Source organism: Martinezella tropici, from assembly GCF_003287875.1.
Classification (GTDB): Bacteria; Pseudomonadota; Alphaproteobacteria; order Rhizobiales; family Rhizobiaceae; genus Rhizobium; species Rhizobium tropici_C.
This window is the reverse complement of the sequence record NZ_QMKK01000024.1, coordinates 113361-167459: the sequence shown is the minus strand read 5'-3', so window position 1 is coordinate 167459 and position 54099 is coordinate 113361. Positions and strand designations below refer to the sequence as shown.

Below are 54099 nucleotides of genomic sequence, written 5' to 3'. Positions count from 1 at the left end.
CTCAAGCCGCATCTTGCGATCGGCCAGATCGCGGATGGCGCGCTCCAGCTGGTTACGGGCGGCCGCGGCTTCGGCGCGTTCCGCGGTCAGAGCGGTAAAGATGCGCTCGCTGTCGGCGAGCTTGGCGGCCGCCTCTTCGAAAGCGACGCGCGTTTCCTCGGCAAGCCTGCCGGAATCAGCGAGAATATCGGCGAGATCGGCCTCTTCGGCATCGAGCTTTGCCAGGATCGCGGCATTATCAGAGACAAGCCGCTGCTCGCGGCTGATATCCTCAGCCAATTGTGCCAGGCGACGGATCAATTCGTCGCGCCGCCGCAGGATGCGGTTGACATCCTCTTCCAGCTGCGAGCGGGCGATCTGCAGGCGCTGAAGAGCAGCGGCGGCCTTCGCCTCATCGTCGCGCAGTTCCGGCAGCTTGAAGCTGGCGATGCCCTGCGCCTTTGCCGCCTCCATCTGGATCTGCGCCTTTTCGGCGACGAGCGCGGTTGCCTGGTTGAGCGCGCTTTCGGCCTCGGCTTCGGCTTCCTTGGCCTGCACCCAGCGGATATGCAGCAGCATGGCTTCGCGGGCGCGAATATCGGCCGAGAGCATCTTGAAGCGGTTGGCCTGCCGCGCCTGACGCTTCAGGCTTTCGATCTGGCTTTCGAGCTGCGACGTCACATCGTCAAGCCGCTCGAGGTTGCTTTCGGCAGCGCGCAGGCGCAGCTCGGCTTCATGCCGGCGCGAATGCAGGCCGGAAATGCCCGCCGCCTCTTCGAGCAGCTGGCGTCTCGCCTGGGGCTTTGCCTGAATCAGCTCGCCGATACGGCCCTGCCCAACCATGGACGGCGAGCGGGCGCCGGTGGAGGCATCGGCAAACAGCAGCTGCACATCCTTGGCGCGCGCTTCCTTGCCGTTGATGCGATAGACGGAGCCCTGCTCACGCTCGATGCGGCGCGTCACCTGGATTTCGTCGCTATCGTTGAAGCCGGCGGGTGCGGTGCGATCGCTATTGTCGAGGTAGAGACCCACTTCGGCGGTGTTGCGGGCCGGGCGGTTGCCGGAGCCGGAGAAGATCACGTCATCCATGCCGGAAGCGCGCATGTTCTTGTAGGAATTCTCGCCCATCACCCAGCGCAGCGCTTCGACAAGATTGGACTTGCCGCAGCCGTTGGGGCCGACGACGCCGGTCAGGCCGCGCTCGATGACGAATTCTGCCGGTTCGACGAAGGATTTGAAGCCGACAAGTCTCAGTCTGTTGAATTTCATGGACTGATCTCCACCCTCCTCACGAAGAGGAGGGTCGGACCTAAGGTCCGGAGTGGAGTGATCATGCGTTCACCCCAGAAATCACCCCCACCCGCGCGTTCCGCGCGACCTCCCTCCTCAAGGGGGAGGTAATAGAAAGCAGGCGCGCGACCTCGGCCGCCCGCCTGTGATCGAAAAAGGCGCGGATCAGAGCAGGCTGTCGATAAGCTTCGACATGGCACCAACAGACATGTCCCCTGCGTAGCGCTTGCCATTGATCAGGAAGGTCGGCGTGGCATTGACGCCGAAATCCTTGGCTGCGCGTTCCCGTACTGAGTTGACATCATCCAGAAGCTTCTGGTTCGTCAAGCATTTCGTGAAGCTATCCTCAGTAAAACCAGCGAGTTTCGACATCTGCAGCAGTGCAGCGCGGCCATCGACGTCAGGCGAGGCCCAGGCGATCTGCTGCTTGAACAGCATTTCGACCATCGGCATGTACTGTTCCTGCGGGGCGCAGCGGGCCAGCATGAAGGCTGCGGCAGCGCGCGGATCGAACGGGAATTCGCGGATGATGAAGCGAACCTTGCCCGTATCGACGTATTTCTGCTTGATCGTGTCGAAGGTCGTGACGGCAAAATGCGCGCAGTGCGGGCAGGTCAGCGACATATATTCGACGATCTTGACGGGCGCATCTTCCTTGCCGAGTGCGATCTCCGGCAGCGGGCCGGGTTTCAGCACTTCGTTCATGTCGACATTGCCATCCGAAGGCGGCACTTCATCTTCTGCAGTTGCGGCGGATGCGGTGCCTGCAACGGCAGAAAACGCCACGGAGAGGGCTGCAACGGCAGAGCCGCCCAGCAGGTGGCGTTTGGTCAAGAGCATGTCGGACATCGGCATAGAGTCACCCGTCGTTGAAAGAGGTCTTCGAATGTTTCATGCGATATAACGGCAGCTTGCCGCTAACAAGGCACGGTTGGCCAACTTTCTTCAAAGAATTGTGACCTGGGAAAGACAAAAAGCTGAAATTGCCTTCGGAATCGATGCGGATGTATGAGAATTCAGTGTTCGTCGAGCAAGATCGATGGGATATTTTGCCCAGCATAAAAGAGACGTAGAATAACGACCTGCTCGTTCTTTATGTGATAAGCGGCGGTAACCCGCCGCTCAAATACCATAATACGAACACCTGGACCTAAACCCTCGCGTTGAGGCCCTCGGGCCGCCATTGTCTTAAGTGTTTCGCACTGCTCCCGAAGCCTTCGGATAAATGACAACGCGCGGCTCGGACTATCTTTCGCAATGAACTCATAGATGCCAATAACGTCTTCTTCGGCAAGAGCACTGAAAGAGACCTTATATGTCACGACCGGCGGCTTTCATTCGCTCGGCATGAATTCTTTCAACTTTATCAAAAACCTCATCCGCATCTCTGCCAGGTCTCGGGTCATCGAGCGCCTCCCGGATCTTTGCACGCATTAGTTGATTGATGACTTCTTCTTCACGGTCCAATGCCCTCAAAGCAGCGCGTAGAACTTCACTGGCGGAATCGTAAGCGCCCGATTCCAGCCGGGCATCCACACTACGCTGCTGGTTACCCAGTGTAACCGTGATCGGCTTGCTTCTTCGCATATCCAGCTCCTCGTAGACATTTCGCCTTGAGTATGACAGTGTCATTACCAGAAAGGCAAGCCCGGATTATCCCCTATCGCCGCTTCCAGGCCATCGCCGTGCCCAGGCGCTGAACGGCAGCTCTGATCTTCTCATCCTCGATGCCGTCCATCATGTCAGCCAGCTTGCGGGCCGCCTCGCCCTTCAGCGGCGGCGGTGTGCGCGAACGCTTGGATGCGACTGAGACCGGCTTCTGCACGATGCGGATCTGATTGACGGCATAGAAGCCGAAGAAGCTGTTGATGCGCTGGATGAGTTCGCCTTGCGCATGGGTCAGGAAGAGCGCGCGGGCGCCTTCGCAGGCGATCGTCAAGACACCTGGCTGAAACCGGTCATCCATGCCGGGGCCTGTTCGCTTTGCCCAGGCGATCTTTTCCGGCCGCGTGCAGTCGGCAAAATCCTCGCCGGCGATCTCGTCCCAACAGCCAAGCAGCGTCGTGTTGATGCCCGCGCGCTTTGCCAGCACCGGATCGACGATGCCGTTGGTCAGCTCGGAAATCTGCTTTTCGCCTTTTCGGGGATAACTCATTTCAACCGGGTCTCTACACAGGCTTTATGCGTCAGGCACCTTGATCGCCCGACGCAGCTTGGCCAAGTATAGAGCACTTCCCCTCGACGCGGCAAATCATGACCACGACTTTAGAATCCCCCACGGCCGCATCGCTGCTTGCCTGGTACGACCGACACCACCGTGACCTGCCCTGGCGGGTCTCGCCGCCGATGGCCGCGCGCGGCGTCAAGCCGGACCCCTATCGCATCTGGTTGTCGGAAGTGATGCTGCAGCAGACGACCGTGCCGGCGGTCAAAGCCTATTTCGCGAAGTTCCTCGAGCGCTGGCCGACGGTTGATGATCTCGCAGCCGCCGCGAACGACGACGTGATGGCCGCCTGGGCCGGGCTCGGCTACTACGCGCGCGCCCGCAACCTGAAGAAATGTGCCGAAGCCGTTTCCGCCGATCATGGTGGCCGCTTTCCCGATACCGAGGATGGCTTGCGCGCGCTTCCCGGCATCGGCGACTACACCGCTGCCGCCGTCGCCGCGATCGCGTTCAATCGCCAGGCAGCCGTGATGGACGGCAATGTCGAGCGGGTAATTTCCCGTCTCTACGCGATTTCGGCGCCGCTGCCGGGCGCCAAGCCGATTATGAAGCAGAAGGTAGCGCTGCTGACGCCCGCCGACCGGCCGGGCGATTTTGCTCAGGCGATGATGGATCTCGGCGCGACGATTTGCACGCCCAAACGCCCGGTCTGTTCGCTCTGTCCCTTCAACGGCGCTTGTCAGGCGCTGGCCGGGCATGATCCCGAACGTTTCCCGGTCAAGGCGGCCAAGAAGGAAAAGCCGGTGCGCCAGGGCGCGGCCTTCGTCGCCGTCAATGACGAGGGTGAGATCTTCCTGCGCCGTCGCATTGAAAGCGGGTTGCTCGGAGGGATGACCGAGGTTCCGACAACGGGATGGACGGCGCGGATCGACGGCGAGACCGGCATCGGGGCCGCCCCCTTCCCCGCCGATTGGCAGCCCGCGGGCATGGTGACACATGTCTTCACGCATTTCGAACTGAGATTGTCGATCTGGCGTGCCAAGTCGGTGTCGCAGAGTGACAACCATGACGGATGGTGGGCGCCGGTTACAAATCTTGAAGACCAGGCACTGCCAACAGTCATGAAAAAAGCGATCGCGCAGGCTATTCCCAATGCGTTCGCAAAAAGCCTTTAAATCAGATGCAGGAATTCATTTATGACGACGGAAATACGGCATATCGTTTTCGATATCGGCAAGGTTCTCATCCACTATGATCCAAACCTTCCCTACAGCCGGATCATTCCGGACGATGCCGAGCGCGAATGGTTTTTCGCCAATCTCTGCACTCATGAATGGAACCTCGAGCAGGATCGCGGCCGCACCTGGGCAGACGCCGAGGCCCTGCTGATCGCCGATCATCCCGAACGGGAAGAACAAATCCGCAGCTTCCGTAAATATTGGCATGAGATGGTTCCGCATGCCTATGACGACAGCGTTTCCATTCTGGAACAGTTGATCGCGGAAGGTCGCGACGTCACCATGCTGACCAATTTTGCCTCCGACACCTTTCGCGAGGCGCAGGAGCGCTATCCCTTCCTCAAGAAGCCGCGCGGCGTGACGGTTTCCGGCGATATAGGCCTGATCAAGCCGGATGTCGCGATCTATGATACCCACGCCAAGAGCTTCGGTCTCGACCCGGCCTCAACGATCTTCATCGATGATTCCTATCCGAACGTCGAAGGTGCGCGGGCTGCCGGCTGGCATGCAGTTCACTTCACCGGTGCCGAGAAGCTGCATAGCGATCTCGCCGCCCATGGCATAAAGGTTTGAGCCGATGATCTTTGACCCTGCAGAACGTATCGATCTGTTCCATGACGCAATCAATCGCCTCGACTATGAGGCGATCGAGAATTTCTTCGCAGAGGATGCCACCTATGTTTCGAACGGCGTCGGCAGCCTCGCCGGCCGCGCTGCGATCATGGAAGCCTTCCGCGGCTATTTCGATACTTATCCGGACCAGACCGCGTCCAATTCCCTGGTGGAGACGTTGACGCCGCTTTCGGGCCGTGCGGTCTGGTCGGTTCGCGCCACCAACAGCAAGACGGGCAAGCCGCTGATCCGCGAGGGCGAGGAAACGATCACCTTCGATGAGGACGGCCGCGTCGTGCGCGTCGATGTCACGGATTACCAGGACTTCTAAAATCTGAAGCTAAAGACGCGCAAGGCCTTGCCGGATAGATCGTCCGGCAAGGCCCTGCGCATTTCACCTTCTTCCCTGACTGGAGGTACACGGCGGAAGAAGGCGGATATGTTTGCCGGAGATGGCTGAGGCTACTCCACCTTCGCCAGGTCACTGCGGATGATGGCTCTGAGTTCGTCGATCGGACGCAGGGAACGGCCGTCGTCGAAATGCCAGAACATCCACCCGTTGCAGGCATCAAGGCCCTGGACCTTCGCGCCGAGGCGATGAATGGAACCGGCCTCACCGCCGGAAGCAACCGTGCCGTCGGCCCGCACGATGGCGCTATAGCGGCGCTTCGCATCGGTCAGCACCTGGCCGGGCTTGACGAGGCCGCTTTCGATGAGCGTATTGAAGGCAACCCGCACTTCCGCCTTCTTGCCGGTCATGACGGTCAGTTCCGCCTTGCCGAGCGGCTCGACGGCGGCGATACGGGCGCTGGCCGCATCGATATAATCCTGCTCGCGCTCGATGCCGACGAAGTGGCGGCCGAGGCGCTTGGCAACGGCGCCGGTCGTGCCCGATCCGAAGAAGGGATCGAGAATGATGTCGCCGGGCTTAGACGAGGCCATGATGACCCGGGCAAGCAGCGCTTCCGGCTTCTGTGTCGGATGAACCTTCTTGCCGTCGTCACCCTTCAGCCGCTCGTTGCCGCTGCAGATCGGAAACAGCCAGTCGGAGCGCATCTGCACGTCGTCGTTGGCGGCCTTCATTGCGTCGTAATTGAAGGTATAACCCTTCGCCTTGGCGTTCGGGCTTGCCCAGATCATCGTCTCATGCGCGTTCTGGAAGCGGCGGCCCTTGAAATTCGGCATCGGATTGGTCTTGCGCCAGACGATGTCGTTGAGGATCCAGAAGTTCAGATCCTGCAATGTCGCGCCGACGCGGAAGATATTGTGATAGGAGCCGATGACCCAGATCGTGCCCGTCGGCTTCAACACGCGGCGGCAGGCGAGCAGCCAGGCGCGGGTGAAGGCGTCATAAGCTTCGAAGGAGGCGAACTGGTCCCACTCGTCATCGACGGCGTCGACCAGCGACTGGTCCGGACGATGCAGCGTGCCGCCAAGCTGGAGATTGTACGGCGGGTCGGCGAAGATGACGTCGACGGATTGATTGGGCAGTGCCTCAAGAGCGGCCACGCAATCGCCCTTGATGATCGTGTCGATCCAGGACCCCGGAACGGCTGAAGTCCTGAGGTCGGCAAGCGGGAAAACTGACGCCATGTGATACTCGCTGTTACACTTACTCGGTGCTCTTAACTGAGTGTTATGGTTACCTAACTTGGTTACCAAAGGCTAAAGCGGCGTCATATTTTCTGCATTCCCGACGAAACCGCCGGGTATGCAGGCCTTGTCGAAAGGCGCTATCGCGTTGAAAGCCCTAAATATCGTGGACTGCGTGACTGTCGTCGGGTGCTTCTGCTCGTTCCGTCATACCGTAATCGCGAAGCACCTGCGCGACACGCAAGCGATAATCGGCAAAGACCGTCTTGCGCCCCGCTTTCTGGGCGGCGCGATGGGCCTCGCGGTTTCGCCATTCACGAACGGCCGCCTCGTCGCGCCAGAAGGACAGCGACAGGATCTTACCCGGTTGAGTGAGGCTTTCGAAGCGCTCGATGGAGACGAAGCCTTCGATGGTTTCGAGTTCGGAGCGCAGCCTTGCCGCGATGTCGAGGTAGTGCTGACGTTCGTCGGGATGGGGAACGACTTCGAAAATAACTGCGATCATGGCGATATCCTCGGAGCATGCGGCAGCGAGACATTCTTCACGAAAATGCGGTCTTCCTGCAAGATGAAGCGCTCGCGTCGGGCAAAATCGAAATTTGCCTGCGCCAGCGGATCGGTGGCGAGGCTCTTGCGATAGGCCTCGTAGGCGGCGAGATTTTCGATGTTGTAGATGCCGTAGGCGGTCGTCAGTGACCCCTCATGCGGGGCGAAATAGCCGATCAGGTCCGCGCCGTTGCGCGGGATGACCTGGCCCCAGGCTTTGCCATACTCTGCGAAGGCGTCCTGCTTGAACGGATCGATCTGATAGCGGATGAAACAAGTGATCATTGGCTTTCTCCTTTGCTGATGGCACTGTTCTCGCACATTGCAGGACGGAGATGGTTCGGTTACGATCGAAGTATGAAGGAAGGTCCAGACATAGCACAGATCGGCTCGCTGATCGGCGATCCCGCGCGAGCGAATATACTGACGGCGCTGATGGGCGGCCGGGCGTTGACGGCAACGGAACTGGCGGCGGCTGCCGGCGTGACGTTGCAGACCGCCAGCGCCCATCTTTCCAAGCTCGAAGCGGGCGGCCTGCTGGCACAGCGCAAGCAGGGCCGTCATCGCTATTTCACGCTAGCGGATGATCGGGTCGGCAAGCTGCTCGAGGGCATCATGGGTTTTGCAGCCAGCCGCGGCCATTTGCGCCATCGTCCCGGCCCGAAGGAGCCGGCGCTGCGCAAGGCGCGCATCTGCTACGACCATCTGGCCGGCGACTACGGCGTACGCATGCTCGACAGCCTGATCGAGGCAGGGTCGATCTTCGCCGTGGGCGAAGGTCTGAGCCTGACAGCCATCGGCGAGAAGCATTTGGGATCGATCGGCATCGACGTTTCCGGATTGCGCTCAAGCCGCCGCCCGCTTTGCCGATCCTGCCTGGACTGGAGCGAGCGGCGCGCGCATCTCGCCGGCAGCCTTGGGAAGGCGCTGCTTTCGAATTTCCTGGACAAGGGATGGGCGCGGCGCACCGAAAACAGCCGCTCGATCTTCTTCACGCCCGAGGGCGAGCGCCGCTTTCTGGCGCTCTTTCCACTTGAGTTGAGCGATGGCGCCCGGCAGCCAGAGGCCTCGCAGCCAGGGCTGACTAACACGCCTTAGGCTGCCTTGATCAGGACACCGCTGAAATTGCTTGCAGCAATGCGGCTGCAGAGCTCACCCCATTCACAGCCGATGCAGGCATGGCGGATTTCACCGCTGGCGAAATTGCGACGGAGCTTAGAAAGCAGGACGGCATCAGGCACCAGCACCGCGCCTATACCGATCTCTTCGCCTAACAAGGCCGCGACATCGGCAAGGGCAGCCGTATCCCGCTCGACGACGGAAGCCTTGAAGCAGTGCGGCTCCTCCCCGTTCAGGAGCGGAGCGCAGATGTCATCGGGGCCGGAGACGAGTTTGATCTCCTCCCCTTCCGACAGCCGCTCGGCGATGCGGCGATAATTGTCGGTGAAGGCCGAGGTATAGCCTTCACCGACGAAGGTCAGCATGCAGAGCAGATGGTGGGCGCGAAGCCTGACGGTCAATTCAGACGCGCCTTGCCGCTATAGACCTGGATGGTCTTCAGCACCGTCGCTGCAAGCGCGGACTTGAGAACGGCGCCGAGGACAAAGGGCGCGACGCCAAGCAGCCAGCCTTTTTCCGCACCGATCAGCGTTGCAAGCCATGCGCCGCCGATCGCGAGGCAGAGAATGTTGGCCGAGAGATGCGCAAGGAAGCTACGCACGACGCGATTGCCGCTCCAACCTCGCTCGGCAAGCCAGCCGACGAGGGCGGCAATGATCGGGAAGGATGCGAGATAACCCGCCGTCGGACCCATGAAGGGCGCAATGCCGCCTGCCCCGCCGGCGAGCACCGGAAAGCCGATCGCAGCTTCGCCCAGCCACGCGAGAACGGTGACCGCACCAAGACGCCAGCCATAAAGCGCACCGATCATGGTAATCGCGAATGTCTGCATGGTGATCGGCACCGGCACCATCGGCACTGCGATTTGCGATGCCAAAGCCAGGATCAACGTTCCGGCGAGAACGAACACAGCCTTGGTAACAAGCGAACGCTGACCAAGGCGAAGCGGATCGAAAGCGACTTCATCTTGATGCTGCAACAGGGACATAGGCTCTCCTTTCAAAATTATAGATAATTTTTAGTCTCATCTATTTTATGAGAGAGATCGCGAAATCAGGCAAGTGGCAGCGACACCAAATTCCGGTAAAGCTCGGGAGTGCGTTGAAAAATAAGGCGAATAAAAATCAGAAAGCACAGGGGACCACAGCCGGGCGTCGAACGAAATGCAGCGATGCCAGGATGGCGGACATTCTCTGTGAGAGTCGTCGTCCAAGAAGCTTCGACCCTCCGCCTTAAAATTATCTATAATTTTCAGCCAACGATTGCGAAAGCTTCGCGCGTCGATCCGGAAGGCGTGCGGACCGGCGCGCGGCCGATCCACTGCACATGCTTCTGGAGGATTGCGGCAGCCTCGTCGGCCCGCCCCTGGCGAAGCACGGCTAGAATGGCGCGATGGTCGTGATCGGTGCGTTTTTCCCAGCCGGATTGCCAGGCTGAGAAGAGAAAGCGAGCGCTGGCGGCATGCAGGTCATCGATGGCAGCCAGCAGGCGCGCCATGCCGCAGGGTGCCAGGATCAGCCGGTGGAAGCGGCGATTGGCCTCCTCCCAGGCGTGGACATCGCCGGCGGCATCGCCGTCACGCGTCGCCTGCTCGGCCTCGTCCAAAATGGCAGGCGTCAGATGCGGGGCCGCATGCCTGAGTGCAAGGCCTTCAAGGGCCGCCCGCATCTCCGCGACCTCGCGGACTTCCTTGAGATCGAAGGAGGCGACGCGCACGCCGCGACGCGGAAGGCTGATCGCCAGTCCTTGCGCCTCGAGCCGCCGGAACGCTTCGCGCACGGGCACATGACTGGTGCCGAACTCCTCGGCGATGTGATCCTGCCGCAGGCGGGCATCGGGCGCGATCTCACCGCGGATGATGCGGTCGGCAAGCACCCGGCTGATGCGGCTGGCAATGGTGTCGTCGCGCTCCTTGGCCATGGCCGATCCTTAAAGGCGGGTCAATCCGATGTCGAGGGCCGATGTCGAGTGCCGATGTCGAGCGACAAGAAATCGTCATCACCTCTTTTGCGCATTTCGACCCTTTCGCTCACTGCAGCGCAGCCATGCCCGCCAGTTGGTTGAGCTTTGCGGGCAGATCGTGTAAAGCCCGACCGTCATTTTCCAGAGCATGCTCCGAACCATCGACGGCCTTCCCTGAAGCATGCCGAATCCAGCCCATATCAAAGGCAGTACCTCTCATGAGCAACGGCTTCGACCTCATCATCTTCGACTGCGACGGCGTTCTGGTCGATTCGGAAATCATCGCGGCACAAGTCGAATCCAAACTGCTGACCGATGCGGGCTATCCGATCAGCACCGAGGAAATGGGCGAGCGCTTCGCCGGCATGACCTGGCGCAACATCCTGTTCGAAGTCGAGCGCGAGGCCAGCATCCCCCTCTCCGCTTCGCTGCTCGACAAATCGGAAAAGCTGCTCGACCTGGCGCTTGCCAGCGACGTTCAGCCTATCCCTGGCGTTCCGCTGGCGCTGTCGCGCCTGCCGATGCCGCGCTGCATCTGCTCGAATTCCAGCTCCGAACGGCTTGAGATGATGCTGACGAAGGTCGGCTACTTCAAGCTGTTTGCTCCTAATATCTTTTCCGCCAAGGATCTCGGCGCCGACCGCGTCAAGCCCAAGCCGGACATCTTCCTGCATGGCGCCAAGCAGATGAATGTCAGCCCGGCCAATACGATCGTCGTCGAGGATTCGGTTCACGGCGTTCAGGCGGCGCGTGCCGCCGGCATGCGCGTCATCGGCTTCACCGGCGCATCGCACACCTATCCGTCTCACGCCGATCGGCTGACCGACGCCGGCGCCGAAACCGTCGTCAGCCGCATGGCCGACTTGCCGGGCGTCGTCATGGCGCTCGCCGAATGGGACGGCGTGCTCTGAGGCAATAGGCAATAAATGTTGCGGCTATAGTGCCGGCGGCAGCAAGGACAAGGTGATCTTTTCCTACTGCCTACTGCCTACTGCCTACTGCCTACTGCCTACCGCTTGACTCCAACCTTAGTGACGCTTCTTGCGCGCTGGCTTCTCGCCCTTTGCCGGCTTCTGCGGGCCTTGATCGAAACCGATCTGGACGATGGTGAAGCCGCCGGAACCGCCGGCAACCTGGATATCGTCGTCGGTGAAGAGGAACTGCGCCGTGGTTTCGCCCGGCGGAATCTCCGCAGTATACATGATGGTCTTGCTATAGAGCGCATTGTCATTGTCCATGACGGCGACATGGATCGGCAAGGTGACCTTGCCGGAGCTGCCCATCGGCCCGGCAACCAGGCGCCCTTGCGCGACGACATGAATGCCGAGGCTGGCGCCGTCGCTGGTGCACTGGCGGGTCGCCTGCGCCAGCGAAGCCTGATAGACTAGCTGGTTCGGATCGTCCTTGGCGCCCTTGGCGTAGGTGCGATAGACCGAATCCTCGTCGCGGATGACGGCCTGCGGGCATTTGCCGGCAACATAGGTCTGACCACCGGTCGGAGCCGCCGTCGCGGCACTCGCTTGCGGTGCCACCGTGACGTCCGTTGCCGGCTGTTTTTCACTATTGCCGCCAATACCGAGAGTGCTGCAACCCGTCAGCAATGTCAGAAGCGAAGCGGAGAAAAGACGACGCGAAACCTTGCCAAACACTATTATTCCACCCTCTCCATATATTTCACATTATCGGCCTGCAGCCTGTCAAACGGGCCTTTTATGACACTTGGCGATGGTCTATACCAGCGACGCAGCGAAAAATCGATTGGGTAGACACCGTTTTGGCTCACTTTTCGAGATCGACACATTGCCATAGACAGCCGCCGCATGGCGCCGTTCTCACGCGCCTTGCGCAAACGCGAAAACCACGCGGCTGATCCGACGCAAAAAGACAGGCCGCCGTCGCTTCGTTCCATTACCCTCTCAATCGATCACTCAGGCAATTTTGCGACCAAAGGAATTCTAAGACCGTGGATTACATCTCAACGCGGGGAGAAGCCCCTGCCCTTGGCTTCTGTGACGCTCTTCTGGCCGGCCTTGCCCGTGACGGCGGGCTTTACGTTCCCCGTGAGTGGCCTGTCCTGACGAAGAAGGAAATCCGCGCCTTTCGCGGCAAGAGCTATCAGGAGGTCGCTTTCGCGGTCCTCTCGCCCTTCACCAACGGCGAGATCCCCGCCGACGTCTTTCGCGGCATGATCGACGATGCCTACGCCACTTTCCGGCATCCCGCGGTGGCGCCGCTCGTCCAGACCGGGCCAAACAGCTTCGTCATGGAACTCTTCCACGGCACCACACTCGCCTTCAAGGATGTCGCCATGCAGCTGCTGGCGCGGCTGATGGATTACGCGCTGGAGAAGCGGGGCCAGCGGGCGACCATCGTCGGCGCCACCTCGGGCGATACCGGTGGTGCGGCGATCGACGCCTTTGCCGGGCGCGAGCGTACCGACATCTTCATCCTCTTTCCGCATGGGAAGGTCTCGCCGGTGCAGCAGCGGCAGATGACCACCTCGACGGCGGCGAATGTGCATGCATTGGCGATCAAGGGCAATTTCGACGATTGCCAGAACCTCGTCAAAGCCATGTTCAACGACGCCGCCTTCCGCGACAAGGTCAAGCTTTCCGGCGTCAATTCCATCAACTGGGCGCGAATCATGGCGCAGGTGGTCTATTATTTCACCACCGCGGTCGCTCTTGGCGGCCCGGACAGGAAGATTTCCTTCACCGTGCCGACAGGCAATTTCGGCGATATTTTCGCCGGCTATGTCGCTAAGCGCATGGGCCTTCCAATCGAGCGCCTGGTCATCGCCACCAACGAGAACGATATCCTGGCACGCACGCTGAAGACAGGCCGCTACGAGATGCGTTCCGTCAAGGCAACCACCTCTCCGTCGATGGATATCCAGATTTCCTCCAACTTCGAACGGCTGCTGTTCGAAGCCAACGGCCGCGATGCATCCAAGGTGCGCGCCGCCATGGAGAGCCTGAAGCAGTCGAACGGCTTTTCGATCAGCGAAGAGGTCCTGAAGTTCATCAAGAAGGACTTCCGCGCCGGTCGCGCCAGCGAGAAGCAGGTGGCCGAAACGATCCGCAAAACCCTTGCCGACACGGGCTATCTGCTCGATCCGCATACGGCGATCGGAGCCTTCGTCGCCGCGAAGAACGAGCGTCCCAGCAGCCCGATGGTAACGCTCGCCACCGCGCATCCTGCAAAATTCCCCGCCGCAGTAAAATCCGCATCCGGTATTGACCCGGCGCTTCCGACGTGGCTTGCTGGTCTGATGACCAGGGAGGAGCGTTTCGACATTCTCGATCCGGAACTTAAAGCCGTTGAAGGCTTTATCGGCAAGCACGCCCGGGCCGGGGAGTAACAGACGCGGAAAGACAAGCGATGACAGTGGAGTGCACCCGGCTTGCGTCCGGGCTGACAGTAGCAACCCAATCGATGCCACACCTTGAAAGCGTGGCACTCGGCGTTTGGATCAAATCGGGCTCGCGTAACGAGACGGAAGCAGAACACGGTATCGCGCATCTGCTCGAGCACATGGCGTTCAAGGGCACGGGACGGCGCTCCGCCCGGCAGATCGCCGAGGAAATCGAGAATGTCGGTGGCGAAGTCAACGCTGCCACTTCGACCGAAACCACATCCTATTATGCCCGCGTTTTAAAGGATCACGTGCCGCTGGCCGTCGATATCCTTGCCGATATCCTGACGGAGTCCGCCTTCGACGAGGAAGAGCTGGCGCGCGAAAAGCAAGTCATCCTGCAGGAAATCAATGCGGCGAACGACACGCCCGACGATGTCGTCTTCGACAAGTTTTCCGAAGTCGCCTATCGCGGCCAGACACTCGGGCGCGCCATTCTCGGCACGCCGGAGACGGTCGTCTCCTTCTCGCCGGAACAGATCCGCCATTACCTCGGCCGCAACTATACGACCGATCGCATGTTCGTCGTGGCGGCCGGCGCTGTGGATCATGAAAGCTTCGTACGTCAGGTCGAGGAACGCTTCTCCAGCCTGCCGACGAAACCGTCCGCTCCGCCCGTTATCGAGCCTGCCCGCTATATCGGCGGCAATATCCGGGAAACGCGTGACCTGATGGATGCGCAGATCCTGCTCGGCTTCGAGGGACGCGCCTATCACACCCGCGATTTCTATTGTTCGCAGATCCTCGCCAACATCCTCGGCGGCGGCATGTCCTCGCGCCTGTTCCAGGAAGTGCGCGAATTCCGCGGCCTCTGTTATTCGGTCTATGCCTTTCATTGGGGCTTCTCCGACACGGGCATCTTCGGCATCCATGCCGCGACCGGCGGCGAGAACCTGCCGGAACTGCTGCCCGTCATCATCGACGAGCTGCACAAGTCGTCTCATGATATCCAGCAGCAGGAAATCGAGCGCGCCCGCGCCCAGATCCGGGCTCAGCTGCTGATGGGCCAGGAAAGCCCGGCCGCCCGCGCCGGTCAGGTCGCCCGGCAGATGATGCTTTACGGCCGCCCCATCCCGAACCAGGAGATGCTGGAACGCCTGGAAGGCATCACCATCGATCGTTTGACGGATCTTGCCGGCCGTCTGTTCTTCGATACAGTACCGACGCTTTCGGCGATCGGGCCGCTGGAGCAGCTCGCGCCGATGGAAGACATCGTCACGTCACTGTCGTCACCGGCCCCTGCTTCCAAAAGCGCAAGCGGCTAAGGGCATGCCGCGAGCCTATGGGTTCAATTCTCGGGGGAGTGCTTGGCGGCATGCAAAAATCTGTCTTTCGGTTTCTCTCACGTCATTCGGACGCGGTTGAACTCGAAAACGATACATATTTGCTGCGCCTGCCGCGCTACTCCGATTTCAACCAATGGCATAGGCTCCGGGCGGAGAGCCGCCGCTTCCTGGAACCCTGGGAGCCGACCTGGCGGCATGACGAGCTGACGGAGGGCGCCTATCGGGCCCGCATCATCCGCGGCAAGCAGGAATATAGTTCCGGCCAGGCGATACCGCTGTTCATCTTCCTGCGGGAAAACATGACCCTGGTTGGCGGGATTACGATCGGCTATATTCGCCGCGGTGCCGCGCAGAGCTGCATGATCGGATATTGGATGGGCGAGCGTTATTCCGGTCAGGGCCATATGTTCGCCGCACTTCAATTGGTTATACCCTATATCTTTTCCGGACTTGAGTTGCACCGAATTGAAGCAGCCTGTATTCCGGACAATGAGCGTAGCATGCGGCTTTTGCAAAAAGCCGGTTTCCAGCGGGAAGGTCATTTGCGCGGTTATCTTAAAATCAACGGTCAGTGGCGCGACCATGTGATGTTTTCAAGGTTGGCATCCGACGCCAACCCGAACCGAAACCTCGACAAGCGATGATCGCCGGATTCACGCAGACGGGAACGATGGCCCGGCGGCTATGTGCTGTTATCGCGACGCTTGCGGCCACCGTGATGCTGTTGATCGCCGGAATGGCGCATGCGGCAGAGCCCGTAAAAATTTCGCGCGACGATACCGCTCTCGATCTGACGGCGACGACGGAGATCTACAGAAATCAAGGTGAAGCCTTCCAGGTTTCGACGGCGGCCGGCGCCGATGGCATCCGGCGCCGCATCGAGGTCCGCTCCTCCTCGCCGAACCACCAGGGCGACTGGGCGGTCTTCGCGCTCGCCAATGTCTCCGAAGAGCAGTTGGAGCGCGTCATCGTTGCTCCGCATTTCCGCCTGGTGAATTCGAAGGTCTTCTGGCCCGATCTCGGCTCGCAGCGCATCGTCGCGATCACGCCGAGCGAAGGTTTCGCGCTCGACCGACAGCCGAGCGACGAGGCCGATGTCTTCCGCATCACGCTGAACCCTGGTGCCGTCGTCACCTTCGTTGCCGAGCTTTCGTCGCCGAACCTGCCGCAGCTCTATCTCTGGGAACCGAACGCCTACAAGGATACAGTCAACGCCTTCACGCTCTATCGCGGCATCGTGCTCGGCATTGCCGGCCTGCTGGCGGTGTTCCTGACCATCCTTTTCGTGGTCAAGGGCACGTCGATGCTGCCGGCGACGGCGGCTCTCGCCTGGGCCGTGCTCGGCTATATCTGCGTGGATTTCGGCTTCCTCGGCAAGCTCATCACCATAACCTCCGGCGACCAGCGAATATGGCGCGCCTGTGCGGAGGTGGCGCTTGCATCGAGCCTGGTGATCTTCCTGTTCACCTATCTCAATCTCAATCGCTGGCATGCCCATCTCGGCTACGTGACGCTCGCCTGGGTTCTCGGCCTCGCCCTGCTCTTCGGCGTGGCGATCTACGATCCATCGATCGCGGCCGGCATTGCACGGCTGTCGCTGGCGCTGACCGCAACGGCGGGTCTGCTGCTCATCATCTATCTCGGCTTCAGCCGCTATGATCGTGCCATCCTGCTCGTGCCCGCCTGGGCGCTGATCCTCGTCTGGCTGTTCGGAGCCTGGATGACGGTCATGGGCAAGCTCGACAACGACATCATCCAGCCTGCGCTCGGCGGCGGCCTCGTCCTCATCGTTCTGCTGATCGGCTTCACAGTCATGCAGCACGCCTTTGCCGGCGGCGCCTTCCAGCAGGGCCTGTTCTCGGATCTGGAACGGCAATCCCTGGCGCTGACGGGCTCCGGCGATACAGTATGGGACTGGGACGTCGCCCGTGACCGCGTCGTGACGACGCCCGATATCTCGATGAAGCTCGGCCTTTCGCCCGGCACCATGCATGGCGCGGCGCGCAACTGGCTGCCGCGGCTGCATCCCGACGATCGCGATCGGTTCCGCGCCACACTCGACGTGCTTCTGGAACATCGGCGCGGCCGGCTGAACCATGAATTCCGAATTCGTGCCGAAGACGGGCATTTCCACTGGCTGTCAATCCGCGCCCGGCCTGTGCTGGGGTCGAACGGCGAGATCATCCGCTGCGTCGGCACGATCGTCGACATTACCGAACAGAAGAATTCAGTCGAACGGCTGCTGCACGATGCCGTCCACGATAATCTCACCGGATTGCCGAACCGCCAGGTCTTTCTCGACCGCCTGCAGGCCGTTCTGACGCTGGCTTCCGATGGAAATCAATTGCGGCCGACGGTCATGGTCATCGACATCGATCGCTACAAGCTCGTCAACGATACGCTGGGCTTTGCCGCAGGCGACAATATCCTGATCGCGCTGACCCGTCGCCTTCGCCGCCTGATGAAGCCGCAGGATACGCTGGCGCGTCTTTCCGGTGACCAGTTCGGCCTCATCCTCGTTTCCGAACGCGATCCAGCCAAGGTCGCCGACTTTGCCGACGCGATCAGCAAGGCGATCATGGTGCCGATCAATTTCGCCAATCGTGAAATCATCCTGACGGCATCGGTCGGGCTGACGTCGTGGGTCGACCAGCAGGAAAATGCGGCCGGCATGCTGAGCGATGCGGAACTCGCCATGTATCGCGCCAAGCGCGCCGGCGGCAATCGCGTCGAGCCTTTCCAGCCGGCTTTCCGCAGCTTCGGCACCGACCGGCTGCAGCTCGAAACCGATCTGCGCCGCGCCGTCGAGCGCAAGGAACTTTCGCTGGTCTATCAGCCGATCGTCCGCCTGGAAGATGCCGAGGTCGCAGGCTTCGAGGCGCTGATGCGCTGGGAGCATCCCAAGCGCGGCAATATTCCGCCAACGGAATTCATTCCGATCGCGGAGGCTTCCGACATCATCGGCCCGCTCGGCATGTTCGCGCTCGAACAGGCGACCAACGACCTGAAGGCATGGCAGCGACAGACCGGCGACCTGCCGCTGTTCGTCTCCATCAACCTTTCCAGCGTGCAGCTGCTCAACAACGAGCTTTACGACGATATCCGTGCCCTGCTTGCCAAAACCCATTGCGACCCAAACCGTATCAAGCTGGAGCTGACGGAATCGCAGGTGATGGAGAATCCGGAACAGGCGCGGCTCGTGCTCGACAAGCTGCGCGACGCAGGCATCGGTCTGGCGCTCGACGATTTCGGCACGGGCTATTCGTCGCTCGCCTATCTCACCCGCTTCCCCTTCGACACGATCAAGCTCGACAAGGCGATGGTCCGCGACGACAGCGACAAGAAGGCTGTTCTTCTGCGTTCGGTTATTTCCATGGCGCGCGAACTCAACATGCGCGTGGTCGCCGAAGGCATCGAATCCGAAGAGGATGCGCTGGAACTGGCCAAGATCGGCTGCACCTACGGCCAGAGCTTCATCTTCGGCCCGCCGATGGGATCGGATTCGGTGCTCCGTCTGTTGAAGGAACGGTTTCCGCTGACGAAACGCGCCTAGTCCCTCCCCCTACTCGGCGCCGATGGATCGCAGCGCCGCTCAGGCACTGGCGATCAGTTCCCTTACATAGTCGAGCTTCGCAACCACCGGCGGCGAGAGGATGAAGGGATAGGAATCCGGCTGTCCCATGCTGCGCTGGATGGAATTGATCGCCACGCTCAACGGGATCCAGGCATTGACGAGCTGTTCGGCGCTTTCAGCCTCATAGGGATTGAAATCCACCTCCGCGGCCATGTCGTGATAGCGATAGGGGTCGATCGCCAGTCCGAAGGAACGCGCCGTTTCCAGCGTATCGACGATATGCAGATAATGGGCGAAGCACTCGGCAAAATCCTCCCACGGATGCGCACTAGCATAGGCGCTGATGAAACTCTCCTGCCAGTTCGCGGGAGGGCCATTGTCGTAATGGGCCTGAAGCGCCGCACCATAATCGGCGCGCTCATCGCCGAAGACAGCGCGGAAGCCGTCGAACCGTCCGCGGTCGCGAACAAGCTTGTTCCAGATGAAATGACCCGTCTCGTGGCGGAAGTGACCGAGCAAGGTGCGATAGGGCTCGTTCATGGAGGCGCGCGTCTGCTCTCGCGTGACATCATCCGCCTCGGCGGCGCGAATGGCGATCAACCCTTCCTCGTGGCCAGTCATGGCCGGGACGACGGTACCGCCCTGCACTTCATCCTCGAGGAAATCGAAAACCAGGCCACCATCCGGATCCTGCTGCCGATCGGGATGCGGCAAATTCCAGCGGAGCAAGGAATAGAACAGATGCCTCTGCGCCTGACCGATACGCCGCCAGCGATCTATACCCTGCTGCGTATCGGTATTCGGTACCAGCCGATTATGACGGCAAGCGACGCAAAAGGGCTGCGGATCGCCAGTATCGACGAGCCAGTTGCAGATGTCGAGCTCGGCATTGGCGCAGAAGCGCACAGGCCTCTCAGGCTCGGAAACAGGATGCCATGTCACATCGTCGACGGCGTCGAGTGCATAGATCGCCAGGCGATCGGGAACGAAGCCGAGCTGATGGCCGCAGCGGACGCACTGCCTATTGTCGAAATGGACGGGCTGGCCGCAATGGTCGCAGGTGAAAAGCCGCATGCTCCCCTCGGAAATGCAAGATTGGCGAGAACAAAGAGCCTGCCACGTTTCCGTAACAGGCTCTTCCTCCCAACATCGCTGCTACGACGTCAATTCAGACGGAACAGCGAGCACGGATTGGAATATACAACAGCCGGTCACATCCGGTCGACCGCGCCTTTGACCTTGTCCTTGGCCTTGCCAACGGCGGTCTGCATCTTGCCCTTGGCTTCCTGCGTAGCGCCCTTGGCGCGCATGTCCTTGTTGTTGGTCGCCTTGCCGGTCATCTGCTTGGCCTTGCCGGCGATTTCGTTCACCTTACCGGATACCTTGTCGGTCGTGCTGCTCATGTCTGACGCCTCCCTGGCTGGCACGGCGGAATTGCCGTTGCGCTGCCGGGGAAACGTCACATCGGCTATTTCGTTCCGAAACAACGCAAATCAGCTCAACTGTGGCCAGCGTGCGGCGACAGCATTGCGGCGTTGATGCCCATGAGGGCCAAGGCCCGATCATATTTGTTATCGAGGCTGCGGTCGAAGATCAGTTCTTCGTTCGCCGGGCAGTTCAGCCAGCCATTATTGCCGATCTCCGCCTCGAGCTGACCGGCACCCCAGCCGGCATAACCGAGCAGCATCGTCGCACGTTTCGGACCGCTTCCCTTGGAAATAGCCCGGACGATATCGAGCGTCGCCGTCAGGCTTATATCGTCACTGACCGGAATGCTGCTGTCGCTGATGTAATCGTCGGAATGCAAGACGAAGCCGCGCCCGCTTTCAACCGGACCGCCGGTCTGGATGGGAAAATCCCGTGCGCCTTGCGGAAGCACGATGGCATCGTCGTCCTTGATCATTTCGAGATGCAAGAGGACATCGGTGAATGTCAGCTTCTGGGCCCGATTGATGACGAAACCCATGGCACCTGCGTCGGAATGGGCACAGATATAAACCACCGTCCGGTGAAAGTTCCGATCCTCCATGCCCGGCATGGCGATCAGGAACTGACCGTCGAGAAAACCTCTTTCGCGTCTATTCTTCAGCGTCGATAGGGACATCGTGCCTCCTGACCGCAGTCTGCAACTGCACCGCCTTTAATCAAGATGGGGCAATGTCATAAATCAATCAACTGAAAATGATCATTTCCCTCTTCCGTCATGCTGGCCCCCGGCAATTCGATCCGTTAAATCCTTGTTTCATGATTGGAATAAGCACTCCGATACGCCTCTCGGCATTGTTCGCCGCCTCTCTATTCACCGCCGCAACGGCCCATGCCGCCATGAGCGAATGGATGGACAATCAAGGTGGACGCATGCGCCTGATAGCGCTTGCGCCTGGCGCGGAAGGACATATCCGCGCCGCCCTGCAGATCGAACCGGCGCCCGGCTGGATCACCTATTGGCGCGAACCGGGCCAGGGCGGAATTCCGCCTCAGGTGACGCCGGCACCCGATAGCGGCGTGACGCTGGAAAAGGCCGGCTATCCTGTGCCGAAGCAGATCACGGTCGGCAATATCAAGGAGATCGGCTATGATGCGCCGGTGATCTTGCCGCTCGATTTTCGCGTGACCGGCAAGACGCCGGCGGAACTCAAGCTGACCGCTTTCGTAGGCCTGTGCAAGGAGATCTGCATCCCCTTCCAAGCTGATTATTCGTTGCCGCTGCCGGCCGGCGAGCAGCCGACGACACATGAACTCGCCCTGCTGGATGCTGCCAGAGCACTGCTGCCGGAAGCCCCTTCATCCCATTTCGCTGTTCAGAGCCACAAAATCTCCGCCGATGCCAAGACGCTTTCGCTGCAGCTGGCATTGCCGGAGGCAACCGGCGATGCGCCAACGATCTATGTGACGGGACCATCGGGCTATGTGTTCTTCCAGCAAATGAACGCAAAACGGGATGGGAGCACCTTCTCGACCGATATTGAGATCGGCAAGCTGCCGAAGAATTATGATCCGAAAGGCAAGAGCTGGGGCATTCTGATCGTCGACGGCGATCGGGCGATGGAAACCAGCCTTGTGCTTGAATAGGCCGGACCTGGAGTATTTGTATCTATGCATCCGGGCGGAAAACCGCTGCGCACTTTTCCTGGAATTGCTCTATAGTTTCCTGCACCCGCTTCAAACCATCGGCGGCGCAGCAGCGCCCCGAATTCACGACCCGAGGAGAGAACCATGTCTATCGCCATCGGCGACACGCTGCCTGCCGCCACCTTCAAGGAAAAGACCGCCGACGGCCCGGTCGAGATCACCACCGAGCAGCTGTTTGCCGGCAAGCGCGTCGTGCTCTTTGCCGTTCCCGGCGCGTTTACGCCCACCTGCTCGCTCAATCATCTGCCGGGCTTTCTCGAGAACCGCGACGCGATTCTCGCCAAGGGCGTCGATGACATCGCCGTGGTCGCCATCAATGACTGGCATGTCATGGGCGCCTGGGCACAATCATCGGGCGGCCTGGGCAAGATTCATTTCCTTGCCGATTGGGACGGTTCCTTCACCAAGGCGCTCGGCCTCGATGTCGACCTCTCCGCCGGCGGCCTCGGCATCCGCTCGAAGCGTTATTCCATGCTGGTGGAAGACGGCGTAGTGAAGACACTGAACATCGAGGAAAGTCCCGGCCAGGCAACGGTTTCGGGTGCGGCTGCGATGATCGAGCAGCTTTAAGATCATTCAGATGGAAAATGCAGAGCGCCTCAGAGGCGCTCTTTCTTTATTTGTCCTCGTGGAAATGGGCATCGAAATCGCGATGTCCTTCGAGCACATTCACAACCTCGAAAACATCATCGATATAGCGGAAGAAGATCACATATCCGCGAAATGCAAAGCTACGCATGTCGTTTCTCAACTCCGGCCGCAGGCGGCCCATGTGACCTGGCAAAGCGGCGAGATTTGCGCACTTGCGGCGTAATTGCCCAGTAAATTCCAAAGCGACTTTTGGGCTGCCGCTTTGACGCGTTATAAATACAAGAATATCCAGGATGTTATCCTGGGCTGTGGCTGTATAACGAAGCCGAGGCACTCAACGGCTTTCTTTTGGCAGTTCGGCCGCCTTGGCTTCCAAAGCGGCGCCAAGCTCCTCGTCAGATACATCGCCTCCGCGATCGATCGATGCCTCCAGAGTACGCCGTAGCGCTGCTATTTTCGCCTCCCGCTCCTCTACGAGCCGGAGACCTTCGCGCACAACTTCACTGGCGGAGCTGTAACGCCCCTCTTCCACTGTTTTCTCAACGAATTTTTCCCAGCGTTCACCGATAGAAACATTCATAAGCATCTCTCCCGTAACGTCAGGCCAGTGAATGACAGATAATGCTCTATCTATAGCATTATTGACGCAGGCCGCCAATTACCGGTGCTCGGCCACTGCCAATCTACTCTCCGCCTCTTTTTCGCCGTATTTCATCGGCTACAACATGTAATGTTATTACATAATTGAAAGCGCCGGAATGCCTTTTGACCGTGATCCTTTCGCAGCGTCCCTCATGGGGCGCTCGGCCTTGATGCGCCTTGCCTATGTGGCGATCGGCATTGCGGTGCTCTGGGCCGCCATCGGTTGGGCGGTGGCGCTGGCATGAACGATCTGATCCGCCTCAGCAATCTCACCGTCACCTATGAGCGCCATCCGGCCGTCCACCACATCTCGGGCGGCTTTGCCGCCGGCAGCCTGACGGCGATTGCCGGGCCGAACGGGGCCGGCAAGTCGACGCTGCTGAAAGCGATCGTCGGCGAATTGCGGCCGGCGGAAGGCTCGGTCGATCGCGGCCCGCTGACGCGCAACGACTTCGGCTATCTGCCGCAAGCGGCCGATATGAACCGCCTCTTCCCGATCTCGGTCGCCGATACTGTCATGCTCGGCGCCTGGAAGAATGCCGGTGCTTTCGGCCGATTTTCACGCAAAGATGCCGAACGGGCGCGCGATGCGCTCGGCATCGTCGGTCTGTCAGGCTTCGAAAGCCGACATATCGGCTCGCTTTCAGCCGGGCAGTTCCAGCGGGTACTGTTTGCGCGGCTGCTGCTGCAGGATGCCCGTGTCATTCTCCTGGATGAACCTTTCACCGCGATCGACCAGCGCACGACACGCGATCTTCTCGACCTCGTGCTGAGATGGAACCGGGAGGGACGCACGGTCATCGCTGTGCTGCACGATTTCGAGCAGGTGCAAAGCTATTTCCCCGAAACGCTGCTGATCGCCCGCGAACTCGTAGGATGGGGCAGGACGGAAGATGTCATGAGCCCAACGAACCTCATCAAGGCGCGCGCCATGGCCGAAAGCTGGGACGAGGAGGCCGAAGCATGCCTGCCGGAAGAGGAGCATGACAGTGGCGAACTCGCGAAGCGGGAGCCGGCCGAATGACCGTCTACGACATCTTCCTCGCGCCCTTCGCGGATTACGGCTTCATGCGGCGCGCGCTGATTGCCTGCGTCTGCCTCGGCCTCGGCTCCGGGCCTATCGGCGTTTTCCTGATGCTCAGGCGCATGAGCCTGATGGGCGATGCGATGAGCCACGCCGTCCTGCCTGGTGCTGCTATCGGCTATCTCATTGCCGGCTCGCTGTCGCTGACGGCCATGGGGCTTGGCGGGCTCGTGGCCGGCCTTTCGGTGGCGCTGCTCTCCGGCCTCGTCAGCCGCACGACCGTGCTGCAGGAGGATGCGAGTTTTGCCAGCTTCTATCTGACCTCGCTGGCGCTGGGCGTTCTCATCGTATCGCTGCGCGGCTCCAATATCGATCTTCTGCATGTGCTCTTCGGCACCATTCTTGCAATCGATGCGCCTGCCCTCTACCAGATCGGCGCGATCACCACAGTGACGCTGTTGGCGCTCGCCGTCATCTACCGGCCGCTTGTGATGGAATGCTTCGATCCCGGTTTCCTGCGTGCGGTCGGCGGACGCGGACCGCTCTATCACTTCCTGTTCCTGCTGTTGGTCGTGCTTAATCTCGTGGCAAGCTTCCAGGCGCTCGGCACGCTGATGGCCGTCGGGCTGATGATGCTGCCGGCCGCCGTGGCGCAGCTCTGGTCGCGCAGCCTGCCTGCCATGATGGCGATCGCAACGGGCACGGCGATGGCTTCAGGCTATCTCGGCCTTATTGCCTCCTACCATCTCGAATTTGCTTCAGGCCCCACGATCATCATCACCGCCAGCCTGATCTACGGCTTCTCCATTCTCTTCGCACCCTCGGGCCTTGCCCGGCGGTTCTTCCCCCGTCCCCATCTCCGGGGCTAATCCGAACAAGGAGACTCGCATGAACAAACAGAGACTGCTTCTCTCTGCGGCTGCAACAGCCTTCGTCGCCTTCGGCGTCGCTGCACCCGCTTCTGCCGAAACGCTCAATGTCGTGGCGTCCTTCACCGTGCTCGCCGATGTCGTCAAGCATGTCGGCGGTGACCACGTGAAGGTATCGAGCCTCGTCGGCGCGAACGGCGACCCCCATGAATTCGAGCCGTCTCCGGCCGATGCCAAGACGCTGAACGCTGCCAAGGTCGTCTTCGTCAGCGGCGAAGGCCTGGAAGGCTGGATGGACCGGCTGATCAGCGCATCCGGCTACAAGGGAACGCCTGTTGTCGCTTCCGAAGGCATCAACACCCGCACCATGGTGGATGACGGTAAGACCGTCACCGATCCGCATGTCTGGAACAGCCCGATCAATGTGAAGATCTGGGTCGCCAATATCGAAAAGGCTCTTTCCGCCGCCGATCCGGCCGACGCCGCCGATTTCAAGACCAATGCCGAGCGCTACACGAAGGTTCTGACTGAGCTTGACACCTATGCGCACAGCAAGTTTGACAAGATTCCGGACGATCGCCGCAAAGTGCTGACGAGCCATGATGCCTTCGGCTACTTCGGCCGCGAATATAAGGTGAACTTCCTTGCTCCGATTGGCTTTTCGACAGAGACGGAAGCCTCGGCTGCCAAGGTCGCCCAGCTGATCGAGCAGATCAAGACCGAGCATGTGAAGACTTACTTCTTCGAAAACTCAAACGACCCGCGCCTCGTCAAGCAGGTTGCCAAGGCAACCGGCGCCGAACCCGGCGGTGAGCTCTATGTCGAATCGCTGTCAAAGGCCAACGGGCCAGCTTCGACTTATGAAAAAATGTTCCGTTATAACGTTGATCAACTCGCTGCAGCGATGGCGAAGTCGAGCTGAAGCAGCCGAACAAGCATGGCCGCGGGCATATGCCCGCGGCTTCTCCCATACCTCAATATCCAACCCAAGCATGCTGCAGCACTCATGACTTGACGGCAATTGCATAACAATTTATATAACTAGTTATGAAATTGAGTTGAGGATCGCCATGGTCGAGGATATCGTGAAATCGCTGGGATTCCTTTGTCTCGGCAGCCGCTTTCGTCGCATCGGCGAACGACTTCAGGCAGACACCCAGCAGATTATGGAGGAGCTTGGCGTTTCGCTACAATCTGCCCAATATCCCTTCCTGGCCGCAATCGATCGGGCTGGTCCGCTTACCATCGGTGAACTTGCGCAAGCTGTCGGCATCACCCAGCCGGGAGCCACGCGCACCATCTCTCAGCTTTTGGAATTGGGTTATGTCGACATGCAGGCCTCGCCCGAAGACCAGCGCCGAAGATTGGTCTCGCTGACCCCGCAAGGACAGGAACTCGTCGATTATTCGAAACGATTCGTCTGGCCGCGTATCGAACAGGCGGTAACGGAGCTCTGCGGCGAGAGTTCCAGGCCGATCCTGCAACAACTCGCCGCAATCGAGGACGGGCTTGCCGAAGCGCCGCTTGCCCGTCGGGGCAATCCCGACAAGGAGCAGAAACCATGAGCCATATTCTCGACCGGCCGGCCTGGAGCGCGCTTCGTACCGCCCACGCGACCTTGGCCGAAGGCAGCGAGCATGCCCTCCGCTATCCACCTTCCATCGTGCCTTTCGCCGCGCCTGCCGATGATACGTCGGAAAGCCTGGAGGCTTTGCAGAGTCTGCCGGCAGCCGGCGAGATCATGGCGCTCGTGGAAGCCAACCCTCTCCCACTCCCCCAGGGCTTGACGATCGTCTCCGAAAGCAAGTTGGTGCAGATGATCGCGGAACGGCCCTATCAGCGGATTTCCGACAGCCGGATCGAAGCGCTGACGGAAGCCGATGCAACGGAGATGCTTGCCCTGGCCACGCTGACCGAACCCGGCCCGTTTACGCTGCGCGCCCAAAGTCTCGGCCCATTTTGGGGTGTGAAGATCGATGGCCGCCTCGTTGCCATGGCCGGCCAGCGCATGCGCCAGCCTGGCTTTACCGAACTCAGCGGCCTTTGCACCCATCCAGATTTTCAGGGACGGGGCCTCGGCACCCTGCTCTTCCGCTTCGTTGCCGGCGAAATCTCGGCGAGAGACGAAACCGTCTACCTGCACGCCCGTGCCACGAACACGCCTGCGATCTCGCTTTACAGGGCAATGGGCTTCCGCTTGCGCTCCGAGATGAACCTCCGGGTCGTCGCGCCCAGGCGGCCGGCATGAGCATGGTCGAAGCCTGCGCCTGCCGCCCGTTCCATTAAAGATTGAAATCGAAGATCATCAGGCCGGCCAGGCCGCCATCCGTGGACGAAACGATCCGTTCGCCGACAGCGACGTGATCAGGATGCACTAGATAGGCATCGCGCGCTTCGGCACTTTCAAAAGTGACGACAAATCCATCGGCGAAGCCGCCATGCAGGCCCTCGGGCGAGACGTTTGGCCCATATTTCACGTCGACAATACCCGGAATGACCTTCTGCAAGGCGGCGACGGATTCGAAGAGCGCCCTCTTCTCCTCCTGTGTCAGGGCGGATTTGAGTCTAAGAAAAACGCAATGCAGGATCATAAGTCAGTCTCCCTGGAAATCGGGAGCAGCATAGAGGTAAAGGGCAGCGGGGCAAGGCGCCGATTCGCGAACATTCCGTTCCAGGCAGCGGAGCCAATTGTAAACTGCTCAGCTCGAAGCACAGCTCACGCCGACAGATGGTATTTGGCTGTTGCGATGATCTCACGCGTTAATTCGGCAAGCCGATCGGCCGCGAGGCGGCTCACCTGCCAATATAATGGGATGTTCAGCGGGGTATCGGGAATCAGCTCGACCAAGCGCCCGGCCTGCAGATGTTCCCGTACGAGCTGGATGGGATTCATGCCCCATCCCATGCCTGAGAGGCTGGCATCGACGAAGCCCTGTGTCGACGGCAGCCAGTGGCTCGGATAGGTAAAATCCTTTCCGAATGTCTGGCGTATCCACTGGCTTTGAAGCCTGTCCTTCTGGTTAAAGGTCAAGGCCGGCGCATTCACGATCGCTTCCGGGGTCACGCCCGCTTTAAAATACCGGGCCATGAAATCGGGGCTTGCAGTCGCATGATAGCGGAGCGCACCGAGGGATGTGCGCCGGCATCCCTGGATCGGCTTTTCCAGGCTGGTGACGGCCGCGATCACCCGCCCACGCTGCAGCCATTCGGCGGTATGATCCTGGTCATCGATGGCGATATTCAGCAGATAGGGAGAGCGCTTGGCAAAGCCGGATATGGCCTCTACGAACCACGTCCCGAGGCTATCGGCATTCGTGGCAATGCGAAGCATTACCTTTTGCTGGGGCTCGCCCGGATCGGCGAGGGCCGGCAGGCGCCCGAACAGCTCGTCTTCGAGCATGCCGACATTCTCCATATGGCGGCAGAGCCATTCGCCCTTTTCCGTCGCGGTGCACGGGTTGCCCCTGGCGATCAGAACCACGCCGAGGCGCTCCTCAAGCTGTTTCACCCGCTGCGAGACGGCCGACGGCGTTACGTTCAGAATGCCCGCAGCCTTTTCGAAGCTGCCGGTCTGCACGACCATTGAGACGGCACGGAGAGCTGAATAGTCGAGCATAGCTTAGTTTTTCTTAATCCGGGTTAGCAACATTAATTAGCCTAAACCCACATATGGCGATACTGAAAGGCTCATTCATTTCGGAGCATTTCGCTAAAACTTTTCTTTTTTGCGCAATTCCGGACGAAAACCGCTTCGCACTTTTACCGGAATTGCTTCGAGCATGAATTTTTCGATTTACCTGACAGGCCTCACGATGGGCCTCAGCCTGATTGTCGCGATCGGTGCGCAAAACGCCTTCGTCCTGCGCCAGGGCCTTCGCAACGAACATGTATTCGCCGTCTGCCTCGCCTGCGCCCTCTCCGATGCCGCGCTCATCGTGCTCGGGGTGACGAGCTTTCGCCAGATCGCCGCCCTGCTTCCCTGGCTCGATCCGGTCATGCGCTATGCGGGAGCGGCCTTCCTCATCTGGTATGGGGCAAGGAGCCTCTATTCCGCCTTGCGTTCGTCGGCGGTGCTGGCCGCCGGAGAAGCGAAATCAGCGAGCTTCCGGCAGACGCTCGCCATGTGCCTGGCGCTCACCTGGCTCAACCCGCATGTCTATCTCGATACCGTCGCGCTGCTTGGCACGATCTCGACCCGGTTTCCGGGAAACGAGGCTTCATTTGCGGCGGGTGCCATGACGGGTTCCTTCCTGTTCTTCTTTTCGCTTGGCTTTGGCGCGAGATGGCTGAGACCGATCTTTGCGAAGCCCGCATCCTGGCGCATTCTGGAAACGCTCATTGCTTTTACCATGTGGATGATTGCCACCAAGTTGTTGAGCGGGATATGACTTGCGCGGCGTATTCATGGGCAAACAGCCTGTTTTCGATCGCCGCGGTTGTCCGGAGCTCAAGGAAGGATGAAGACGATCATGACGCTCTTTACTGGTCTTTCGGCCTTCCCCATTACCCCGGCCGATGCTTCCGGACACGTTGATATTGCAGTGCTCACACGCCTGCTTGAACGCATCCATCTGGCCGGCGCCGATTCCATTGGATTGCTCGGCAGCACCGGCGGCTACGCCTTTCTGTCACGCGACGAGCGGCGGCGCGCCGTTGAGGCCGCGATGACAGGTGTCGGCGGCAAGATCCCCGTCATCGTCGGCGTCGGAGCGCTGCGAACCGACGAGGCTCAGGCATTGGCGCGCGACGCCAGGGCTGCCGGCGCGGACGGGCTATTGCTTGCCCCCATGTCCTATACTCCACTCACGGAGGAAGAGGTCTACCAGCATTTCGCAGCCGTCGCGGAGGCCGGCGAGCTGCCGCTCTGCATCTATAACAATCCCGGCACGACGAGATTTACCTTCAGCCACGCGCTGATTGCCCGGCTGGCAAAGGTGGCGAACATCGTGGCGGTGAAGATGCCATTGCCGCCGGAGAGCGATTTCAAGGGAGAGATGGGACTTCTGCGCCAGGAAACGCCAAAGGATTTCTCCATCGGCTATAGCGGCGATTGGGGAGCCGCGGCCGGGCTACTGGCGGGTTGTGACGCCTGGTACAGCGTGATCGCCGGTCTCCTGCCCGCCGAAGCGCTGGCCCTCACACGGGCTGCCCAAGCCGGCGACACCGCCGAAACGGAACGGCTCGATCAAAAATTCCAGCCGCTATGGAACCTGTTCAAGGAGTTCGGCAGCTTCCGTGTCATGTACGCGATTGCCGAAGCGCTCGACCTTTGCCGGATTGATCCACCGCGCCCGATCCTGCCGCTCTCCGTAACCGAAAGGCCGCGTGTAAGAAGCGCGCTCGATCACATCCTGAGGTGATCGCGCCTTGTACGGCGCGGCAAGTCCTGCCTTATCCCTGCCTTCGGGAAGTATCCGCTCGATGACTCCCGCTGGAATTGCCGCCACATCGTCATCTGTTTTGTTGCCCAGCCTTCCAGATGCCATCTTTCAGCGCGAAAAGTGTTTTCAAGAAGATAAATTGATCAAGAACTTTCAATTGGTTCCGGGGATGGCATGAAGAAACTGATAGCCGCCGCGATCCTATTGGCCTGCCTTGTTGCAGGAACACTCTATGCCACTGCTGGTGGCGATTATCCTCCGCTTAACGATGGTGACCTGATTTTTCAGACATCGACCAGCAACCAATCAAGCGCCATCATATTCGCGACCAGCTCCACCTTTTCGCATATGGGCATCATCAAGAATGATCACGGGACCATCACTGTCATAGAGGCCGCAGAGAAGGTCAAGGAAACGCCGCTAGAAACCTGGGTCAATCGCGGCTTGCTGAAGCGGGTTACGATCTATCGCGATCAGCGTCTCACACCTGAAACGGCGCGACAGCTCATATCGCATTCCCGCACATTCTACGGCAAACCCTACGATCTTTTCTTCTCCTTCAACAACGATGCGATCTATTGCAGCGAGCTGCCCTATCTCGCTTACAAAGCGGTAGGTCTGGAGATTGGCAAGGTGCAAAAAATATCGGAGCTAAACATCGACAATATCCTTGTCAGAAAGCTCGTTCAGTCACGCTGGAAGCGCGACAGCGAATGCACGGAACGCGGCTACGATTTCGACCAGTGCTATCGATACATCCTCAACCAGAGCCTCGTGACTCCCGTCAGCATCGCCAACGATCCAAATCTCAAGATGATCTACTCGAACTATCCGCTTTGATCGTGCGGCGCAAAGCATCGATAAGAGTCCGAAACCGGAATAGCCTTTGGTGAAAAGTCTGTGCCGAGAACGAAGGATCTTCGCTCTTACCTCCGCTTGAAAGGCTCCATGCCCTTGCGCGCCAACTCGTCGGCCCGCTCGTTCTCCGGGTGTCCCGCATGCCCCTTGACCCAGTGCAGCGTCACCTGGTGCCTGTTATAGGCCTCGTCCAGCGCCTGCCACAGCTCGGCATTCTTCACCGGCTTCTTGTCGGCGGTCTTCCAGCCGTTCTTCTTCCAGCCGAAGATCCATTTGGTGATGCCGTCCTTGACGTAGACGCTGTCGGTATAGAGATCGACTTCGCAGGGGCTTTTCAGAGCGCCAAGCGCCGAGATCGCCGCCATCAGCTCCATGCGGTTGTTGGTCGTATCTGCTTCGCCGCCGGAGAGTTCCTTTTCCACCTCGCCATAGCGAAGCACCGCCCCCCAGCCGCCGGGACCGGGGTTGCCCGAGCAGGCGCCGTCGGTAAAAATATCGACGTGCTTCATGCCTTCAGCCCATATTCGGCCGCAGAGGCGATCTGGCGATGGAAGCGCAGCTTGCGCAGATATTCGATCGGGTCTTTCTTGGTGACCATGGCGCCTGCCGGCGTCGTCAGCCAGTCGTAAAGCCGCGTCAGGAAGAAGCGCAGCGCCGAGCCACGGGCAAGCGTCGGCAGAGCGGCGATTTCAGCCTCGCTCAGCGGTCGCACGCTCTGATAACCCTCTAGCAGCGCCATGCCCTTGGTGATGTTATAGGCATGGTCCTTTTCGAAGCACCAGGCATTGAGGCAGATCGAGACGTCGTAGGCGAGCTGATCGTTGCAGGCGAAATAGAAATCGATCAGACCGGAGAGTTTGTCCCCGAGGAAGAAGACATTGTCCGGAAAGAGATCGGCATGGATGACGCCTTCCGGCAGATTCTTCGGCCAATGCTTTGCGAGGAAATCGAGTTCGCCGCAGATTTCGTCCTGCAGGCCGGTTTCGACTTCGTCGGCGCGTGCTTCGGATTTCTCCCAGAGCGCTTGCCAGCCCTCAAGCGACAGCGCGTTCGTGCGGCGGATGGCGAAGCCTTCACCGGCAATATGCATGGCGGCCAGCGCCTTGCCGACCTCGCGGCAGTGATGCGCCTCGGGCTTGCGCAGCCACATGCCCTCGAGGAAGGAGATCAGGGCGGCAGGGCGGCCGGAGAGATGACCGAGCAAGGCGCCGTCACGGCGCGGCAAAGGCAGTGGACAGGATAGGCCGCGGCTCGCCAGATGCTGCATCAGCCTCAGGAAGAACGGCAGATCGCCCTTGTCGACGCGCTTCTCGTAAAGCGTCAGAATCAGCGGATCGCGGCTCGTATGTAAGAGGAAGTTCGAGTTCTCGACGCCTTCGGCAATGCCCTTATAAGAGAGCAATTCGCCGACATCATATTCGGTCAGGAACCACTTCAAATCGTCTTCGGTAATATCGGTATAAACGGCCACGAAACAGTCCCGAACTTGAGCGCCTTAGGTCGGCTATTCGCCGTTGACGAAAGCCATGTCTGCTGTCGTCAGCTCTATACTGCGAAGCTCGCGATTGACGAGGAAATTCTCGGTTTCCTTCACAGTTTCGGCAAGTTCCACCACAGCATTATAGCGGGCGCGGAAGGCTTCGATGATCTCGTTGACGATGACTTCTGGCGCAGATGCACCAGCCGACAAACCGACCGTCTTGATATCGCCGATATCGTCCCAATCGATCTCGGCGGCGCGCTGCACGAGGACGGATTTCTTCGCCCCTGCCCTCAGCGCCACTTCCACGAGGCGCTTGGAATTCGACGAGTTCGGCGCACCGACGACGATGAAGAGATCGCAGCCCGGCGCCGCCTCCTTCACGACTTCCTGGCGGTTGGTCGTGGCGTAGCAGATCGAGTCTGCCGCTGGTGCAGTAAGATTTGGGAAGCGCTCCTGCAGCCGCGCGATGACGCCGGCGGTATCGTCAACAGAGAGCGTCGTCTGCGTGACGAAGCCGAGATTGTCCGGATCATCAGGCTGGTAGACGTCGGCGTCCTCCACGGTTTCGATCAGCGACACGGCACCCTCAGGCAGCTGGCCCATGGTGCCGATCACTTCCGGATGGCCGGCATGGCCGATCAGGACGACATGGCGGCCGAGGCGATTATGGCGCATGGCCTGCTTGTGCACCTTGGAGACCAGCGGACAGGTGGCATCGAGATAGAAGAGATTGCGCGCATCGGCATCCGCCGGCACGGATTTCGGCACGCCATGCGCCGAGAAGACGACGGGCTGGGCGCGATGCTCGGCCGGGATTTCATCCAGCTCCTCGACGAAGATGGCACCCTTGGCCTCCAGCCCTTCGACGACATAGCGATTGTGCACGATCTCATGGCGGACATAGACGGGTGCGCCATAGGCCTTCAGCGCCAGAACGACGATCTGGATAGCGCGATCGACGCCGGCGCAGAAGCCGCGCGGCCCGCAAAGCCGGATGGTCAGGTCAGGTTTGGAAATGGCTATGTTCATATCTCTTCCGAAATGCGACAGTGGCTTGAGCCATAGATAGGGCTGCCCTGCCGCCTGCTCCATTCAGTCCGCATGATCTTATCCAAAAACCGCTGCGCACTTTTTGGGATCATGCTCTAGCGGAATATTCCATCGAAATGAAGCTATTCTATTGCATGTCTCTATTGTGAGGGCGCGTCCGGATGGCGTTTACGCCACCAGGATATGGCGACGATCGCTGCCAGCGCCACCGCCAAGCCATACCAGGTCACCGCATATTGCAGGTGATTGTTCGGCAGATCGATGATCGTGACGCCGCCGATCGGCAAGCCCCCTGGATTGGGCGTCTTGTCGGCATCGATGAAGAAGGGCAGCACCTTGTCCTTCGGCAGGCCGACACTGGCAGCCATGACATCCAGATCTTTCCAGTAGAAAATATTCTTGGCGAGATCATTGTCCGGCATGCCGCCGGGCCGCTCGGCGAGTTTGGCGCGGGCAAGGCCGATGATCGTCTGTTCGCCAGTCACTTCACCCTGCTTGCGCTTTTCGGGCTCTTTTGCCTCGGAGGGCACGAAGCCTCGATTGACAAAGAGGTAGCGGCCATCGACCAGCTGCAATGGCGTATAGACATGAAAGCCGGGATCGCCGTCATGGGTGGCGAGGAAATGCCGCTCCTTGTCGTTGAGGTAGTGGCCGGTGGCGGTCACCACGCGATACTCAATGTCGCCGCCGGAGGCCGCCATAGTTTCGATCGCCGACAAGGGTACGGCCGGCGCATCCTTGCGGGCGGCGATATCGGCCAACAGGCCTTCCTTCCACTGCAGCCTCTCGACCTGCCATGTACCAAGGCCCAGCAGAATGACGAGCGCGACGAGCAGAAGCAGCGCCTTGGCGATTTGCCATAAGGGATTGGCACGGCGCACAGGCACTGCAGACTCAGTCACGGTGGACGCGCCCTTCGGCGGCGTTGTTGCGATATTGCAGGGCAATCAGAATGCCCTTGCACCAGCGCAGGGACAGAAGCGACAGAATGATCGTCAACGGCGCGAACAGCACTATGTAGACCCAGATCGGCGGCGCATAATTGATCTGCATCCACAAGACCGAACCGATGATGATGAAACCGACAATCAGGATGACGAAGACAGCCGGACCATCACCGGCATCGGCGAAGGCATAGTCGAGATCACAGGCGGCACAGCGCGGTTTCAGCGACAATAAGCCATCGAAGAGCTTGCCTTGGCCGCAACGCGGGCAACATCCCTGTATGCCAACCTTGAAGGGATCGACGGGCGCGAAGAGAGCGCTGTCGCTATGGGATACCCCGTCCGGCGTCTTGTCTTGCTCTGAGTTCAAAGTTCTGTCTCTGTCAGTCTGCCATTGCGGGCGAACACATGGATTTCGCCCCTTAGCACCATCAGTAACCGCGATGCGCGTATCCGTCCAATCGAAAAGCTCGGATATCACCGCCATCCGCCTGTAAAGCATACAAAAGGATTGGATTTATGGCATTCAGCGAAGCCTTGCAGCCAGGCCAGATCGTCATTCTGAACGGTGCGCCGCGATCCGGAAAAAGCAGCATCGTCGAGGTGATTCAGGCTGAATTCGAAGGCGTATGGGTCAATCTCGGTGTCGACGCTTATGTGCGACATGTGACGCCCCCGCGCTATCGCCCGGGCATCGGCTTGCGCCCCGGCGGTGAGCGGCCCGATCTCGAACCGCTGGTCCAGCGCCTTTATGCCGCACTCTATGCCTCGATCGCCGCACATAGCCGCATGGGGCTGAATGTCGTCGCCGAATTCGGCCATCACGATGCCTATTCGCAGCCGCTCGGCATTCTTGCCGATTGCGCCCGATGGCTGGCAGGATTGCCTGCTCTGTTCGTTGGCGTGCGCTGCCCGCTCGATGTCGTGATGCAGCGGCGGCTGGCGGAAGGACCGGAAAGACAGGGCACTTACGTCGCTGTCGGAGCGGATATGCCCATCCCCGCGCCGGTCATCGCCTGGCAGGAACAGGTGCACCTGCCCGGGATCTACGATCTGGAGGTCGATACGTCCATGAGCAGCCCGAAGGCATGCGCCGAGCAAATCCGGCAGTTGCTTGCTAGAGATCTGCCTCATCCGACGGCATTCGAGAAGATTGCCTCAAGAGAGTGAGGATACCAAAACAAAGGGCGGATTCTGAGCGCCCGCCCCTGACCTAACGTGGAATCCAAGTAAATGCCGCTACCGAACCCCTTGTGACATGAGCGTTTCAGGCGGTTTATCTTGTTGGAAGTATCTTCGTGGGGCATTCTGCGTGCGTCGCAGAACTGTCGCTTTGACTAGGAATTTCGCGACGGGAAAATTATTCTTTGGAGTTGGTTCTGCCGATGACACCGGACGAATTGAAGATCGTGCGTCGAGCTTATGCGAAGCAGATCGCGGCGGCTGTTAGAATTGTCGATGAGCGTATCGAAAGAGCGTTTGCCGAAGTGCCGCGAGAAGATTTTCTTGGTTCTGGCCCCTGGCCGATCTTCCGAATGCGGAAAGCCTATGTTCAGACCCCGACCGCCGATCCTGTCTACCTTTATACGGATGAGATCGTTGGCATCGTCCCGGAGCGCCACATCAACAACGGGCAGCCGTCACTTCATGCCTTCCTGCTTTCGCAAGCCGCGCCGCGAGCAGGTGAGCATATCGTGCATGTTGGGGCTGGCACCGGCTATTATTCCGCGATCATGGGGAACCTCGTTGCTGCCTCTGGCAAGGTGACGGCGATCGAGTTCGATCCGGAGCTTGCTACGCAGGCGAAAGCAAATCTTACTCCCTGTCGGAACGTTTCCGTGGTCCAGGGAGATGGAAGCTCCGTGGCTTTCGATGCAGCCGATGTGATCTATGTGAACGCGGGAGCAACGCGACCGGCAGATATCTGGCTGGACCGGCTCAATGATGGCGGAAGGCTCATCCTCCCGCTGACGACCGACCTTGGATTCACCAGCAGCAATTGGAACAACATGCACCTCCGAGGAGCGGTGTTCCTCGTGACGCGCAGGGGTGGGGAATTCCATGCGCAATGGATTTCGCCGGTGGCCATCTTCCCGTGTGAAGGAATGCGCGACGCGGAATCGGAAAAAGCACTTGCGGTGGCATTCGAGACCGGGGAGCACAAGAGAGTGACGCGGCTGTACCGTAATGATGACCTACCAACTGAACAATGTTGGGTTCGCGGTTCCGGCTGGTGCCTAGCCTATGCTTAGAAAGTAATCTGGCAAACATCCCGTCGCAGGTTTCGGGGATTTTTGCGACAGCCCATATCACTTTATTCCGCTCGAGAGCACGCCATGTCGCGAAGAAGGCAGCCACAATGATCAAAATTGGCTCGATCGTGATCCATTGCTGTGAATTTGAGCGCATGGTCGCGTTCTGGCAGGAAGCCTTGCATTACGTCGCGCGCGAGCCTGTGAGCGATGACTGGGTTGTGCTTCATGATCCTGAAGGCCACGGCCCGAATGTTTCCTTTCAGGCTCGCGACCGAAGCGGCTGGCGGAGAAGCTGGCTGCACTTGGACCTTTATACCGATCGCCAGCAGGAGGAAGTCAATCGTTTGCTGACGATCGGAGCGAAACAGTACCCGTGGCGCTATCCGGAAAATGCCGACTATGTGGTTTTGCAAGACCCTGACGGCAATCTTTTCTGTGTCGTGCAAAAGCCGCAAATCTCCTAAGTTTTGCGACAAAATCGGAACCGCTGATTTTCAGAGGGAAATCTGTCGCAAAACCCGCTCGCAAAATAAGAGTTTCGCGACAGAAAGCATTCCACATTTCAGTTAGGGGCTGGCGCTGAGCGCCCGCCTTTTGTTTTCCAGAGATCGATACCGATCAGCCAGCCGCGACCGGCGCGCCCCAGCTGCCCCAGATATAGATGCAGAAGAACAGGAACAGCCAGACCACGTCGACGAAGTGCCAGTACCAGGCGGCCGCTTCGAAGCCGAAATGCTGTTTCGGCGTGAAATCACCCCTGATGGCGCGGACCAGGCAGACGATCAGGAAGATCGTGCCGACCAACACGTGGAAACCGTGGAAGCCGGTCGCCATGAAGAAGGTCGCGCCATAGATCGAATTTTTGAATTCGAACGGCGCATGGGCATATTCATAGGCCTGCACGCAGGAGAACAGCGCGCCGAGAAGGACCGTCAGCGTCAGGCCCTGGAGCAGCCCCCTGCGGTCGCCATGCAGCAGCGCATGGTGTGCCCAAGTGACCGTCGTGCCCGACAGCAGCAGGATGATGGTGTTGTAGATCGGCAGGTGCCAAGGATCGAGAACCTCGATGCCTTTCGGCGGGAACTGGCCGCCGAGGAAGGCCGTGCGCGATGCCTGGATCGCCTCGTTCGGGAACAGGCTGACATCGAAATAGGCCCAGAACCAGGCGACGAAGAACATCACCTCGGAGGCGATGAACATGATCATGCCGTAGCGCAGATGCAGCGACACGACGCGGGTGTGCGCGCCCTCATGCGCCTCCTTGATCGTATCGGCCCACCAGCCGTACATGACATAGAGGATTACGGCGAGGCCAATGAAGAACAGCCAGGGCTGCGCCCAATTGATCCCGAACAGATGCATCGCGCCGCCATTGAGATAGCGCATGAAGCAGACACCGCCGAAGGTGATCACAAAGGCTCCGATGGCCGCGGTAATCGGCCATGCGCTGGGCTCGATAATGTGATAATCGTGTTTTCTCTGATGCACTTCGGCCATATCAGCAATCCCCGAATAACTTTTCCCATATTGCTCCCGGTCAAACCGAAAGCACTCTCCATCAAAGTTTCTTTTCCACCGGCTTTACAGCGCCGTCATTGGATGCGACGGGCTTTGCGCCCTCCCGCGGGTAATAGGTATAGGACAGTGTCAGCGCGTTGATCGTCTTGGTTTCCACAGCCCTGGCGATCTCGGGATCAACGTAGAAAACCACCGACATCTCACGCTTTTCCCCAGGTGCTAAATCCGTCTCATTGAAGCAGAAGCACTGGACCTTGTTGAAATAGACCCCGGCTTCCAGCGGCGAGACGTTGAAGATCGCCTGCCCGCGCTCCATCTTGTCCGACTTGTTCTCGATCTCGAACTTGACTTCGACCGTTTCGCCGATTTTCGGACTGATCGACTTCTGCAGCGGCTTGAAATTCCAGGGCAGACCGGGTGCGACATTCGCGTCGAAGGAAACCTGGATCTGCCTGTCGAGAATGAGGTTGGACACCTGCTCGACGCGCTGCGTCGTGCCGTTATAACCCGTCACCTGGCAGAACATGCGATAGAGCGGCACGGCAGCGGCGCACATGGCGCTCATGCCAACGACGAAGCTCAGGCACATGGCAACGATCATGCCGTTGTTACGGCCGCCGCTTCTCGTGCTCTTTGTGACCTCCCCCTCCATCACGCCTCCTCAAACGTGTCCGGAGCCGACCTTGATGATGGTGATCGCGTAGAACAGGATCACCAGGCCAGCAAGCACCAGGCCAAGCGCTATATTGCGCCCGCGCCGCGATTTCCTCTGCGCTTCCGTGAGCTTGACCAGATCGATCATAGCCAGCCTCCAACGCCGCCCGATATCAGCACGGCAACGAGCCGGTCGATCAGCAATGCGGAAAAGATCGCGAAGAGATAAAAGATGGAAAAGCCGAAAAGTTTCTTTGCCGGCACCATCTTCACGTCGCCGTCGGCCATGCGCCAGACGGCGATGGAACAGTGCACGAAGATCGCGCCCAGCAGCGCGGCGACGACGCCATAACCCAGGCTCGCAAAGCCCATGAAGGCAGGGACGACGCCGACAATGGCAGTCAGAACGGCATAGACAACGATCTGATTTTTCGTTGTCGGAATGCCGGCGACATTCGGCAGCATCGGCACGCCGACGGCCTCGTAGTCACCCATCTTGAACAAGGCCAGCGCCCAAAAATGCGCCGGCGTCCACAGGAAGATGATGAGGAAGAGCACGATGCTCTCGATCGTCACGCTGCCGGTCACGCAGGCCCAGCCGATGACAGGCGGAAAGGCGCCGGCCGCGCCGCCGATGACGATGTTTTGCGGCGTCGAACGCTTCAACCACATCGTGTAGATGACGGCATAGAAGAAGATAGTGAAGGCGAGGATGCCAGCGGAAAGCCAGTTGATGGCCAAGCCGAGGATCGTCACTGAGAAGCCTGACAATACGAGGCCGTAGGCCAGCGCTTCCGACGGTTTGATGCGGCCGGCAGGTATCGGCCGACGCGCGGTGCGGCTCATCACGGCGTCGATATCCGCATCATACCACATGTTCAAGGCGCCCGAGGCGCCCGCACCGACGGCGATGCAGAGAATGGCGATGAAGCCGAGCACCGGATTGATATGACCGGGAGCCAGCACCAGACCGGTGAAGGCGGTGAAGACGACCAGCGACATGACGCGTGGCTTCAAGAGCTCGAAATAATCGCGCGCACTCGCTTCCGACAGGCCGGTATCGCCTTGCTTTGCGAGCGCGTCGTGATTGTCGATGAGCGTCATTCTTTGTTCCAATTGTCAGTTGAGCCGGACGCCGTTTATCACGGCGTCCGGAAACAGGCTACTTGATGCGCGGCAGCTCTTCCCACTGGTGGTGGGGCGGCGGCGACGAAAGCTGCCACTCGAGCGTGGTTGCGCCCTCGCCCCAGGGATTATCGCCTGCAACGCGCTTCTTCGAGAATGCATCTATAACGCCCCAGAAGAAGAAGCAAAGGCCTACGGCTGCGACATAGGAGCCGATGGAGGAGACGAAATTCCAGCCGGCATAGGCGTCCGGATAGTCGATGTAGCGGCGCGGCATGCCGGCACGACCCAGGAAATGCTGCGGGAAGAACACCATGTTCACGCCGACGAAGGTGATCCAGAAGTGCCAGTTGCCGATCCGCTCATTGTACATGTAGCCGGTCATCTTCGGGAACCAGTAGTACCAGGCGGCGAAGATAGCGAAGACGGCACCGAGCGACAGAACGTAGTGGAAGTGTGCCACCACGAAGTAGGTCGCATGCAGTTCGCGGTCGAGGCCGGCATTGGCGAGCTGAACGCCCGTGACGCCGCCGAGCGTGAACAGGAAGATGAAGCCAAGTGCCCAGATCATCGGCGTGCGGAACTGGATGGAGCCGCCCCACATCGTCGCGATCCACGAGAAGACCTTGACGCCTGTGGGCACGGCGATGACCATCGTCGCGAAGACGAAGTAGCGCTGCGTGTCGAGCGAGAGGCCGGTCACATACATGTGGTGGGCCCAGACGACGAAGCCGACGGCGCCGATCGCGACCATGGCGTAGGCCATGCCGAGATAGCCGAAAATCGGCTTGCGCGAGAAGGTGGAGATGATGTGGCTGATCATGCCGAAGCCGGGCAGGATCAGGATGTAGACTTCCGGATGGCCGAAGAACCAGAAAAGGTGCTGGTAGAGCAGCGGGTCGCCGCCGCCTTCCGGCGCAAAGAAGGTCGTGCCGAAGTTGCGGTCCGTCAGCAGCATGGTGATGGCGCCGGCCAGAACCGGCAGCGACAGCAGCAGCAGGAAGGCGGTGATCAGCACCGACCAGGCAAACAGCGGCATCTTGTGCAGCGTCATGCCCGGAGCGCGCATGTTGAGAATGGTCGTGATGAAGTTGATCGCGCCGAGGATCGAGGAGGCACCGGCGATATGCAGCGCGAAGATGACCAGATCGATCGCCGGGCCTGGGTGTCCGACCGTACCTGATAGGGGCGCGTACATCGTCCAGCCGCCGCCCGCGCCATAGGCGCCTGCGGGGCCTTCGACGAACATCGAGAGGATGAGCAGCAGGAAGGCCGGGACGAGAAGCCAGAACGAAATATTGTTGAGGCGCGGGAAGGCCATGTCAGGCGCGCCGATCATGATCGGCACCATCCAGTTGGCGAAGCCGCCGATCATTGCCGGCATGACCATGAAGAAGATCATGATCAGCGCGTGGGCGGTGACGAAGACGTTGTACATCTGCTTGCCGCCATCGATGGCGGCATCGCCCGAAAAGCCGTAGACCATCGACGCCAGACCGCTGAAGATCTGGATGCCCGGCTCCTGCAATTCCATGCGGATGGCAACGGAAAGGAGGAAGCCGATCACGCCCGCGAAAATCGCGAAGATCAGATAGAGCGTGCCGATGTCCTTGTGATTCGTCGAATACAGCCAACGCTCGGCGAAGGTCTGTTTGTGCGCGTGATGATCGTCATGCGCGTGCGCGTCCTGAAGAGCGTGCGAGTGATCGTCGTGTGCCTTGGATCCAGCCATTGTTCCTACCCCTCCTACTTGGCCGTGTTTTCGGCGACCTTGACGGTCGTCGGTTGGTCGACGGCGGCCATCAGAGCCTTGTTCGCCTTGCTCAGATCAGTTGCGGCTGAGGCCAGCCACTGCTTGTACTGATCGTCGGAGACGACGCGGATGGCGATCGGCATGAAAGAGTGATCCTTGCCGCAAAGCTCGGAACACTGACCATAATAAAGGCCTTCTCGATCGGCCTTGAACCATGTTTCGTTCAGGCGACCGGGAATGGCGTCGATCCTGACGCCGAAGGAAGGCATTGCGAAGGAATGAATGACATCGGCCGGCGCTGCCGTGACGAGGACGCGGACGTTCTTGCCGACGGGCACAACCATTTCGTTGTCGACGGCGAGAAGCCGTGGATATCTGGACTTGTCGTCCTTGCCGGCGGCGGTGCGATCCTGCTCCTTCAGCATGAAGGAATCGAAAGCGACCGGCGTCGCGCCGGTGTTCTCATACTCATAATTCCACTGCCACTGCGTCGCCGTCGCCTTGACGGTCACGTCAGTCTGCTCGGGGAATGTCAGCTGATCGGTGAGAAGATTGAAGGAGGGAATGGCCAGAAAGAGAAGGACGAGGACCGGGCCGATAGTCCAGATGACCTCGATCAGGGTGTTGTGGCTCGTCTTGGACGGAACCGGGTTCCTGGAAGCCCGGAACTTCACCATAACCACCACCAGGAGGACGAGAACCAGCAGCGTGATCGGAATGATAAACCAAAGCGTGTATGCCTCAAACCAGCGGATTTGATGCATGTTGCCGGTCGCCGCCTGCTGCATACCGGTTTCCCAGGGTCTCGGCTGATCGGCATAACTGCCTGTCGCAAAAAGCAGACAGATCATAGCCGTCAGAGCCGCGTAAGCTCTTTTAATCACGATGTCTCTCCCTCCAGCGTTTGATCCCAGATCTTCCTCAAACGCAGTATCCCTACAATCCATTGCGCTTCAAACCACAGTTTGGGATGCTCCGCAACAACTCAAGAGATTTGTTAGTGCGGCATTTTTGCGCGAATATCCCCCATGCCTGCCCCGGACATGGCAAGCATTTCATCATCATACGAAAAATTGCATGATGGTCCATGGCGCCGCCGGGACAAAATGGGGTAGACGTCGTATTTCCGCCGTAGTCGGTTGGAATCCAGCAGCCGGGGCTTTTCATTTGCCGGCCTGGGCTTCAACAATAGCGGCACTGATTCGAATCTAGAGGTTTCCATGGGCTTTCGTTCCCTCGCCCGGCTTTTGCTTGTCACCAGCAGCGTTGCTGCTGCAGCCGCGGTACCCGCATGGGCGCAGCAGGCGCAACAGACTCAGCCGCCGGCGCAGCAGACCCAACAATTGCAGCCCCAACAGCAGGGCCAGCCGCAACCGCATACGCAGCAGGTTCCCACGAGCCAGGTTCCGCAACCTCCGGGTACGGTACGCTCCAGCCACGGCGCATGGTCCGTCGTCTGCGACAAGCCGGCCGGCGCCTCGACCGAGCAATGCGCGCTGATGCAGAATGTCATCGCCGAGGACCGCCCGGAAATCGGTCTTTCCGTCGTCGTGCTGAAGACGGCCGATCGCAAGTCGAAGATCCTGCGCGTGCTTGCGCCGCTCGGCGTGCTGCTGCCGAACGGTCTCGGCCTCAATATCGACGGCAAGGATATCGGCCGCGCCTATTTCGTGCGCTGCTTCTCCGATGGCTGCTATGCCGAGGTCGTGCTCGAGGACGAGTTGCTGAAGACGCTGCGCAGCGGCGCGACGGCAACCTTCATCGTCTTCCAGTCGCCGGAGGAAGGCATCGGCATTCCTGTGGACTTGAAGGGCTTTGCGGACGGCTACGACGCGCTTCCCTGACGCGATGGGCTTGCTCTTGCGCGATGCGAAGCCTACATCGGCTCTGAACGGAGCACTGATCCATGAATACCGATCTCCTTACCCTTTTCGATGCCGATGAAGCCAAGCTGCGCGGCATCGTCGCCGAGGCGCTGTCTGGCGCCGATGACGGCGAGCTCTTCGTCGAGCATGTCCAGGCAGAATCGCTGACATTCGACAATGGCCGGATGAAGGGCGGCAGCTTCAACACGGAACAGGGCTTCGGCCTTCGCGCCGTTGCCGGCGAAGCCGTCGGCTATGCCCATGCGGGCGATCTTTCCGAAGCCGCCTTGAAACGCGCCGCCGATGCCGTGCGCGCGGTCACTTCGGGTTATGCCGGCTCCTATGCGGCCGCACCACAGCGCACCAACAAGGTGCTCTACGGCGACGAGAACCCGATCGGCACGCCGGGCTTCGAGGAAAAGGCCAAGCTCCTGCAGCGGATCGACAGCTATCTGCGCGACAAGGACGACAAGGTGCGCCAGGTGACGGCATCCATCGCCGCGAGCTGGCAGGTAGTCGACATCCTTCGCGCCGATGGCCATCGCGTGCGCGATGTCAGGCCGATGACGCGCATCAACATTTCCGTGATCGTGGGTGACGGCGACCGGCAGGAATCCGGCTCCTTCGGCACCGGCGGGCGCATCGGCTTCGGCGATTTCGTCACACAGGACAATTGGCATCACGGCGCCGACGAAGCCCTGCGCCAGGCGCTGGTCAATCTCGAGGCGATCGAGGCGCCGGCGGGCACGATGGACGTCGTGCTGGGCTCCGGCTGGCCGGGCGTCATGCTGCACGAAGCCGTCGGCCACGGGCTGGAAGGCGATTTCAATCGCAAGAAGACGTCGGCATTCGCGGGGCTGCTGGGCCAGATAGTGGCCGCTCCCGGCGTCACCGTCGTCGATGACGGCACGATCGAGAACCGCCGCGGCTCGATCACCATCGACGACGAGGGCACGCCTTCGGCCTACAACGTGCTGATCGAAAACGGCAAGCTCGTCGGATACATGCAGGACCGGCAGAATGCGCGGCTGATGGGCATGAAGGCAACCGGCAACGGCCGCCGCCAGGGCTATGCCCATACGCCGATGCCACGCATGACCAACACCTATATGCTTGGCGGCGACAAGACGCCGGACGAGATCATCGCCTCGGTGAAGAAGGGCATCTACGCCGTCTCCTTCGGCGGCGGCCAGGTGGATATCACGTCGGGTAAATTCGTCTTCGGCTGCACGGAGGCCTACCTCATCGAGGATGGCAAGATCGGCGCGCCGATCAAGGGCGCCATGCTGATCGGCAACGGGCCGGATGCCATGAAGCGCGTTTCGATGATCGGCAACGACACGAAACTCGATACCGGCATCGGCAACTGCGGCAAGGCGGGCCAATGGGTGCCTGTCGGCGTCGGTCAGCCACATCTGCGGATGGACCAGATCACCGTCGGTGGCACAAAGGCTTAAACCGCCTTCCCTATTCGTACGGGTCTTATTCGTGCGGGCGGAAGCGCCATTTTCGCTCGACCGCGGCGTTGAGATCGAGGCCGTTGCGGTGTGCGAAGAGAAGGATGTGGCCGAGCACGTCCGCCGTCTCGTCGGCCAATGCCGTTGCCAGCTCGGACTCGCTCATGCCCTTGCGGCGCCCCCGGCCGGTGATCTTGTTCCAGATCTGAATCAGCTCGCCCATTTCCTCCTGGAGTTTCAGGACGAACCAGTCGTCGTCGCGGTCCAGGCCGTTATCGGCGGCATAAGTTGCCGAAGCCGCTTCGAATTGCTTCATCATATCTGACAGCATCGATATCGTTCCTCTTATGTTCTCAACAAACATGAACGATTCCTACAAAAAAGTCGAGCCGGCAGAGTTTGCCCCGCCGGCTCGACTTTATCGAATTGGAACTATGCTCAGCCCTTGCTCGGCAGCAGCATGCAATCGAAATCCTTGCGCTTCAGAGCGGAACAAGCGGAATTCGCATCGTCGCGGCTCGCAAAACCGACGAATCGGGCGCGATAGACCGTGTTGCCGCCCTTGCCGACAGCTTCGGTGTAGGGTGACGCGTTGGCAAGCGCATTGCCGGCCCTGGACTTGGCCTCGGACAGCAGATCCTTGGCGGCCTGCGCGGTCGGCGTCGCGGCGATCTGCACCTGCCAGCTGCCCGTCGCCGCCGGCTTGTTGGCAACGAGGATCTCATCCATCGCAGCCGGGCGATCCATCGGTACGGTGACGTTCGAGGCCGCGGCAAATGCCATCGGGACGACCTCGACGCGCTTGCGCGCCGGCGCCGGCGTCGTCGTCGCGGTGGTCTGGGCGTCGACATCCACGGCAACATCGTCGGAGACGGAAGCCACTTCGACCTGCTGCGGAACCTTGCCGCCGCCGACACTTGCAAACAGGCGCGATGACGGAACAGGGGTTGCCTTCGGGATATAGCGATCCAGCAGCGATGCCATCAGCGCATCGCGGCCGCGCGCCGTGGCGCCGCCCATGACAACGCCGATCACGCGGCGATTGCCCTGACGCACTGCGCTGACGAGATTGAAGCCGGAGGCATTGGTATAGCCGGTCTTGATGCCGTCCATGCCTTCATAGCGATACATCAGATTGTTGTGACCGCGAACGCTACGGCCGCGATAGCTGAAGCTCGACTGCGAGAAGAGCCGGTATTCCTGCGGGTAGTTGTTGATGAGCGCGACGGCGAGCGTCGACATATCGCGGGCCGTCGTCCACTGCTGCATGTTCGGGAGGCCGGAAGCATTGAGGAAGGTGGTGCGGCGCATGCCGATTTCCCGCGCCTTTTGCGTCATCAGCCGGGCGAAGCCGCTTTCGCTGCCGCCGAGGGCCTCCGCCATGGCGGTTGCCGCGTCATTGGCGGACTTGATGATCATGCCATCGACTGCTTCGCGTACGGTCACTGTGCTACCGGGCTTGAGGCCCAGCTTGGTCGGCGGCTTGGCGGCGGCAAAACGCGATACCGGTATTCTCGTACTCCAGCTGAGCTTGCCGCGATGGATCGCCTCGAAGGTCATGTACAAGGTCATCATCTTGGTCAGCGATGCCGGATGGTTGAGGTCATCGGCATTGCTTGATGCCAGTACCTTGCCGGTCTTCGCATCCATGATGAAATAGGCGCTGCCGGCAAAGCTCGCCGCAGGAGCGCTCAGCAGCAAGACGGCCGCAGACAGAGCCATCAAAAGTCTTTTCATAATTGTCCCCAACCGAAAGAATGCCAACACACCGCATCAATCCCTGTATGATTTTGCGACAAAAAGCCTGATACCGGTGCGATATTGAGGCAACAGCCTCGATAGTTCTTCAATTTTGCCGTTCCTGGTAAAATAACCATTAACGCATTGGAAATTATGGCAAAGATTCAGTAAGGTTTAACGGGGATGCGCTAGAGCGTTGACGTTGGTCAACGGGGTCGATCCGCATGGAACAGGGCATCAAGGTCCGCCTCAAGCGCAGGATGATTTCCAGCGGGCTGGAAGCTGCCGCAATTCTGAAGGGTGCCGGCCTGATGCGCGACGTTGCCGGCCTCGGCGCCATCTTCACTCTTCATCATGTCCGCCCTGCCCTTTCCCGCCGCTTTACGCCCAATGCACATCTCGAGGTCTCACCTGATTTTCTCGACCGAGCGATCGCGCGGCTGAAAAAGGATGGCTATGAATTCATCGCTCTTGACGCTCTTCCGGCGCGACTGGCGAATGCCGCCGGCAAGCCGCCCTTTGTCGCCTTCACGCTCGACGACGGCAATCGGGACAACCTCGATCACGCCCTGCCGGTCTTTTCCCGTCACGGTGCGCCCTTCACCGTCTTCGTTGCCCAGGGGCTCTCGGAGCGGAGCCACAGCATATGGTGGGAAACGCTCGCCGAGCTGCTCGTCCGGCTGGATCGGCTGACATTCGATTTCGGCTCCGGCGACGAATTCCTGCCGCTGGGCAAGGAAAGCCATAAGCATGCGGCATTTGCCCGCTTCGCCGCCTTCGTTCACGGCCACGATGAAAGCGAAGCCGTCGGCCGGATCGACGCGCTTGCCCGCCGTCACGGTCTGGAACCGCTCGATATCGTCCGCGCATCGATCATGGATCGGGGCGAGTTGACGCAGCTCGCTCGCCATCCCCTCGCCTCGCTCGGCGCGCATACGGTAAGCCATCGCGCGCTGTCGCGGCTGCCGGAGGCGGAGGCAGCGGCAGAAATGGCGCTTTCGGCCGATTATGTCGCCGATATCACCGGACGGCGGCCGATCTCGATCGCCTATCCTTACGGCACGCTTGAAGCCGTATCGCCACGCGAGGGCAGGCTCGCGGCAGAACTGGGCTTTTCCGTCGGCGTCACGACGCGCCCGGGCACGATCATGCCGGCGAACGGCACAGAGGCCACGTTCCTGCCGCGGCTATCGCTGAACGGCCATTACCAGAAGCCCCGCTATGCATCGGCACTTGCCTCCGGCATTCCCATGCGATTGATGGGGCCTGAGAAACGGCATGGATCTTAAGGATACATCCGCACCTTCTGCCAGGCGCCTTCCGGCACCTCGCGGCGAAACTCGATGCGATCGTGCAGGCGGAACTGCCGGTCATGCCAGAACTCGATCGACAGCGGTCGGATGCGGAAACCGGACCAATAGGGCGGGCGGGGAATGTCGCCGATAGCATAGCGGGCGGTATATTCGGCAACCGCCTTTTCCAATGCAAAGCGGCCCTCGAGCGGGCGGGACTGCTTCGAAGCCCAGGCGCCGATGCGGCTGCCCCGCGCCCTGGTCTTGAAATACTCATCCGCTTCCTGGTCGCTCACCACTTCAACCACGCCGCGCAGGCGGACCTGGCGGCGCAGCGATTTCCAGTGGAAACACATGGCCGCTTTCTTGTGGTAAAGAATTTCTTGACCTTTCTGGCTTTCGAAGTTCGTATAAAAGACGAATCCGTCGCTATCAAAACCCTTCAGAAGAACCATGCGGACATTTGGCAATCCATCCTTATCCACCGTTGCCAAGGCGACCGCGTTCGGATCGTTCGGCTCCGTGGTCTCCGCTTCGCGCAGCCAGGCCGCGAAAAGAGCGAAAGGTTCGTTCTGCTCGGTGAAGTCACCGCTTGTTAACTCGTTTTCCGACATATTAGTTCAAATACTCCGCAATTCCCAATAACCGCCGGCCCCTCTGGCTAGCCAAAAACGTTCGGGTGGAAGTCATAGCAAAGTCGACCGTTCATACAAAGCGCAAGCTTGCAAAAGGCGTGACGATGGCTGTCGTCCTTGTCTCCCTTTTCACCCTTGGCGGCTGCGTCGGCGGTGGCATGGACTATTTAAGCTCGGCCAAGGTCGATCGCAGCGTATCGACCGGCACGGTGCCGACGGCGCCTGTGACCACCGACAGCATTTCCGACGAAACCACGGTGCGCAACGCAGTCACTTCCGCGGATCTTCACAAGCTCAACGGCCAGTCCATTCCTTGGGCTAACGCTTCCACGGGCAGCGCCGGCGTCATCGACACGATCGTCGAAAGCAATGCATCCGGCGTGGTTTGCCGGCAGTTCCGCACCAGCCGCCATTCCTACCAGGGCATCGCCAACTTTTCCGGCAGGACCTGCCTCGTTGGTCAGGGCGAATGGCAGCTGCTGAGTTTCCAGCAAGCCGGCTGATCGCTTTACCCTCTTTTTCCGCGTTCATTTTCCGCGTGCCATCGACCTGGCCGAACGGCAGGATGATCGATGCGCCATGCCATTACGGCTTCTCGGCATTCGTCGTTAGCGATCGGCTAACCATGTGCGGAAATGGAAGCCGATGGTTTCCGCCCGGCGTAACGCCTGATTAGCAACTCTTCCCGCAGGATCGGTTCATACGCGCATCGGCCGTGCCTCCCCCCAATGGGAAGCAAGGGGATGAAGCGCGATCAATTGGTTTTTGCTTGGGATGCTGCGACGGAGCCTGGCATACCCATGAATAATGGCGGGAAAGATGCGCGATCCTTACAAGGTGTTGGGCGTGAAACAGGATGCTGGAGCCGACGAAATCAAGGCTGCCTGGCGCAAACTGGCAAAGTCCGCGCATCCGGATCACAATCTGGGCGATCCAACGGCGTCGGAGCGTTTCGCCGAAATCGGCCGCGCCTATGAGACGCTGAAGGATCCGCAGAAGCGCAGCCGTTACGATCAGATCGCGCGCATGGCGGAAGCCAAGGGCCAGAGCCAGGAACAGACGATCATGCAGCAGCGCCAGGCGGCGCGCGAGGCTGCCGATCGTGCGAAGGCCGCGCGCGCCAATGCCGAGAAGATCATGGAGGAGCTTGCCCGGGCGAATGCGCGCAAGGCAGCCGCCTCCGCAGCATCGGCTCAGCACAATGCGGCAGGCGAGACACCTGAAGATATGGTCGAGCGCATATTCGGGGTAAAGTCGGGCCGCGCGCAGCAACAGGATCAAGCCACAACCACCGAGACCGCAGCACAGCACGCCGGAAAGCAGCAGGAGGCCTACGCGACCGCCGCTGAAGAAATGCACACGGAGGAGGAACTGCTGGCGACGGGAACCTCTCCCGCCGGTCCACGCTCCACCTTCGGCATCCTCGGTTCGCTCGTGCGCCGCTTTACCGGCGGCAATGTCCAGGAGAAGCCGCCGGAAAAGACGCCCGAGGTTGCCGCCGAAGCCACCGTGACGCTCGACGACATGCTGAAGAGCCGGTGGATCACCGTTCCGCTGTCAGATGGCCGTGAAGCACGCTTCCAGGCGACGACGGATATCGCCAACGGCCAGGTGCTGCATCTGAAGGGCCAGGGGTTGAAACTGCAGGGCATGCTGCGCGGCGACGTTGCCATCACCGTCCATTTGTCGACCGACGGGCGCTTCACGCTCGACGGCAGCGATGTGCGCACGATATTGCCCGTCACCATCGAGAACGCCGTCCTCGGCTGCGAGGCTACCGTCGAGGGGCTGAACGGACCGGTCAAGCTGACGGTGCCGGCCTGGTCCGGTTCGGATCAGATCGTTCGCATTCCCGGCGAGGGATTGCCCGATGGCAATGGCGGGAAAGGTGATCTCGTCGTCGAATTGCGGCTGATGCTTTGGGAAAAACCAGATGATAAGGTTACTGATCTGATGCGTAGCATGCGTGAAGGGCTTTTCCTGTGAAATTTTAGTGACAACAGCACCCTTTGTTACGATCCCTAACAGTTGATGATCTTTACGATGCTTGAACAGGGGAACGGCCTATGCCATAGGCAGGGTCATTCGAAAGTTCAAGGGAGCAGAATATGGCTCAATCCACTGGCCTCATGGCAGGCAAGCGCGGCGTCATCCTCGGCGTCGCAAACAACCGTTCGATAGCGTGGGGTATTGCCAAAGCCTGTTCGGATGCCGGAGCCGAAATCGCATTGACGTGGCAGGGCGACGCCCTCAAGAAGCGCGTCGAGCCGCTTGCTCAGGAACTCGGCGCCTTCATGGCGGGCCATTGCGACGTCACCGAGCCGGCAACGATCGATGGCGTCATCGACACGCTTGAAGCGAAATGGGGCAAGATCGATTTCGTCGTGCACGCCATCGCCTTCTCCGACAAGGATGAGCTGACCGGCCGCTACCTCGATACCAGCCGCGACAACTTCACGAAGACGATGGACATCTCCGTCTATTCCTTCACGGCGGTTGCGCAGCGCGCCGAGCGAATCATGAATGACGGCGGCTCCATGATCACCCTCACCTATTACGGTGCGGAAAAAGTCATGCCGCATTACAACGTCATGGGTGTCGCCAAGGCGGCTCTGGAAGCAAGCGTACGCTACCTCGCCGTCGATCTCGGCGGCCGCGGCATCCGCGTCAACGCGATTTCGGCCGGCCCGATCAAGACGCTCGCAGCTTCGGGTATCGGCGATTTCCGCTACATCCTGAAGTGGAACGAATACAATGCGCCGCTGAAGCGGACCGTTACGATTGACGAGGTCGGCAACTCCGCCCTCTATCTGCTGTCCGATCTGTCGACGGCCGTCACGGGCGAAATCCACCACGTCGATTCCGGCTACCATACGGTCGGCATGAAGGCCGTGGACGCGCCTGACATTTCCGTCGCGAAGGACTGAAAACAGGAAATCTGACCGTGTCGCCCATCCTCTATGTGATACGTCACGGTCAGACCGACTGGAATGCCGAACGCCGCCTGCAGGGGCAAAGGGACATCGATCTCAATGCCATCGGCCGCGAGCAGGCACGGCAGAACGGCATTGATCTTGCCGAAATCCTCGCCTTCGAAAACCGGCCCTTCGACTTCATCGCCAGCCCCCTGCGCCGCACGCGCGAGACCATGGAGATCGCGAGGGACGCCATGGGCCTGCCGCCCAAGGACTACAGCACCGACGACAGGCTGGTCGAGCTGTCGTTCGGGGCGTGGGAAGGCTTCACCCTCAAGGAACTGAAGGCGACTGAGCCCGATCGTCTTGCCGAGCGCAAGGCGAACAAATGGGATTTCATCCCGCCCGGCGATGATGCTGAAAGCTACGAAATCCTCTCCTGGCGCGTCGGCTCGTGGCTGACATCCGTCGACCGGCCAACCGTCTGCGTCACGCATGGCGGCGTCATCCGCACATTGTTTCGCCTGATCGGCGATGTCGAAAAGGAAGAGGCCGCCGAAATCCCGATTCATCAGGACCAGATCCTGAAGGTCGATCCGCATATGAAAATCATCGGCTGGATGTAAAGCGGTTCCGTATCGAGAACAGGGATGGCGAGGATCTGCGAAACCGTGGCGGAACGACCTTTCCCGAGCTCGAATAACTTCCCAGCCGCCGGCCGCCCGGCGGCACCAGCATTTACTGAACGATATCGAGATCGTTGACGACGCGCTTGCCATCGACTTCCGTGTAGAAAACGACGACCTTCACGCCGGCCTGCAGGCCATTGAAATCGAAATCCTCCGGCACCTGATAGTTCTTGCCGTCATCCAGGGTGATGCTGAAGTTCTTCGCATCGACTTTCTTGATCGTTGCCTCGACATCGGCGCTTTCGGCAAAGCCTGCGACGGGCGCAAGCAGGCTTGCCGTGGCCAAAAGCGTCGCTACAAAAAAGCGCATGGTCGTTCACCCTTCAGGTCGATTTGATTGTGATTTCTTATGCGGTGTAGAAAACACGCCGAATATGGCGGAAGTTGCCCCCAATAGTGGCTTCGCTCGCCCAATTGGTGAATGCGCCGTCACAATCCACAGTGCGGATTAATCTTTGTTTACCATACCGCTGCCCGGCGGAAGACGGCGTCGAGCGGCGCTTGCGTGGCGGCGAAAAGAAAGATTTTGTCTGGCCAGCTTTTTGGCCCCCGAATGAGCAAGGCAGAACCGGCCTCGATCATCCGGCATTGGAATCAAATAAGTAGAGCACGGAGCCGCCCGAAAACCGCTTACACTTTTCGGCATCATGCTCTATGAGTGTGCCGCAATTGCAAGAGAGAAAAGGCGGTCTGTTCATCGGGCTGCAGCAAACCGGTCGTTTCCAATGTCGCACAATACATTCGGTCATCTTTTCCGCGTCACCACCTGGGGCGAAAGCCATGGTCCGGCGCTCGGCTGTGTCGTCGATGGCTGCCCTCCCGGCCTCCGCTTCAAGCTCGAAGACATCCAGGCCTGGCTCGACAAGCGTAAACCGGGGCAATCGCGCTTCGTCACGCAGCGGCGCGAGGACGATCTCGTCAAGGTTCTCTCGGGCGTGATGATGGATGAGGACGGCGAGACGATGATCTCGACCGGCACCCCGATCTCGATGCTGATCGAGAACACCGACCAGCGTTCGAAGGATTATGGCGAGATCGCCAGGCGCTACCGTCCTGGCCATGCCGACTATACCTATGACGTCAAATACGGCATCCGCGACTATCGCGGCGGCGGGCGCTCGTCTGCGCGCGAGACAGCCGCACGCGTCGCGGCCGGCGGTATTGCCCGCCTCGTCGTGCCCGGCGTGACCATCCGCGGGGCACTGGTGCAGATCGGCAAGCACAAGATCAACCGCGCCAACTGGGATTGGGCTCAAGTTGACCAGAACCCCTTCTTCGCCCCGGATCCTGAGATCGTGCCGGTGTGGGAAGACTATCTCGACGGCATCCGCAAGGCCGGCTCCTCGATCGGCGCCGTAGTCGAAGTCGTGGCCGAAGGCGTGCCAGCCGGTCTCGGCGCTCCGATCTACGGGAAGCTCGACCAGAATATCGCCTCGCTGCTGATGTCGA

At 60.0% G+C, this 54099-nt stretch carries 65 protein-coding genes (2 of these 65 running past the window's edge); 31 read left to right on the top strand and 34 right to left on the bottom strand.

Going from position 1 to position 54099, the window contains the following annotated elements:
- From DQ393_RS07995 to DQ393_RS07975, 5 genes are all read right to left on the bottom strand, one after another.
- On the bottom strand, nt 1–1248 hold the beginning of the coding sequence (locus DQ393_RS07995; protein WP_112341233.1) for a chromosome segregation SMC family protein. It extends 2214 nt beyond the left edge of the window; 1248 of the gene's 3462 nt are visible here — the first part of the coding sequence; the start codon lies at nt 1246–1248; the stop codon falls past the left edge of the window.
- Between the two features lie 186 nt (nt 1249–1434).
- Nucleotides 1435–2124, bottom strand: a complete 690-nt coding sequence (locus DQ393_RS07990) for a DsbA family protein (protein WP_112341232.1) — start codon at nt 2122–2124, stop codon at nt 1435–1437.
- 161 nt (nt 2125–2285) lie between these two features.
- Nucleotides 2286–2591 (bottom strand): type II toxin-antitoxin system RelE/ParE family toxin, encoded by a 306-nt coding sequence (locus DQ393_RS07985; RefSeq protein ID WP_112341231.1) that lies wholly within the window; start codon nt 2589–2591, stop codon nt 2286–2288.
- Nucleotides 2581–2856, bottom strand: coding sequence for a type II toxin-antitoxin system ParD family antitoxin (locus tag DQ393_RS07980; protein ID WP_112341230.1), 276 nt, complete (start codon nt 2854–2856; stop codon nt 2581–2583). Before DQ393_RS07980 ends, DQ393_RS07985 begins: the two co-directional genes overlap by 11 nt.
- A gap of 73 nt (nt 2857–2929) precedes the next feature.
- Nucleotides 2930–3424, bottom strand: coding sequence for a DUF721 domain-containing protein (locus DQ393_RS07975; protein ID WP_112341229.1), 495 nt, complete (start codon nt 3422–3424; stop codon nt 2930–2932).
- 95 nt (nt 3425–3519) lie between these two features.
- Here DQ393_RS07975 and mutY point away from each other — a divergent pair, with 95 nt between their 5' ends.
- Genes mutY through DQ393_RS07960 form a run of 3 tightly spaced genes read left to right on the top strand, consistent with a single transcriptional unit; the run spans nt 3520 to nt 5614 of the window.
- Nucleotides 3520–4608 carry an A/G-specific adenine glycosylase gene (gene mutY / locus DQ393_RS07970; protein ID WP_112341228.1) on the top strand — a complete coding sequence of 363 codons (1089 nt, stop codon included), beginning with the start codon at nt 3520–3522 and terminating at the stop codon, nt 4606–4608.
- 21 nt (nt 4609–4629) lie between these two features.
- Nucleotides 4630–5244: an HAD family hydrolase gene (locus DQ393_RS07965; RefSeq protein WP_112341227.1), complete on the top strand. Its 615-nt coding sequence runs from the start codon at nt 4630–4632 to the stop codon at nt 5242–5244.
- A gap of 4 nt (nt 5245–5248) precedes the next feature.
- Entirely contained in the window at nt 5249–5614 is a 366-nt protein-coding gene (locus DQ393_RS07960; protein ID WP_112341226.1) for a nuclear transport factor 2 family protein, read from the top strand.
- A 131-nt stretch (nt 5615–5745) separates the two neighbouring features.
- Here DQ393_RS07960 and DQ393_RS07955 read toward each other — a convergent pair whose 3' ends face one another.
- From DQ393_RS07955 to DQ393_RS07945, 3 genes are all read right to left on the bottom strand, one after another.
- Entirely contained in the window at nt 5746–6876 is a 1131-nt protein-coding gene (locus DQ393_RS07955) for a site-specific DNA-methyltransferase (protein WP_112341225.1), read from the bottom strand.
- Nucleotides 6877–7033: 157 nt separating this feature from the next.
- Complete coding sequence (locus tag DQ393_RS07950) at nt 7034–7381, bottom strand: antibiotic biosynthesis monooxygenase family protein (protein WP_112341224.1); 348 nt, start codon at nt 7379–7381, stop codon at nt 7034–7036.
- Complete coding sequence (locus tag DQ393_RS07945) at nt 7378–7707, bottom strand: NIPSNAP family protein (protein WP_112341223.1); 330 nt, start codon at nt 7705–7707, stop codon at nt 7378–7380. The genes DQ393_RS07950 and DQ393_RS07945 overlap by 4 nt, the downstream gene beginning before the upstream one ends.
- Before the next feature lie 72 nt (nt 7708–7779).
- On the opposite strand from DQ393_RS07945, the gene DQ393_RS07940 reads away from it, so the two are divergent.
- Nucleotides 7780–8520, top strand: a complete 741-nt coding sequence (locus tag DQ393_RS07940; protein WP_112341222.1) for an ArsR/SmtB family transcription factor — start codon at nt 7780–7782, stop codon at nt 8518–8520.
- On the opposite strand, the gene DQ393_RS07935 is transcribed toward DQ393_RS07940, so the two are convergent.
- From DQ393_RS07935 to DQ393_RS07925, 3 genes are all read right to left on the bottom strand, one after another.
- Entirely contained in the window at nt 8517–8942 is a 426-nt protein-coding gene (locus DQ393_RS07935; RefSeq protein ID WP_112341221.1) for a DUF1284 domain-containing protein, read from the bottom strand. The genes DQ393_RS07940 and DQ393_RS07935 overlap by 4 nt on opposite strands.
- A complete protein-coding gene (locus tag DQ393_RS07930; RefSeq protein WP_112341220.1) occupies nt 8939–9529 on the bottom strand; it encodes a biotin transporter BioY in 591 nt (196 codons plus the stop codon). The genes DQ393_RS07935 and DQ393_RS07930 overlap by 4 nt, the downstream gene beginning before the upstream one ends.
- A gap of 263 nt (nt 9530–9792) precedes the next feature.
- Nucleotides 9793–10461 carry a GntR family transcriptional regulator gene (locus tag DQ393_RS07925; protein WP_112341219.1) on the bottom strand — a complete coding sequence of 223 codons (669 nt, stop codon included), beginning with the start codon at nt 10459–10461 and terminating at the stop codon, nt 9793–9795.
- 260 nt (nt 10462–10721) lie between these two features.
- Between DQ393_RS07925 and DQ393_RS07920 the strand changes: the two genes are divergently transcribed.
- The gene (locus DQ393_RS07920) at nt 10722–11414 is read left to right on the top strand and encodes an HAD family hydrolase (RefSeq protein ID WP_112341218.1); all 693 of its coding nucleotides are present in this window, start codon (nt 10722–10724) and stop codon (nt 11412–11414) included.
- 117 nt (nt 11415–11531) lie between these two features.
- On the opposite strand, the gene DQ393_RS07915 is transcribed toward DQ393_RS07920, so the two are convergent.
- Nucleotides 11532–12152, bottom strand: a complete 621-nt coding sequence (locus DQ393_RS07915) for a hypothetical protein (RefSeq protein WP_112341217.1) — start codon at nt 12150–12152, stop codon at nt 11532–11534.
- 314 nt (nt 12153–12466) lie between these two features.
- Here DQ393_RS07915 and thrC point away from each other — a divergent pair, with 314 nt between their 5' ends.
- The 4 genes from thrC to DQ393_RS07895 are packed head-to-tail and all read left to right on the top strand — an operon-like array spanning nt 12467 to nt 18757.
- The gene (gene thrC / locus DQ393_RS07910) at nt 12467–13864 is read left to right on the top strand and encodes a threonine synthase (protein ID WP_112341216.1); all 1398 of its coding nucleotides are present in this window, start codon (nt 12467–12469) and stop codon (nt 13862–13864) included.
- A gap of 20 nt (nt 13865–13884) precedes the next feature.
- The gene (locus DQ393_RS07905) at nt 13885–15183 is read left to right on the top strand and encodes a M16 family metallopeptidase (protein ID WP_112341215.1); all 1299 of its coding nucleotides are present in this window, start codon (nt 13885–13887) and stop codon (nt 15181–15183) included.
- Nucleotides 15184–15233: 50 nt separating this feature from the next.
- A complete protein-coding gene (locus DQ393_RS07900) occupies nt 15234–15848 on the top strand; it encodes a GNAT family N-acetyltransferase (protein ID WP_112341214.1) in 615 nt (204 codons plus the stop codon).
- Entirely contained in the window at nt 15845–18757 is a 2913-nt protein-coding gene (locus DQ393_RS07895) for an EAL domain-containing protein (protein WP_112341213.1), read from the top strand. The genes DQ393_RS07900 and DQ393_RS07895 overlap by 4 nt, the downstream gene beginning before the upstream one ends.
- A gap of 39 nt (nt 18758–18796) precedes the next feature.
- On the opposite strand, the gene DQ393_RS07890 is transcribed toward DQ393_RS07895, so the two are convergent.
- The 3 genes from DQ393_RS07890 to DQ393_RS07880 form a co-directional block, all read right to left on the bottom strand.
- The gene (locus DQ393_RS07890) at nt 18797–19852 is read right to left on the bottom strand and encodes a zinc-binding metallopeptidase family protein (protein WP_112341212.1); all 1056 of its coding nucleotides are present in this window, start codon (nt 19850–19852) and stop codon (nt 18797–18799) included.
- 137 nt (nt 19853–19989) lie between these two features.
- Nucleotides 19990–20181 carry a CsbD family protein gene (locus tag DQ393_RS07885; protein ID WP_112341211.1) on the bottom strand — a complete coding sequence of 64 codons (192 nt, stop codon included), beginning with the start codon at nt 20179–20181 and terminating at the stop codon, nt 19990–19992.
- A 95-nt stretch (nt 20182–20276) separates the two neighbouring features.
- Complete coding sequence (locus DQ393_RS07880; protein WP_112341210.1) at nt 20277–20882, bottom strand: YqgE/AlgH family protein; 606 nt, start codon at nt 20880–20882, stop codon at nt 20277–20279.
- Nucleotides 20883–21022: 140 nt separating this feature from the next.
- Here DQ393_RS07880 and DQ393_RS07875 point away from each other — a divergent pair, with 140 nt between their 5' ends.
- Together DQ393_RS07875 and DQ393_RS07870 are read left to right on the top strand one after the other, a co-directional pair.
- Nucleotides 21023–21850 carry a protein-disulfide reductase DsbD domain-containing protein gene (locus DQ393_RS07875; protein ID WP_112341251.1) on the top strand — a complete coding sequence of 276 codons (828 nt, stop codon included), beginning with the start codon at nt 21023–21025 and terminating at the stop codon, nt 21848–21850.
- Nucleotides 21851–21994: 144 nt separating this feature from the next.
- A complete protein-coding gene (locus DQ393_RS07870; protein WP_112341209.1) occupies nt 21995–22480 on the top strand; it encodes a peroxiredoxin in 486 nt (161 codons plus the stop codon).
- A gap of 46 nt (nt 22481–22526) precedes the next feature.
- Here DQ393_RS07870 and DQ393_RS07865 read toward each other — a convergent pair whose 3' ends face one another.
- Nucleotides 22527–22835 carry a type II toxin-antitoxin system RelE/ParE family toxin gene (locus DQ393_RS07865; RefSeq protein WP_112341208.1) on the bottom strand — a complete coding sequence of 103 codons (309 nt, stop codon included), beginning with the start codon at nt 22833–22835 and terminating at the stop codon, nt 22527–22529.
- Nucleotides 22836–23081, bottom strand: coding sequence for a type II toxin-antitoxin system ParD family antitoxin (locus DQ393_RS07860; RefSeq protein ID WP_112341207.1), 246 nt, complete (start codon nt 23079–23081; stop codon nt 22836–22838). It abuts the gene before it with no gap.
- Nucleotides 23082–23259: 178 nt separating this feature from the next.
- Between DQ393_RS07860 and DQ393_RS34100 the strand changes: the two genes are divergently transcribed.
- From DQ393_RS34100 to DQ393_RS07835, 6 genes are all read left to right on the top strand, one after another.
- On the top strand, nt 23260–23388 hold the full coding sequence (locus tag DQ393_RS34100; RefSeq protein WP_281023982.1) for a hypothetical protein: 129 nt from the start codon (nt 23260–23262) through the stop codon (nt 23386–23388).
- Nucleotides 23385–24167, top strand: coding sequence for a metal ABC transporter ATP-binding protein (locus tag DQ393_RS07855; protein ID WP_112341206.1), 783 nt, complete (start codon nt 23385–23387; stop codon nt 24165–24167). Before DQ393_RS34100 ends, DQ393_RS07855 begins: the two co-directional genes overlap by 4 nt.
- Nucleotides 24164–25036: a metal ABC transporter permease gene (locus tag DQ393_RS07850; protein ID WP_112341205.1), complete on the top strand. Its 873-nt coding sequence runs from the start codon at nt 24164–24166 to the stop codon at nt 25034–25036. Before DQ393_RS07855 ends, DQ393_RS07850 begins: the two co-directional genes overlap by 4 nt.
- A 19-nt stretch (nt 25037–25055) precedes the next feature.
- On the top strand, nt 25056–25958 hold the full coding sequence (locus tag DQ393_RS07845) for a metal ABC transporter solute-binding protein, Zn/Mn family (RefSeq protein WP_112341204.1): 903 nt from the start codon (nt 25056–25058) through the stop codon (nt 25956–25958).
- Nucleotides 25959–26106: 148 nt separating this feature from the next.
- Nucleotides 26107–26601 (top strand): MarR family winged helix-turn-helix transcriptional regulator, encoded by a 495-nt coding sequence (locus DQ393_RS07840; protein WP_112341203.1) that lies wholly within the window; start codon nt 26107–26109, stop codon nt 26599–26601.
- Complete coding sequence (locus DQ393_RS07835) at nt 26598–27284, top strand: GNAT family N-acetyltransferase (RefSeq protein ID WP_112341202.1); 687 nt, start codon at nt 26598–26600, stop codon at nt 27282–27284. Before DQ393_RS07840 ends, DQ393_RS07835 begins: the two co-directional genes overlap by 4 nt.
- A 34-nt stretch (nt 27285–27318) precedes the next feature.
- On the opposite strand, the gene DQ393_RS07830 is transcribed toward DQ393_RS07835, so the two are convergent.
- Both DQ393_RS07830 and DQ393_RS07825 read right to left on the bottom strand, forming a co-directional pair.
- Nucleotides 27319–27627 (bottom strand): Dabb family protein, encoded by a 309-nt coding sequence (locus DQ393_RS07830; RefSeq protein WP_112341201.1) that lies wholly within the window; start codon nt 27625–27627, stop codon nt 27319–27321.
- Between the two features lie 125 nt (nt 27628–27752).
- Nucleotides 27753–28652, bottom strand: a complete 900-nt coding sequence (locus DQ393_RS07825; RefSeq protein ID WP_112341200.1) for a LysR family transcriptional regulator ArgP — start codon at nt 28650–28652, stop codon at nt 27753–27755.
- A 163-nt stretch (nt 28653–28815) separates the two neighbouring features.
- Here DQ393_RS07825 and DQ393_RS07820 point away from each other — a divergent pair, with 163 nt between their 5' ends.
- From DQ393_RS07820 to DQ393_RS07810, 3 genes are all read left to right on the top strand, one after another.
- A complete protein-coding gene (locus DQ393_RS07820; RefSeq protein ID WP_112341199.1) occupies nt 28816–29424 on the top strand; it encodes a LysE/ArgO family amino acid transporter in 609 nt (202 codons plus the stop codon).
- Nucleotides 29425–29505: 81 nt separating this feature from the next.
- Nucleotides 29506–30396, top strand: a complete 891-nt coding sequence (locus tag DQ393_RS07815) for a dihydrodipicolinate synthase family protein (protein WP_112341250.1) — start codon at nt 29506–29508, stop codon at nt 30394–30396.
- Between the two features lie 195 nt (nt 30397–30591).
- Nucleotides 30592–31257 (top strand): YiiX/YebB-like N1pC/P60 family cysteine hydrolase, encoded by a 666-nt coding sequence (locus DQ393_RS07810; RefSeq protein ID WP_112341198.1) that lies wholly within the window; start codon nt 30592–30594, stop codon nt 31255–31257.
- Nucleotides 31258–31343: 86 nt separating this feature from the next.
- Here DQ393_RS07810 and rnhA read toward each other — a convergent pair whose 3' ends face one another.
- From rnhA to DQ393_RS07785, 5 genes are all read right to left on the bottom strand, one after another.
- Complete coding sequence (rnhA, locus tag DQ393_RS07805) at nt 31344–31784, bottom strand: ribonuclease HI (protein ID WP_112341197.1); 441 nt, start codon at nt 31782–31784, stop codon at nt 31344–31346.
- Nucleotides 31781–32746, bottom strand: coding sequence for a homoserine kinase (locus DQ393_RS07800; RefSeq protein WP_112341196.1), 966 nt, complete (start codon nt 32744–32746; stop codon nt 31781–31783). Before DQ393_RS07800 ends, rnhA begins: the two co-directional genes overlap by 4 nt.
- Before the next feature lie 33 nt (nt 32747–32779).
- Nucleotides 32780–33787 carry a 4-hydroxy-3-methylbut-2-enyl diphosphate reductase gene (ispH, locus tag DQ393_RS07795; RefSeq protein ID WP_112341249.1) on the bottom strand — a complete coding sequence of 336 codons (1008 nt, stop codon included), beginning with the start codon at nt 33785–33787 and terminating at the stop codon, nt 32780–32782.
- A 161-nt stretch (nt 33788–33948) separates the two neighbouring features.
- Nucleotides 33949–34710: an SURF1 family protein gene (locus tag DQ393_RS07790; RefSeq protein WP_181592299.1), complete on the bottom strand. Its 762-nt coding sequence runs from the start codon at nt 34708–34710 to the stop codon at nt 33949–33951.
- Complete coding sequence (locus tag DQ393_RS07785; protein ID WP_112341195.1) at nt 34703–35122, bottom strand: DUF983 domain-containing protein; 420 nt, start codon at nt 35120–35122, stop codon at nt 34703–34705. The genes DQ393_RS07790 and DQ393_RS07785 overlap by 8 nt, the downstream gene beginning before the upstream one ends.
- A gap of 149 nt (nt 35123–35271) precedes the next feature.
- On the opposite strand from DQ393_RS07785, the gene DQ393_RS07780 reads away from it, so the two are divergent.
- The 3 genes from DQ393_RS07780 to DQ393_RS07770 all read left to right on the top strand — a co-directional run bounded on the left by DQ393_RS07780 (nt 35272) and on the right by DQ393_RS07770 (nt 37471).
- Nucleotides 35272–35922 carry a chloramphenicol phosphotransferase CPT family protein gene (locus DQ393_RS07780; RefSeq protein WP_112341194.1) on the top strand — a complete coding sequence of 217 codons (651 nt, stop codon included), beginning with the start codon at nt 35272–35274 and terminating at the stop codon, nt 35920–35922.
- 215 nt (nt 35923–36137) lie between these two features.
- Nucleotides 36138–37004, top strand: a complete 867-nt coding sequence (locus tag DQ393_RS07775) for a protein-L-isoaspartate O-methyltransferase family protein (protein WP_245430284.1) — start codon at nt 36138–36140, stop codon at nt 37002–37004.
- A 107-nt stretch (nt 37005–37111) separates the two neighbouring features.
- Entirely contained in the window at nt 37112–37471 is a 360-nt protein-coding gene (locus DQ393_RS07770) for a VOC family protein (RefSeq protein ID WP_112341192.1), read from the top strand.
- Nucleotides 37472–37625: 154 nt separating this feature from the next.
- Here DQ393_RS07770 and DQ393_RS07765 read toward each other — a convergent pair whose 3' ends face one another.
- From DQ393_RS07765 to coxB, 6 genes are all read right to left on the bottom strand, one after another.
- Nucleotides 37626–38504 (bottom strand): cytochrome c oxidase subunit 3, encoded by an 879-nt coding sequence (locus DQ393_RS07765; protein ID WP_112341191.1) that lies wholly within the window; start codon nt 38502–38504, stop codon nt 37626–37628.
- 61 nt (nt 38505–38565) lie between these two features.
- The gene (locus DQ393_RS07760) at nt 38566–39177 is read right to left on the bottom strand and encodes a cytochrome c oxidase assembly protein (RefSeq protein WP_112341190.1); all 612 of its coding nucleotides are present in this window, start codon (nt 39175–39177) and stop codon (nt 38566–38568) included.
- Nucleotides 39178–39186: 9 nt separating this feature from the next.
- On the bottom strand, nt 39187–39327 hold the full coding sequence (locus DQ393_RS33370; RefSeq protein ID WP_169644670.1) for a hypothetical protein: 141 nt from the start codon (nt 39325–39327) through the stop codon (nt 39187–39189).
- Nucleotides 39324–40283 (bottom strand): heme o synthase, encoded by a 960-nt coding sequence (locus tag DQ393_RS07755; RefSeq protein ID WP_112341189.1) that lies wholly within the window; start codon nt 40281–40283, stop codon nt 39324–39326. Before DQ393_RS07755 ends, DQ393_RS33370 begins: the two co-directional genes overlap by 4 nt.
- Before the next feature lie 58 nt (nt 40284–40341).
- Nucleotides 40342–42036: a cytochrome c oxidase subunit I gene (ctaD, locus tag DQ393_RS07750; RefSeq protein ID WP_112341188.1), complete on the bottom strand. Its 1695-nt coding sequence runs from the start codon at nt 42034–42036 to the stop codon at nt 40342–40344.
- Between the two features lie 14 nt (nt 42037–42050).
- On the bottom strand, nt 42051–42941 hold the full coding sequence (gene coxB / locus DQ393_RS07745) for a cytochrome c oxidase subunit II (RefSeq protein WP_112341187.1): 891 nt from the start codon (nt 42939–42941) through the stop codon (nt 42051–42053).
- A gap of 336 nt (nt 42942–43277) precedes the next feature.
- Between coxB and DQ393_RS07740 the strand changes: the two genes are divergently transcribed.
- Together DQ393_RS07740 and tldD are read left to right on the top strand one after the other, a co-directional pair.
- On the top strand, nt 43278–43901 hold the full coding sequence (locus tag DQ393_RS07740) for an invasion associated locus B family protein (protein ID WP_112341186.1): 624 nt from the start codon (nt 43278–43280) through the stop codon (nt 43899–43901).
- A 62-nt stretch (nt 43902–43963) separates the two neighbouring features.
- On the top strand, nt 43964–45379 hold the full coding sequence (tldD, locus tag DQ393_RS07735; protein ID WP_112341185.1) for a metalloprotease TldD: 1416 nt from the start codon (nt 43964–43966) through the stop codon (nt 45377–45379).
- Nucleotides 45380–45404: 25 nt separating this feature from the next.
- On the opposite strand, the gene DQ393_RS07730 is transcribed toward tldD, so the two are convergent.
- Nucleotides 45405–45710 (bottom strand): pyrophosphatase, encoded by a 306-nt coding sequence (locus tag DQ393_RS07730; RefSeq protein WP_112341184.1) that lies wholly within the window; start codon nt 45708–45710, stop codon nt 45405–45407.
- A gap of 107 nt (nt 45711–45817) precedes the next feature.
- On the bottom strand, nt 45818–47116 hold the full coding sequence (locus DQ393_RS07725) for a D-alanyl-D-alanine carboxypeptidase (protein WP_112341183.1): 1299 nt from the start codon (nt 47114–47116) through the stop codon (nt 45818–45820).
- Between the two features lie 227 nt (nt 47117–47343).
- Between DQ393_RS07725 and DQ393_RS07720 the strand changes: the two genes are divergently transcribed.
- The gene (locus DQ393_RS07720) at nt 47344–48408 is read left to right on the top strand and encodes a polysaccharide deacetylase family protein (protein ID WP_112341182.1); all 1065 of its coding nucleotides are present in this window, start codon (nt 47344–47346) and stop codon (nt 48406–48408) included.
- Here DQ393_RS07720 and pdxH read toward each other — a convergent pair.
- Complete coding sequence (pdxH, locus tag DQ393_RS07715) at nt 48405–49025, bottom strand: pyridoxamine 5'-phosphate oxidase (RefSeq protein ID WP_112341181.1); 621 nt, start codon at nt 49023–49025, stop codon at nt 48405–48407. The genes DQ393_RS07720 and pdxH overlap by 4 nt on opposite strands.
- A gap of 65 nt (nt 49026–49090) precedes the next feature.
- On the opposite strand from pdxH, the gene DQ393_RS07710 reads away from it, so the two are divergent.
- From DQ393_RS07710 to DQ393_RS07695, 4 genes are all read left to right on the top strand, one after another.
- Nucleotides 49091–49549 (top strand): RT0821/Lpp0805 family surface protein, encoded by a 459-nt coding sequence (locus DQ393_RS07710; protein ID WP_112341180.1) that lies wholly within the window; start codon nt 49091–49093, stop codon nt 49547–49549.
- Nucleotides 49550–49865: 316 nt separating this feature from the next.
- Complete coding sequence (locus tag DQ393_RS07705) at nt 49866–51032, top strand: DnaJ domain-containing protein (protein WP_112341179.1); 1167 nt, start codon at nt 49866–49868, stop codon at nt 51030–51032.
- Nucleotides 51033–51154: 122 nt separating this feature from the next.
- Nucleotides 51155–51973 carry an enoyl-ACP reductase FabI gene (fabI, locus tag DQ393_RS07700; protein ID WP_112341178.1) on the top strand — a complete coding sequence of 273 codons (819 nt, stop codon included), beginning with the start codon at nt 51155–51157 and terminating at the stop codon, nt 51971–51973.
- Between the two features lie 17 nt (nt 51974–51990).
- A complete protein-coding gene (locus DQ393_RS07695) occupies nt 51991–52587 on the top strand; it encodes a histidine phosphatase family protein (protein WP_112341177.1) in 597 nt (198 codons plus the stop codon).
- Nucleotides 52588–52699: 112 nt separating this feature from the next.
- Here DQ393_RS07695 and DQ393_RS07690 read toward each other — a convergent pair whose 3' ends face one another.
- Nucleotides 52700–52960 (bottom strand): DUF1344 domain-containing protein, encoded by a 261-nt coding sequence (locus DQ393_RS07690; protein ID WP_112341176.1) that lies wholly within the window; start codon nt 52958–52960, stop codon nt 52700–52702.
- Nucleotides 52961–53375: 415 nt separating this feature from the next.
- Here DQ393_RS07690 and aroC point away from each other — a divergent pair, with 415 nt between their 5' ends.
- Nucleotides 53376–54099, top strand: partial view of a chorismate synthase gene (gene aroC / locus DQ393_RS07685; protein ID WP_112341175.1) — the 5' portion only. 374 nt of this gene lie beyond the right edge of the window; only the first 724 of its 1098 coding nucleotides appear in the window; it begins with the start codon at nt 53376–53378; its stop codon lies off the right edge, out of view.

Coding starts and splice junctions, on each gene's coding strand:
- DQ393_RS07880 (WP_112341210.1), bottom strand. CDS start 20,882: ATGTCCCTATCGACGCTGAAGAATAGACGCGAAAGAGGTTTTCTCGAC.
- ispH (WP_112341249.1), bottom strand. CDS start 33,787: ATGAACATAGCCATTTCCAAACCTGACCTGACCATCCGGCTTTGCGGG.
- DQ393_RS07775 (WP_245430284.1), top strand. CDS start 36,138: ATGACACCGGACGAATTGAAGATCGTGCGTCGAGCTTATGCGAAGCAG.
- DQ393_RS07705 (WP_112341179.1), top strand. CDS start 49,866: ATGCGCGATCCTTACAAGGTGTTGGGCGTGAAACAGGATGCTGGAGCC.
- DQ393_RS07960 (WP_112341226.1), top strand. CDS start 5,249: ATGATCTTTGACCCTGCAGAACGTATCGATCTGTTCCATGACGCAATC.
- DQ393_RS07905 (WP_112341215.1), top strand. CDS start 13,885: ATGACAGTGGAGTGCACCCGGCTTGCGTCCGGGCTGACAGTAGCAACC.
- DQ393_RS07815 (WP_112341250.1), top strand. CDS start 29,506: ATGACGCTCTTTACTGGTCTTTCGGCCTTCCCCATTACCCCGGCCGAT.
- ctaD (WP_112341188.1), bottom strand. CDS start 42,036: ATGGCTGGATCCAAGGCACACGACGATCACTCGCACGCTCTTCAGGAC.
- DQ393_RS07855 (WP_112341206.1), top strand. CDS start 23,385: ATGAACGATCTGATCCGCCTCAGCAATCTCACCGTCACCTATGAGCGC.
- DQ393_RS07755 (WP_112341189.1), bottom strand. CDS start 40,283: ATGACGCTCATCGACAATCACGACGCGCTCGCAAAGCAAGGCGATACC.
- DQ393_RS07835 (WP_112341202.1), top strand. CDS start 26,598: ATGAGCCATATTCTCGACCGGCCGGCCTGGAGCGCGCTTCGTACCGCC.
- DQ393_RS07975 (WP_112341229.1), bottom strand. CDS start 3,424: ATGAGTTATCCCCGAAAAGGCGAAAAGCAGATTTCCGAGCTGACCAAC.
- DQ393_RS07810 (WP_112341198.1), top strand. CDS start 30,592: ATGAAGAAACTGATAGCCGCCGCGATCCTATTGGCCTGCCTTGTTGCA.
- DQ393_RS07890 (WP_112341212.1), bottom strand. CDS start 19,852: ATGCGGCTTTTCACCTGCGACCATTGCGGCCAGCCCGTCCATTTCGAC.
- DQ393_RS07900 (WP_112341214.1), top strand. CDS start 15,234: ATGCAAAAATCTGTCTTTCGGTTTCTCTCACGTCATTCGGACGCGGTT.
- DQ393_RS07690 (WP_112341176.1), bottom strand. CDS start 52,960: ATGCGCTTTTTTGTAGCGACGCTTTTGGCCACGGCAAGCCTGCTTGCG.
- rnhA (WP_112341197.1), bottom strand. CDS start 31,784: ATGAAGCACGTCGATATTTTTACCGACGGCGCCTGCTCGGGCAACCCC.
- fabI (WP_112341178.1), top strand. CDS start 51,155: ATGGCTCAATCCACTGGCCTCATGGCAGGCAAGCGCGGCGTCATCCTC.
- DQ393_RS07840 (WP_112341203.1), top strand. CDS start 26,107: ATGGTCGAGGATATCGTGAAATCGCTGGGATTCCTTTGTCTCGGCAGC.
- DQ393_RS07760 (WP_112341190.1), bottom strand. CDS start 39,177: ATGGAGGGGGAGGTCACAAAGAGCACGAGAAGCGGCGGCCGTAACAAC.
- DQ393_RS07780 (WP_112341194.1), top strand. CDS start 35,272: ATGGCATTCAGCGAAGCCTTGCAGCCAGGCCAGATCGTCATTCTGAAC.
- DQ393_RS07955 (WP_112341225.1), bottom strand. CDS start 6,876: ATGGCGTCAGTTTTCCCGCTTGCCGACCTCAGGACTTCAGCCGTTCCG.
- DQ393_RS07925 (WP_112341219.1), bottom strand. CDS start 10,461: ATGGCCAAGGAGCGCGACGACACCATTGCCAGCCGCATCAGCCGGGTG.
- DQ393_RS07870 (WP_112341209.1), top strand. CDS start 21,995: ATGTCTATCGCCATCGGCGACACGCTGCCTGCCGCCACCTTCAAGGAA.
- DQ393_RS07875 (WP_112341251.1), top strand. CDS start 21,023: ATGATTGGAATAAGCACTCCGATACGCCTCTCGGCATTGTTCGCCGCC.
- DQ393_RS07895 (WP_112341213.1), top strand. CDS start 15,845: ATGATCGCCGGATTCACGCAGACGGGAACGATGGCCCGGCGGCTATGT.
- DQ393_RS07825 (WP_112341200.1), bottom strand. CDS start 28,652: ATGCTCGACTATTCAGCTCTCCGTGCCGTCTCAATGGTCGTGCAGACC.
- DQ393_RS07950 (WP_112341224.1), bottom strand. CDS start 7,381: ATGATCGCAGTTATTTTCGAAGTCGTTCCCCATCCCGACGAACGTCAG.
- DQ393_RS07740 (WP_112341186.1), top strand. CDS start 43,278: ATGGGCTTTCGTTCCCTCGCCCGGCTTTTGCTTGTCACCAGCAGCGTT.
- DQ393_RS07725 (WP_112341183.1), bottom strand. CDS start 47,116: ATGAAAAGACTTTTGATGGCTCTGTCTGCGGCCGTCTTGCTGCTGAGC.
- DQ393_RS07965 (WP_112341227.1), top strand. CDS start 4,630: ATGACGACGGAAATACGGCATATCGTTTTCGATATCGGCAAGGTTCTC.
- DQ393_RS07820 (WP_112341199.1), top strand. CDS start 28,816: ATGAATTTTTCGATTTACCTGACAGGCCTCACGATGGGCCTCAGCCTG.
- DQ393_RS07765 (WP_112341191.1), bottom strand. CDS start 38,504: ATGGCCGAAGTGCATCAGAGAAAACACGATTATCACATTATCGAGCCC.
- DQ393_RS07990 (WP_112341232.1), bottom strand. CDS start 2,124: ATGCCGATGTCCGACATGCTCTTGACCAAACGCCACCTGCTGGGCGGC.
- DQ393_RS07940 (WP_112341222.1), top strand. CDS start 7,780: ATGAAGGAAGGTCCAGACATAGCACAGATCGGCTCGCTGATCGGCGAT.
- DQ393_RS07850 (WP_112341205.1), top strand. CDS start 24,164: ATGACCGTCTACGACATCTTCCTCGCGCCCTTCGCGGATTACGGCTTC.
- DQ393_RS07845 (WP_112341204.1), top strand. CDS start 25,056: ATGAACAAACAGAGACTGCTTCTCTCTGCGGCTGCAACAGCCTTCGTC.
- DQ393_RS07720 (WP_112341182.1), top strand. CDS start 47,344: ATGGAACAGGGCATCAAGGTCCGCCTCAAGCGCAGGATGATTTCCAGC.
- DQ393_RS07920 (WP_112341218.1), top strand. CDS start 10,722: ATGAGCAACGGCTTCGACCTCATCATCTTCGACTGCGACGGCGTTCTG.
- DQ393_RS33370 (WP_169644670.1), bottom strand. CDS start 39,327: ATGATCGATCTGGTCAAGCTCACGGAAGCGCAGAGGAAATCGCGGCGC.
- DQ393_RS07860 (WP_112341207.1), bottom strand. CDS start 23,081: ATGAATGTTTCTATCGGTGAACGCTGGGAAAAATTCGTTGAGAAAACA.
- DQ393_RS07885 (WP_112341211.1), bottom strand. CDS start 20,181: ATGAGCAGCACGACCGACAAGGTATCCGGTAAGGTGAACGAAATCGCC.
- pdxH (WP_112341181.1), bottom strand. CDS start 49,025: ATGTCGGAAAACGAGTTAACAAGCGGTGACTTCACCGAGCAGAACGAA.
- DQ393_RS07945 (WP_112341223.1), bottom strand. CDS start 7,707: ATGATCACTTGTTTCATCCGCTATCAGATCGATCCGTTCAAGCAGGAC.
- DQ393_RS07930 (WP_112341220.1), bottom strand. CDS start 9,529: ATGTCCCTGTTGCAGCATCAAGATGAAGTCGCTTTCGATCCGCTTCGC.
- DQ393_RS07770 (WP_112341192.1), top strand. CDS start 37,112: ATGATCAAAATTGGCTCGATCGTGATCCATTGCTGTGAATTTGAGCGC.
- DQ393_RS34100 (WP_281023982.1), top strand. CDS start 23,260: ATGCCTTTTGACCGTGATCCTTTCGCAGCGTCCCTCATGGGGCGCTCG.
- DQ393_RS07730 (WP_112341184.1), bottom strand. CDS start 45,710: ATGCTGTCAGATATGATGAAGCAATTCGAAGCGGCTTCGGCAACTTAT.
- DQ393_RS07980 (WP_112341230.1), bottom strand. CDS start 2,856: ATGCGAAGAAGCAAGCCGATCACGGTTACACTGGGTAACCAGCAGCGT.
- DQ393_RS07830 (WP_112341201.1), bottom strand. CDS start 27,627: ATGATCCTGCATTGCGTTTTTCTTAGACTCAAATCCGCCCTGACACAG.
- tldD (WP_112341185.1), top strand. CDS start 43,964: ATGAATACCGATCTCCTTACCCTTTTCGATGCCGATGAAGCCAAGCTG.